General features: G+C 30.5%; 55 protein-coding genes and 1 other RNA gene (1 of these 56 running past the window's edge). 23 read left to right on the forward strand and 33 right to left on the reverse strand.

Translation table 11 applies throughout. The features are described from left to right. Positions 1-875: 875 nt before the first annotated feature. The 4 genes from H0I26_RS10200 to H0I26_RS10215 all read right to left on the reverse strand — a co-directional run bounded on the left by H0I26_RS10200 (position 876) and on the right by H0I26_RS10215 (position 4,812). Positions 876-2,429 (reverse strand): hypothetical protein, encoded by a 1,554-nt coding sequence (locus tag H0I26_RS10200; protein WP_218698053.1) that lies wholly within the window; start codon positions 2,427-2,429, stop codon positions 876-878. A gap of 74 nt (positions 2,430-2,503) precedes the next feature. Continuing rightward, the gene (locus H0I26_RS10205) at positions 2,504-2,884 is read right to left on the reverse strand and encodes an acyl-CoA thioesterase (RefSeq protein WP_218698060.1); all 381 of its coding nucleotides are present in this window, start codon (positions 2,882-2,884) and stop codon (positions 2,504-2,506) included. A 27-nt stretch (positions 2,885-2,911) separates the two neighbouring features. Beyond that, a complete protein-coding gene (locus tag H0I26_RS10210; protein ID WP_218698061.1) occupies positions 2,912-3,664 on the reverse strand; it encodes a hypothetical protein in 753 nt (250 codons plus the stop codon). A gap of 110 nt (positions 3,665-3,774) precedes the next feature. Next, the gene (locus H0I26_RS10215) at positions 3,775-4,812 is read right to left on the reverse strand and encodes a glutaminyl-peptide cyclotransferase (protein WP_218698063.1); all 1,038 of its coding nucleotides are present in this window, start codon (positions 4,810-4,812) and stop codon (positions 3,775-3,777) included. Between the two features lie 88 nt (positions 4,813-4,900). On the opposite strand from H0I26_RS10215, the gene ffs reads away from it, so the two are divergent. The 5 genes from ffs to fsa all read left to right on the forward strand — a co-directional run bounded on the left by ffs (position 4,901) and on the right by fsa (position 7,699). Continuing rightward, positions 4,901-4,999, forward strand: an RNA gene (ffs, locus tag H0I26_RS10220) — signal recognition particle sRNA small type. Between the two features lie 140 nt (positions 5,000-5,139). Then, positions 5,140-5,940, forward strand: a complete 801-nt coding sequence (locus tag H0I26_RS10225) for an SDR family oxidoreductase (RefSeq protein WP_218698071.1) — start codon at positions 5,140-5,142, stop codon at positions 5,938-5,940. Positions 5,941-5,985: 45 nt separating this feature from the next. Next, positions 5,986-6,402, forward strand: coding sequence for a hypothetical protein (locus H0I26_RS10230; protein ID WP_218698072.1), 417 nt, complete (start codon positions 5,986-5,988; stop codon positions 6,400-6,402). A 25-nt stretch (positions 6,403-6,427) separates the two neighbouring features. After that, positions 6,428-6,859: a hypothetical protein gene (locus tag H0I26_RS10235; protein WP_218698074.1), complete on the forward strand. Its 432-nt coding sequence runs from the start codon at positions 6,428-6,430 to the stop codon at positions 6,857-6,859. Between the two features lie 186 nt (positions 6,860-7,045). Beyond that, the gene (gene fsa / locus H0I26_RS10240) at positions 7,046-7,699 is read left to right on the forward strand and encodes a fructose-6-phosphate aldolase (RefSeq protein WP_090840428.1); all 654 of its coding nucleotides are present in this window, start codon (positions 7,046-7,048) and stop codon (positions 7,697-7,699) included. Positions 7,700-7,789: 90 nt separating this feature from the next. Here the strand turns inward: fsa and H0I26_RS10245 are convergent, their stop codons facing one another. The 11 genes from H0I26_RS10245 to H0I26_RS10295 form a co-directional block, all read right to left on the reverse strand. Continuing rightward, complete coding sequence (locus H0I26_RS10245; protein ID WP_218698076.1) at positions 7,790-8,206, reverse strand: hypothetical protein; 417 nt, start codon at positions 8,204-8,206, stop codon at positions 7,790-7,792. Continuing rightward, entirely contained in the window at positions 8,199-8,639 is a 441-nt protein-coding gene (locus tag H0I26_RS10250) for a DUF2452 domain-containing protein (protein ID WP_218698078.1), read from the reverse strand. The genes H0I26_RS10245 and H0I26_RS10250 overlap by 8 nt, the downstream gene beginning before the upstream one ends. Positions 8,640-8,674: 35 nt before the next feature. Beyond that, a complete protein-coding gene (locus H0I26_RS10255; protein ID WP_218698080.1) occupies positions 8,675-9,184 on the reverse strand; it encodes a peptide-methionine (S)-S-oxide reductase in 510 nt (169 codons plus the stop codon). Between the two features lie 521 nt (positions 9,185-9,705). Further along, a complete protein-coding gene (locus tag H0I26_RS10260) occupies positions 9,706-11,268 on the reverse strand; it encodes a protein adenylyltransferase SelO (RefSeq protein WP_218698082.1) in 1,563 nt (520 codons plus the stop codon). Between the two features lie 331 nt (positions 11,269-11,599). Continuing rightward, complete coding sequence (locus tag H0I26_RS10265; RefSeq protein WP_218698084.1) at positions 11,600-12,847, reverse strand: FAD/NAD(P)-binding oxidoreductase; 1,248 nt, start codon at positions 12,845-12,847, stop codon at positions 11,600-11,602. 28 nt (positions 12,848-12,875) lie between these two features. Continuing rightward, positions 12,876-14,291, reverse strand: coding sequence for an MBL fold metallo-hydrolase (locus H0I26_RS10270; protein ID WP_218698086.1), 1,416 nt, complete (start codon positions 14,289-14,291; stop codon positions 12,876-12,878). Between the two features lie 156 nt (positions 14,292-14,447). Then, the gene (locus H0I26_RS10275; RefSeq protein ID WP_218698088.1) at positions 14,448-14,741 is read right to left on the reverse strand and encodes a hypothetical protein; all 294 of its coding nucleotides are present in this window, start codon (positions 14,739-14,741) and stop codon (positions 14,448-14,450) included. 18 nt (positions 14,742-14,759) lie between these two features. Next, on the reverse strand, positions 14,760-15,632 hold the full coding sequence (locus H0I26_RS10280) for a universal stress protein (protein WP_218698089.1): 873 nt from the start codon (positions 15,630-15,632) through the stop codon (positions 14,760-14,762). Between the two features lie 26 nt (positions 15,633-15,658). Continuing rightward, positions 15,659-16,141 carry a DinB family protein gene (locus H0I26_RS10285; RefSeq protein ID WP_218698091.1) on the reverse strand — a complete coding sequence of 161 codons (483 nt, stop codon included), beginning with the start codon at positions 16,139-16,141 and terminating at the stop codon, positions 15,659-15,661. After that, complete coding sequence (locus H0I26_RS10290) at positions 16,141-16,629, reverse strand: hypothetical protein (RefSeq protein ID WP_218698093.1); 489 nt, start codon at positions 16,627-16,629, stop codon at positions 16,141-16,143. The genes H0I26_RS10285 and H0I26_RS10290 overlap by 1 nt, the downstream gene beginning before the upstream one ends. Positions 16,630-16,676: 47 nt before the next feature. Then, positions 16,677-17,057, reverse strand: coding sequence for a hypothetical protein (locus tag H0I26_RS10295; protein ID WP_218698094.1), 381 nt, complete (start codon positions 17,055-17,057; stop codon positions 16,677-16,679). Positions 17,058-17,184: 127 nt separating this feature from the next. Between H0I26_RS10295 and H0I26_RS10300 the strand changes: the two genes are divergently transcribed. Beyond that, entirely contained in the window at positions 17,185-17,550 is a 366-nt protein-coding gene (locus H0I26_RS10300) for a carboxymuconolactone decarboxylase family protein (protein ID WP_218698101.1), read from the forward strand. Further along, entirely contained in the window at positions 17,537-19,477 is a 1,941-nt protein-coding gene (gene ftsH / locus H0I26_RS10305; protein ID WP_218698117.1) for an ATP-dependent zinc metalloprotease FtsH, read from the forward strand. The genes H0I26_RS10300 and ftsH overlap by 14 nt, the downstream gene beginning before the upstream one ends. 25 nt (positions 19,478-19,502) lie before the next feature. Here the strand turns inward: ftsH and H0I26_RS10310 are convergent, their stop codons facing one another. After that, positions 19,503-20,672 carry a hypothetical protein gene (locus H0I26_RS10310; protein WP_218698119.1) on the reverse strand — a complete coding sequence of 390 codons (1,170 nt, stop codon included), beginning with the start codon at positions 20,670-20,672 and terminating at the stop codon, positions 19,503-19,505. A gap of 19 nt (positions 20,673-20,691) precedes the next feature. Next, on the reverse strand, positions 20,692-21,138 hold the full coding sequence (locus H0I26_RS10315; protein WP_218698120.1) for a DUF2267 domain-containing protein: 447 nt from the start codon (positions 21,136-21,138) through the stop codon (positions 20,692-20,694). Between the two features lie 439 nt (positions 21,139-21,577). Here H0I26_RS10315 and H0I26_RS10320 point away from each other — a divergent pair, with 439 nt between their 5' ends. After that, positions 21,578-24,538 carry a chemotaxis protein CheB gene (locus tag H0I26_RS10320; RefSeq protein WP_218698122.1) on the forward strand — a complete coding sequence of 987 codons (2,961 nt, stop codon included), beginning with the start codon at positions 21,578-21,580 and terminating at the stop codon, positions 24,536-24,538. A 5-nt stretch (positions 24,539-24,543) separates the two neighbouring features. Continuing rightward, on the forward strand, positions 24,544-26,271 hold the full coding sequence (locus H0I26_RS10325; protein WP_218698124.1) for a PAS domain-containing sensor histidine kinase: 1,728 nt from the start codon (positions 24,544-24,546) through the stop codon (positions 26,269-26,271). A gap of 383 nt (positions 26,272-26,654) precedes the next feature. On the opposite strand, the gene H0I26_RS10330 is transcribed toward H0I26_RS10325, so the two are convergent. From H0I26_RS10330 to H0I26_RS10340, 3 genes are read right to left on the reverse strand one after another with little or no spacing between them, the layout of a single operon-like run. Next, positions 26,655-26,858, reverse strand: coding sequence for a hypothetical protein (locus tag H0I26_RS10330; RefSeq protein ID WP_218698126.1), 204 nt, complete (start codon positions 26,856-26,858; stop codon positions 26,655-26,657). A 16-nt stretch (positions 26,859-26,874) separates the two neighbouring features. Then, the gene (locus H0I26_RS10335; RefSeq protein WP_218698127.1) at positions 26,875-27,039 is read right to left on the reverse strand and encodes a hypothetical protein; all 165 of its coding nucleotides are present in this window, start codon (positions 27,037-27,039) and stop codon (positions 26,875-26,877) included. A gap of 12 nt (positions 27,040-27,051) precedes the next feature. Further along, on the reverse strand, positions 27,052-27,756 hold the full coding sequence (locus H0I26_RS10340; protein WP_218698129.1) for an RNA polymerase sigma factor: 705 nt from the start codon (positions 27,754-27,756) through the stop codon (positions 27,052-27,054). Between the two features lie 319 nt (positions 27,757-28,075). Here H0I26_RS10340 and H0I26_RS10345 point away from each other — a divergent pair, with 319 nt between their 5' ends. Both H0I26_RS10345 and ligD read left to right on the forward strand, forming a co-directional pair. Further along, a complete protein-coding gene (locus H0I26_RS10345) occupies positions 28,076-28,744 on the forward strand; it encodes a BON domain-containing protein (RefSeq protein WP_218698136.1) in 669 nt (222 codons plus the stop codon). 82 nt (positions 28,745-28,826) lie between these two features. Further along, positions 28,827-29,726 carry a non-homologous end-joining DNA ligase gene (gene ligD, locus H0I26_RS10350; protein WP_218698138.1) on the forward strand — a complete coding sequence of 300 codons (900 nt, stop codon included), beginning with the start codon at positions 28,827-28,829 and terminating at the stop codon, positions 29,724-29,726. Between the two features lie 109 nt (positions 29,727-29,835). On the opposite strand, the gene H0I26_RS10355 is transcribed toward ligD, so the two are convergent. Then, positions 29,836-30,045 carry a dodecin family protein gene (locus H0I26_RS10355; protein WP_218698139.1) on the reverse strand — a complete coding sequence of 70 codons (210 nt, stop codon included), beginning with the start codon at positions 30,043-30,045 and terminating at the stop codon, positions 29,836-29,838. Between the two features lie 170 nt (positions 30,046-30,215). Here H0I26_RS10355 and ppsA point away from each other — a divergent pair, with 170 nt between their 5' ends. Both ppsA and H0I26_RS10365 read left to right on the forward strand, forming a co-directional pair. Then, complete coding sequence (gene ppsA, locus H0I26_RS10360; protein WP_218698141.1) at positions 30,216-32,597, forward strand: phosphoenolpyruvate synthase; 2,382 nt, start codon at positions 30,216-30,218, stop codon at positions 32,595-32,597. Positions 32,598-33,392: 795 nt separating this feature from the next. Beyond that, a complete protein-coding gene (locus H0I26_RS10365; protein WP_218698143.1) occupies positions 33,393-34,415 on the forward strand; it encodes a S1C family serine protease in 1,023 nt (340 codons plus the stop codon). A gap of 35 nt (positions 34,416-34,450) precedes the next feature. Here H0I26_RS10365 and H0I26_RS10370 read toward each other — a convergent pair whose 3' ends face one another. Further along, on the reverse strand, positions 34,451-35,524 hold the full coding sequence (locus H0I26_RS10370; RefSeq protein ID WP_218698144.1) for a response regulator: 1,074 nt from the start codon (positions 35,522-35,524) through the stop codon (positions 34,451-34,453). 407 nt (positions 35,525-35,931) lie between these two features. Here H0I26_RS10370 and H0I26_RS10375 point away from each other — a divergent pair, with 407 nt between their 5' ends. Next, the gene (locus tag H0I26_RS10375) at positions 35,932-36,564 is read left to right on the forward strand and encodes a dienelactone hydrolase family protein (RefSeq protein WP_218698146.1); all 633 of its coding nucleotides are present in this window, start codon (positions 35,932-35,934) and stop codon (positions 36,562-36,564) included. Positions 36,565-36,569: 5 nt separating this feature from the next. After that, positions 36,570-37,202, forward strand: a complete 633-nt coding sequence (locus H0I26_RS10380) for a phosphoribosyltransferase (protein WP_256935109.1) — start codon at positions 36,570-36,572, stop codon at positions 37,200-37,202. A gap of 4 nt (positions 37,203-37,206) precedes the next feature. On the opposite strand, the gene H0I26_RS10385 is transcribed toward H0I26_RS10380, so the two are convergent. Beyond that, entirely contained in the window at positions 37,207-39,150 is a 1,944-nt protein-coding gene (locus H0I26_RS10385; protein WP_218698148.1) for an erythromycin esterase family protein, read from the reverse strand. Positions 39,151-39,277: 127 nt separating this feature from the next. Between H0I26_RS10385 and H0I26_RS10390 the strand changes: the two genes are divergently transcribed. Beyond that, the gene (locus tag H0I26_RS10390; protein WP_218698150.1) at positions 39,278-40,339 is read left to right on the forward strand and encodes a pesticidal protein Cry7Aa; all 1,062 of its coding nucleotides are present in this window, start codon (positions 39,278-39,280) and stop codon (positions 40,337-40,339) included. After that, positions 40,317-42,635 (forward strand): glycosyltransferase, encoded by a 2,319-nt coding sequence (locus H0I26_RS10395; protein ID WP_218698152.1) that lies wholly within the window; start codon positions 40,317-40,319, stop codon positions 42,633-42,635. Before H0I26_RS10390 ends, H0I26_RS10395 begins: the two co-directional genes overlap by 23 nt. Before the next feature lie 2 nt (positions 42,636-42,637). Here the strand turns inward: H0I26_RS10395 and H0I26_RS10400 are convergent, their stop codons facing one another. Beyond that, complete coding sequence (locus tag H0I26_RS10400; RefSeq protein ID WP_218698153.1) at positions 42,638-45,292, reverse strand: cation-translocating P-type ATPase; 2,655 nt, start codon at positions 45,290-45,292, stop codon at positions 42,638-42,640. Between the two features lie 163 nt (positions 45,293-45,455). After that, the gene (locus H0I26_RS10405; RefSeq protein ID WP_218698169.1) at positions 45,456-45,926 is read right to left on the reverse strand and encodes an Hsp20/alpha crystallin family protein; all 471 of its coding nucleotides are present in this window, start codon (positions 45,924-45,926) and stop codon (positions 45,456-45,458) included. Between the two features lie 270 nt (positions 45,927-46,196). On the opposite strand from H0I26_RS10405, the gene H0I26_RS10410 reads away from it, so the two are divergent. Both H0I26_RS10410 and H0I26_RS10415 read left to right on the forward strand, forming a co-directional pair. Then, the gene (locus H0I26_RS10410) at positions 46,197-46,832 is read left to right on the forward strand and encodes a hypothetical protein (RefSeq protein ID WP_218698171.1); all 636 of its coding nucleotides are present in this window, start codon (positions 46,197-46,199) and stop codon (positions 46,830-46,832) included. 5 nt (positions 46,833-46,837) lie between these two features. Continuing rightward, positions 46,838-47,830 (forward strand): 2-hydroxyacid dehydrogenase, encoded by a 993-nt coding sequence (locus H0I26_RS10415; protein ID WP_218698172.1) that lies wholly within the window; start codon positions 46,838-46,840, stop codon positions 47,828-47,830. Positions 47,831-47,854: 24 nt separating this feature from the next. On the opposite strand, the gene H0I26_RS10420 is transcribed toward H0I26_RS10415, so the two are convergent. From H0I26_RS10420 to H0I26_RS10455, 8 genes are all read right to left on the reverse strand, one after another. Further along, positions 47,855-48,634 carry a patatin-like phospholipase family protein gene (locus H0I26_RS10420; RefSeq protein ID WP_218698174.1) on the reverse strand — a complete coding sequence of 260 codons (780 nt, stop codon included), beginning with the start codon at positions 48,632-48,634 and terminating at the stop codon, positions 47,855-47,857. Between the two features lie 7 nt (positions 48,635-48,641). Further along, entirely contained in the window at positions 48,642-49,028 is a 387-nt protein-coding gene (locus tag H0I26_RS10425; protein WP_218698176.1) for a hypothetical protein, read from the reverse strand. Positions 49,029-49,161: 133 nt separating this feature from the next. After that, complete coding sequence (locus H0I26_RS10430; protein WP_218698186.1) at positions 49,162-50,007, reverse strand: universal stress protein; 846 nt, start codon at positions 50,005-50,007, stop codon at positions 49,162-49,164. A 20-nt stretch (positions 50,008-50,027) separates the two neighbouring features. Beyond that, positions 50,028-50,876 (reverse strand): universal stress protein, encoded by an 849-nt coding sequence (locus tag H0I26_RS10435; protein WP_218698188.1) that lies wholly within the window; start codon positions 50,874-50,876, stop codon positions 50,028-50,030. A 113-nt stretch (positions 50,877-50,989) separates the two neighbouring features. Next, a complete protein-coding gene (locus H0I26_RS10440; protein WP_218698190.1) occupies positions 50,990-51,376 on the reverse strand; it encodes a hypothetical protein in 387 nt (128 codons plus the stop codon). Between the two features lie 14 nt (positions 51,377-51,390). After that, on the reverse strand, positions 51,391-52,239 hold the full coding sequence (locus H0I26_RS10445) for a universal stress protein (RefSeq protein WP_218698192.1): 849 nt from the start codon (positions 52,237-52,239) through the stop codon (positions 51,391-51,393). Positions 52,240-52,327: 88 nt separating this feature from the next. Further along, positions 52,328-53,377 carry a response regulator gene (locus H0I26_RS10450; protein WP_218698201.1) on the reverse strand — a complete coding sequence of 350 codons (1,050 nt, stop codon included), beginning with the start codon at positions 53,375-53,377 and terminating at the stop codon, positions 52,328-52,330. Further along, positions 53,377-54,513: a PAS domain-containing sensor histidine kinase gene (locus H0I26_RS10455; protein WP_101018222.1), complete on the reverse strand. Its 1,137-nt coding sequence runs from the start codon at positions 54,511-54,513 to the stop codon at positions 53,377-53,379. The genes H0I26_RS10450 and H0I26_RS10455 overlap by 1 nt, the downstream gene beginning before the upstream one ends. A gap of 126 nt (positions 54,514-54,639) precedes the next feature. Here H0I26_RS10455 and H0I26_RS10460 point away from each other — a divergent pair, with 126 nt between their 5' ends. From H0I26_RS10460 to H0I26_RS10475, 4 genes are all read left to right on the forward strand, one after another. Continuing rightward, complete coding sequence (locus H0I26_RS10460) at positions 54,640-55,017, forward strand: hypothetical protein (protein ID WP_218698203.1); 378 nt, start codon at positions 54,640-54,642, stop codon at positions 55,015-55,017. A 138-nt stretch (positions 55,018-55,155) separates the two neighbouring features. After that, positions 55,156-55,767, forward strand: a complete 612-nt coding sequence (locus H0I26_RS10465) for a WG repeat-containing protein (RefSeq protein ID WP_218698205.1) — start codon at positions 55,156-55,158, stop codon at positions 55,765-55,767. Positions 55,768-55,772: 5 nt separating this feature from the next. Then, positions 55,773-56,852 (forward strand): efflux RND transporter periplasmic adaptor subunit, encoded by a 1,080-nt coding sequence (locus H0I26_RS10470; RefSeq protein WP_218698207.1) that lies wholly within the window; start codon positions 55,773-55,775, stop codon positions 56,850-56,852. After that, positions 56,852-57,671, forward strand: partial view of an ABC transporter permease gene (locus H0I26_RS10475; protein ID WP_218698208.1) — the 5' portion only. 443 nt of this gene lie beyond the right edge of the window; the window shows 820 of its 1,263 coding nt (coding positions 1-820); its start codon is at positions 56,852-56,854; its stop codon lies off the right edge, out of view. Before H0I26_RS10470 ends, H0I26_RS10475 begins: the two co-directional genes overlap by 1 nt.

The following is a 57,671-nucleotide window of genomic DNA, read 5'->3' on the forward strand; positions in this document are numbered from 1 at the left end:
AGAATGAGTTTTGATTTCCCTAAAAGGAAATCAAAAGAAAGAGGAGTTCTATTATTCTATATCCGTATCAACCCCTGTAGTTTAAGTAGTAGTTAAAAATGGCATGAAGAATAAAAAAGTTCTCGATACACGTCTCCTTCGTCGTCGTACTCGAACTGACGTGGTGGCCTCATTCAATAGAAAAGTTAAGGATTTATTTAGATCAATACTTCAAAGGTAATTAGCAACTAAAATGAATTATTATGTAATGCTCTCCGCTTTATTTCAAAGAGGAGAATGAATTTTTATTTCCCTAAAAGGAAATCAAAAGAAAGAGGAGTTCTATTATTCTATATCCTCATCAAATCCTGTAGTTTAAGAAGTAGTTAAAAATGGCATGAAGAATAAAAAAGTTCTCGATACACGTCTCCTTCGTCGTCGCACTCGAACTGACGTGGTGTGCTCACTCAATACAAATACTAATGGAATAGTTGTACTAATACTTCAAAGAATTAGCAAACAAAACATATCATTATGTAGCACTCTCCTCTTTAATTTCAAAGAGGAGAATGAATTTTGATTTCCATAAAAGGAAATCAAAAGAAAGAGGAGTTCTGTTATTCTATATCCGCGTCAAATCCTATAGTTTAAGAAGCAGTTAAAAATGACATGAAGATAAAAACAAAAGTTCTCGATACAAGTCTCCTTCGTCGCCAAACTCAAACTGGCGATATATGCTCACTCAATACAAATACTAATGGAATAGTTGTACCAATACTTCAAAGAATTAGCAACTAAAACATATCATCATGTAACACTCTCCGCTTTATTTCAAAGAGGAGAATGAATTTTGATTTCCAGAAAAAGAAATCAAAAGAAAGCGGCATTTTTATATACTAAAAAGTAACATGCTGATAAGCCCCTAAGTCTGGACTGGCAGTTCTACTAACTCCCAAAATATCATTTGGTACTTGTGTTGCAAATGTGGTATTTCCTTGACCATTTGCTGCAGAAGCATCACCAATAATAAAATCGTTTTCAAAAGTATCTCTAAAATCTGGGTCTTCATTAAATATCATATTTTCATAATGCGTAGCATCATCAAAATCGTAGTTGAGGCTAGAAAAGAAGTTGTTATCATCTTGAAAACGCAATAGACAATTAGTAAACTTAAAATTAAAGACAACAGATGCATCTTCAATTTCATCAATTAAAAGCTCAGGATTATCATTACCATAAATAATACAGTTACTAAAATTAGTTTCGGTTAAATCCGAAACAAAAGCGGTGTTTTCTGCATCGACAACAAAGTTATTAATTAATAACGCAGGGAATTGTCTAAAACTACTATTCCAGTAATTAGCGATAGTGGAATGGGTGACGTTGTATTTTCCACCAAGAGTCGCACCAAAACTAGCTTGGCCAGCGTTATTTAAAACGATGTTTTCAGCTCTAATAGAAGTGTTACGTCCTAAAATTCCGAAGGTACTAATGTTATAAATTTGAGAATTAGTAATCGTTAATTTATCTGTTGCAGCAGTTGCATTACCATCAGATAACACACCAACTGTAGCGTTTTTTATAGTAGCATGATTAATAATATTATTCTGACTCCCTTCAAATAGCCAAATCGTTCCCCATTGTCCAGGGACATCACTATATAACGGTTCTAGGCGATCTCCTTCAAAAATTACCTCGTTTTCTAATAATTCTGGATCTGTACTTGGGGCACCATTGACATTTAGTGTTGCGCCTTCAGAGACTAATAAGCCTGAGTTAGCATGAAAATGGATGCGTGCACCAGGATCTATTGTCAATGTTTCTCCTGTTGGTACAGCTGCGTAGCCGTAAACGACATACGGTTTTTCGTTAGTAAAAGTTAGCTCATCTGGCAGTAACTCGCGACCTAATATTTCACTTTCTGTAGGGACACCATCAATGGTTAAGGTTAGTGTCTCAATAATACCTGTAGTGTTATCTCTATTCGGGTAAATAAAATTAGCGTCCTTAACTAAAGTTACTAAATCGACCTCCTGAAGATTACCTCCAGAGTCAAACAAGATTTTATCTGTGTATAAAAATTCTGTATCAGACAGCGGAGTCGTGTTAGTATTATAAGTCGTTTCTATAAAAATAAATAGACTATCTTTTGCTAATAGTTGTACATCTGTAAAGCTTTTTCCGGCTTGACCGTCTACATTTAATCGGTAGCCTGAACTTTCTCCATTTTGTAATTGCACATTAGGAATAGAAATATCTTCATTACTATTGTTATACACTTTTAAATTATAAGTGCTTGACCCAATATTTGCAAAAATGGTATCTAAATAAACGGTGTCTTTAGAGAATCCTAAATTACCGGTACTTGCTTCAAATTCGAAATCTTTACGACAAGATAATGATGATAAAATTAATCCAATACAGCAGATAAAATATAGCGTACGCTTCATAAATTGTAATTGTAACTTTGGTTGACTAAAATATAACTTTTTTAAAGGGTAATTAGTATGTGTCTTTAAAATTATTAGAAAAGGGCAATGATTTCTGGTGATATTCTTGACGGTCTTTTGGTGTCAATATTCATAAAGCACCATTTAGTTTCGGAATAGGCACACCGTTTGTTATTAACTAAGACTTCTACAACACGCAAGGATGTTACACCTTCGCATAATTTGACGTAGGTTTTTAATGTGACCGTATCACCTAAAAATATTTGTCGTTTATAGTCTATTTGATGGGAAATTAACACCCAAAAATACTGATCAAGCATCTCTTGTGTGGCATTAGCAAACCAATGTGCTTTAGCAATTTGATTAACCCATTGGATATAACGCACATTATTAACGTGATTTAGCTCATCTAAATCATCAAGAGTAACAATTAAATCTTCACTATATGTTTTCATGACTTACTAAAACGACTAAAATACCACTTATTGTTTGTTTTTATAGTCAGTAATAATTTTATTAAATACTTTTCCTTTTTGGACAAAAAGCTCAATTAAATCTACTTCTTTATTTTTTTCTAAAAGCTTGCTATCTAGTTCATTTTTGATAATAAACTCGAAAAACATAGGGATATATTCTTTTTCAATTTGTAAATCATGTATTATAAACCTTTCGTTAAATAAGCTAGAATTTTCAAAAAGCGATTCTAAATCTTCGTAAGTCATTTCAATAAAAGGCGGTTCGACATATTTGTCTTTATTTTCAAATAATTTAGCAATTAGACCAATAACCTGTATGATGTCTATTCCGCCAGTAGTAGGTTGCTTAGAATAGAGGTGAGGATTGTTTTTGATGTCTTCTAAAATTTGGTTTTTAAGTGTTACTTCAACGGTTGTAATATCTGCTGAGGTTTCTTTATAAGCTGCGATTAACTGGACTTCGTCTAAACTATTAAGGATTTGCTTAAGCTCGATGACCACACTTTCGTGGAAATGATAGGCTTTTAAAACTAACTTTTGCTCATTATAAAATAACGAACTAATTTGAAGTGTATCACCTGTTTTTCCTTCAATTTGAAAGGTTCCGTTAGTATCTGTAACAGTTATTTGTTTAGAGAATAAGTTTTTTATTTTAATGTTTTCTAAAGTGGAAATCGAGTCATACACTTTTCCTGTTACGGTTTGTGCGGATAAGACGGATGTAGTCAAAAAGGCTAGTAAGGTTGTAAAAGTTTTCAATAGCTGGTTGGTTGATTAGTCTCAAATTTAGATTTATCAGATCGATGATAAATCTAAATTAAGAGACTTTAACAGCCACTTTATAATATTTTAACTTTTACAATAGGAGGTTAGTTCTCTATGATTTTGACCTCAAATAATTTATCCCAACGTTTTCCTGTTAAGAAAAACGTTTGTGTTTCTGGATTGTATGCAATACCATTTAAACAGTTTTCGTTAATCGAAAAATTAGGAATTTGTTTTGTTAATAGTGTACAGTCAATAACCGCTTCTACAGCACCATTTTTAGGATTGATAATTGCAATTCCATTTTTCTCCCAAATGTTAGCGTATAATTTGTTATTCGCGAATTCTATCTCATTTAATCTTCCAATTTTTCCTTTTGTAGTGCACACTTGTATGTGGTCTTCTTCTATTAGTGTGTCAGGATTTAAGCTCCAAATTAAACTAGTACCATCACTTTTATATAGTTTAGAGCCATCGTTAGCAAATCCCCAACCTTCTTTACTTTGCCCATAATTAAAGCTACTTTTCTTTTCTAGAGTAGTGGCATCATAAGTAAACCCTTTTTTTCCTTGCCATGTTAAATGGTATACGGTATTGTTTAATACAGTAATACCTTCTCCAAAAAAAGCATCAGGAATTGCGGTTTCAGTAATGCTATTTCCTGTTTTGTAATCTATTATTCTGATTTTAGATTCGCCATATTGTCCAGTACTTTCATATAGGACCCCATTACTAAATTCTAAGCCTTGAGTAAAAGACGTTTTATCATGCGGAAAGGTATTAATGATTTCTACAGTTAAAAATTTTGGAGCAACATGACTTAATAAAGCAATCGTTTGATTAACAATTGCAGTTTCTTCGTTAAAATTAATGGTCGCTTTTAAAGTATGCTCACCTAATTTAAAATCAGAAAGCACTTGATTAGGCGTAATCGGTTTTCCGTTTAGCTCGTAATTAACAGATGTAATTTCGATGTTTTTAGGATTTTTTAGAGACAATTCTAGCGTTTTGTCAATGCTAATTGTGCCATTTTTAGCGTTAGTAGAGACCGAAAAGCTCTTTTTTTGCAATTCTACGTTGTCACCGCACGATAATAGTGCTGTTGCTAAAAATATGATTGTAAGGTATTTAAATGCTTTCATTTTGTAAACTTATTTGTTAGCAAGTTATTTATTAAAATTCATTATAAAAAATGATTGCGAGAAAATAAAATGTGTGTATCTTTGCACCTGGCAAGTCCTACACAACTAGCTCCTGTTGAATCCTCCAGGTCGGGAACGAAGCAAAGGTAAATGGTCGTAGCAGTGTGATGTAGGTAGCTTGCCTTTTTTTGATTACTCTAAATCCTTTTTTAAAAAGAGATTTAAAAACATAAAATAAAGATTTGTTAGTTAATTCTAGCAAATCTTTTTTGGTTACAGTCGTTTTGTAATTCAACTTTTTTACTTTTAACTTTTAAAATTATTTACATGTCTAAAGTCGTATTAATTACAGGAGGTTCTTCTGGAATAGGAAAATCTATAGGTGAGTTTTTAACCGAAAAAGGGTGTGTTGTTTATGGTACCAGTCGTAATCCGTCTAATTATAGCAACAGTAAATTTAAGCTTGTTGCTTTAGATGTTAATGATACGGTGACTATTGCAGCAGCTGTAAAAACAGTCATTGCAGCAGAAGGCAAGTTGGATGTCTTAGTTAATAATGCAGGTGTTGGTATTAATGGTGCTATTGAAGAAATACCGCAAGCGCAAATCCAACATAATTTTAATACTAATTTTTTTGGGCCTATAAATGTTATCAAGGCAGTGTTACCTCAAATGAGAGCACAACAGTCTGGATTGGTTATAAACATTACATCCATTGCTGGGTATATGGGATTGCCTTATCGTGGTATTTATAGCGCTAGTAAAGGTGCTTTAGAGCTTGTTACGGAAGCATTACGTATGGAAACTAAGGATTTTGGAGTTAAATTCACCAATATTGCCCCCGGTGATTTTGCAACTAATATTGCTGCAGGACGTTACCATGCGCCTGTTTTAAAGGACTCGCCATATACTAAGTACCCAAACGTACTTAAAGATATTGATGAGCATGTAGATAATAGTAGTTCTCCAATTGCTGTGGCTAAAAAAGTACATGAGGTTATAAATACCAAAAATCCTAGAATACATTATAAAGTTGGTGCGCCGATGCAGAAATTTTCTATTGTTTTAAAGTTTTTATTACCTGATAAAATGTACGAGAAGCTTTTACTTAATCATTATAAACTATAGTTTTTGGTATGTTTATTGTGACTTGGTTTTAATAGTCATTAGAATATGAAAAACACGTTATCCTTATTATTTTTCTTGAGTATTATAATCTTTACCGGTTGTGAATCTATTTTGGAATGTGTAATCAATCGAAGTCCTGAATTACCAGATAAATCTTTTACGGTAGGTTATCGACAGCAGATGTATTATGATGAATTTGAAGCTCAAATTAAAAATGATCCGCATGATGATAGTTATGGATACAATTTTGAATTAGAAGGAACGCTTCCAGAGGGGGTGAGTATGACCATAGATTATAGAATCGTTCGATTTGAGGGAATGCCGCAAAATCAAGGTATATATGATTTTACGATATTTTTGTATGTAGATCCTCCATTAAGTTATGATGAAGAAACGGAAGACTACGAGGATTCTATGTGTATTACTAGTACTTCAAAAAACTACACGATTATAATTGAATAGCCAAAATATTATTTTAGTTTATAAATTGAAAAAGATATTAGCAGCTTTATGCTTAGCGGTAAGTTTTACACTTCAGCATTTTATTACCTTTAAATATGTTTGTCAAACTGACGAGCGTTGGCCTACGTTTTATGGCTTTCCGTTTGTACAAAGTACCAACCATTCTTGGGTTTTTTCTATGTCTGGTGATTTATTTATTAAAGGTTTTATAGGTAACATACTGTTTTTTGGGCTTTTTTTTTATGGAGTGATTTATTTGTTAGGTATTGCTAAGCATAAGATCTGTAAGATTATTTCTAAAAGTGTTATTATAATTCTCTGCATCTTTTCTTTAGTATTTATCTATTTTGAGATTACCGTTTTTGATTGGCGATTAGAATGGGATCATGATAATTTTAAAATGAATTATTATCAACAAGATTTAGATTGTGAGAAAACCTTCAGGTTTTTTGACTAAAATGTTAATATCATTTGATATCATTATTTTACTTGCGAAAGTTAAATTGTAACTTTGCATGGCGTTAAGGATGGAAGTGGCATCCTTTTTTTGCTGCCACAAATGGCAAAAAAAGATATAACGGACAGCCTGACCCTTGTGGTAACGCCCAAAATAGTAATATACACAACTTAAATATATTTTAGAATGAAATTTTTTATTGATACTGCCAATTTAGACCAAATTAGAGACGCTCAGGATATGGGTATTTTAGATGGTGTTACAACTAACCCGTCTTTAATGGCTAAAGAAGGGATTACTGGTCATGATAATATCATGAAGCATTATGTTGATATTTGTAACATTGTAGACGGTGATGTTAGTGCGGAAGTAATTGCTACTGACTTTGAAGGTATGGTTAAAGAAGGTGAGGCGCTTGCTGAATTACATGATCAAATCGTGGTTAAATTACCAATGATTAAAGATGGTATTAAGGCTTGTAAATACTTTAGCGATAAAGGCATTAAAACGAATGTAACGTTAGTGTTTTCTCCTGGTCAAGCATTATTAGCGGCTAAGGCTGGTGCAACTTACGTATCTCCTTTTATTGGTCGTTTGGACGATATCTCTACGGATGGTTTAAACCTGATTGCTGAGATTAGACATATCTATGATAACTACGCTTTTGAAACTGAAATTCTTGCTGCGTCTGTACGTCATACAATGCATGTAATTGACTGTGCTAAATTAGGTGCTGATGTTATGACTGGTCCTTTAAGCTCTATTGAAGGGTTATTAAGACATCCTTTAACGGATAGTGGTTTAGCTAAGTTTTTAGAAGATTACAAAAAAGGAAACTAATTTTGTACTGATTAAATAGTTAGCAATTTGCTGGACTATAATAATATTCTAAAAAATCCCAAGTGTTATGCTTGGGATTTTTTTATGCTTTTAGTTTACTAATGTTAATAGGTTTAAGATAAATAGTAACGTCCAAATTGCTGTTCTAATCCAATTTTTAGACACTAAATGGGCTAATGTTTTTTCTGTACTTTTTCCGTTGTTAATTGTGTTGTGTAACGGAACAAATATTGCAAATGTCGCTATCCACGCACTGATAGTTAAAACGGTTCTAATATAAATAGAGGCATCTGCTTGCGTAAATACTAAATATAAATAGAGTATAAGCTGTCCAAACATTAACGGGATAACAATACCAGCTATTCTTACCGTGTATTTGGCGTGCCATTTTATTAATGACTCTTGATTGTGATATTTAAAACTTGGATAAATAATAAGTTGCACCATCCAAATTAATACCACTAAGCCAAAATCGAAGAGTAGACTTACAATATGAAGATTAGTCATTAGTAATTAGATCTTGGCCAATAATTTCTTCGTCTATTCTTTTCCAGATATGCTCAGAATTTAAGTAAAAACTACCTATAAAGTCAAAATTGCATTGTTCTGGAGCAATAATGGATAGAAAGGGTTGTCCTTTTTTATCTCTGTATAAATGATAGGTATCTCCAATTATAGGCTGAAAACTAAACTTAGCATTATAGACTAGATTGTTATATTCTAGTTCTGCCATCATTTTTTCATATTCGGCTTTTAGCTCTAAATACTTGGCTTTAATTTGCTGATTGGCTTTGTGTACGTTTTTGTTTTTCCAAGTGACGTTTTCCGTTACTTTTATGGCTGGAGCACCAACATTTGTTGCATACGGTTTTAATGATGCATCGTATTTTTGTGTCTCTTGGTTATAGACAATATTATCAGGTTTTTTAGTGTCTGACATCCTTTTTCTTTTTTAACAAAGATACTAAATAGCTATTACCTAATAGATTTACGCTGTAGGTTATCCGTTAAATGTTTGCTAAACTTTGTTTGTAATAACTTAAGTTTTGGGTTAATGTAAGTTTGACAAAAGGGTTTGTTTGGATTGTTTTTGTAGTAGTTTTTAAATTGTGCTTCTGAGGGTTTAAAGTCCTTAAAAGGAAGTGTTTTTGTAATAATAGGTGCTTCAAATTCTGATTGTAAATTAGCTAGGAGTAAAGCAGCATCTTCTTTTTGTGCTTCTGAGAAATAATAGATTGCTGATCTGTATTTTGTACGCATGGAATGATTAGAAGTGCTTTTGTGCGTATATAAATGAATTTGAATTAAGATATCAAGCGTAATTATTTCTAGATCGAAATGAACGATTACTGCTTCCGAGAAAGTTGTGTTGTCTTTGGTGGAAGCTATAAAGCCTTGTTCTACTTTTTGAATACCTTTTAAGGCTTGAAATACTGCTTCTGTGCACCAATGACAACCACCTCCAAATGCTATTTTATTGCTCATTGTTTTAAAATAGGGTTTTAAAACTGCTTCGCGTTTTAGGTCAAACTCTCCGATTTTTACTGAAGTAAAAACTCATCGCTCTTTAGCTAAAGAGAGGAGTTGTTTGCGATGGTTTTTTTTTGTTTCGGTTTAACTTTTGTTATTGCTTTTGTGATGTCTTTCCTTTATTCTTTTTGCTCTCCTCTTATTTTTAAGAGGAGAATGAATTTCTGCTTTGGAAAAAAAGCAGAAAGGAAGAGGTGTTAGCTTGTTGGCGTTTTATTTGAGGTTGTTTTTAACTCTCTTTAAAACTGCTTCGCGTTTTAGGTCAAACTCTCCGATTTAAGCTAAAGCTAAAATTCATCGCTCTTTGGCTAAAGAGAGGAGCTGTTTGCGATGTTGTTTTTCGTTATGATTTTGCTTTTGTTTTAATACCTTATGTTTTTTTTTAGCTCTCCTCTTATTTTTAAGAGGAGAATGAATTTCTGCTTTGGAAAAAAAGCAGAAAGAAAGAGGAGTTAAACATCAAAAAAACATAACAATTAAGAACTACAAGATAGCATAGAGCAACCTACTTTATGTCTTGCCCATTCTGGTCGTTTTACAAACCATTTTTCGTATTTTGGTTGTTCTGCATAAGGTTGCTTTAATAAGTTGAATAAGTCATCAATAAGTTTGTAGTCACCTTTGTTAGCGTCATCTATTGCTAATTGTGCCATATAATTACGTAACACGTATTTTGGGTTTACGGTATTCATGTTTTCTTTTTTCGCTTTCGCTGAAATTGGGTCGCGTTCCAAACGGTCTGCATAACTATCAAACCATAAGTTCCATCTGTCTTTTATCGCTTCGGTTACTGCTTTTATGTCGTAAAAAGAATCACGAATAATTTGTAATCCATTAGTAGGATTTGCACCATCAAAATCGGATAGATTACGGAAAAAGATAGTCATATCTGTTTCTGTTAACTGTAAACAATCTTCTAGTTCCTGAATAAGGTTGGCATCTAGTTGTTCTTCGGATGACAATCCAATTTTACTACGCATCATGTGTAGGTATTGGATATCTTTCTGTTCGGCATAATTTGCCAACACCGCTTCTAAACCTTCGGCTTCTTCAATTAATGGATATAAGGCATTTGCTAATTGGTATAAATTCCAAAGGACAATATCTGGTTGCGAACCATATTGGTAGCGTTTGTTTTGATTATCTGTAGTATTTGGCGTCCATCCAGGCTCATAACCTTCTAGCCATCCGTAAGGGCCATAATCTATGGTTAATCCTAATATTGATAGGTTATCGGTATTCATAACACCATGTACAAAACCAACACGTTGCCAATGGATAACCATATCTAAACTTCGCATAGCTACGTCATTAAAAAACTGAACGTAAGTTTGTTTGCTTGGTGTACCTAAATGCGTAAAATGAGTGTTTATAGTATAGTCTACAAGTGTTTTTAAGGTTTCTGTATCATGTCTTGAGGCTAAAATCTCGAAACTTCCAAAACGTAAAAAACTTGGTGAAATTCGTGATACAATCGCGCCTTTTTCGTAATCAGGATTCCCGTTATACATGACGTCACGCAGGACTTGGTCTCCAGATAACGCTAAGCTTAAAGCACGTGTGGTTGGTACACCTAAATGATACATGGCTTCGCTACATAAATACTCTCTAACAGAGCTTCTTAAAACAGCTAAACCATCTGCTGTTCTAGAATAGGGTGTTTCTCCAGCGCCTTTTAATTGTAGTTTCCAGTTTTTGTTATTGTGTTCGACTTCAAATAAATTAATAGCACGACCATCACCTAATTGCCCGGCCCAATGTCCAAATTGGTGTCCACCGTAACACATAGCGTATGGTGTTGTGCCCTCTAAGACGGTATTACCCGTAAACACGTTTAAAAATGGTTTTGTTTTAGCATCGTTTTCTGATAAACCTAGGGTGTTCAACATCTCTGGAGAGACATGAACTAATTCTGGTTTTGCAGTCTGTTTAGGAGTCACAAAACTATAACAAGCTTTAGTGACTTGACGTCTACTATTGTCTGTTATTGGATCTGCTGGAAGTTGTGCTGTAAATGTATTTTTTATGTTCAGTTTCATAAGGTGCTTCTTTTTGGTTTTACAAAGATACAGAATAGTTTATTCCGTAATTTTTGGCATATATAAACCTAAAAAGTATTTTATTCAGAATGGAATAAATAATGAAAACCTCAACATAAATTATGATTTTAATGGGGTGTTATAATATTTTATATTTGGAAGTAGTCAATAAAAGAAATCCTAAATATGCTAATATTAATTCTAGCAGAAATAAGCAAAACCTCTAAAATGTATTAATATCCCTGCGCTTAAAGTAAATGTTAAACCTATTAAAAACTGTATTGGTATTTTTTTTGCATAATTAACAGCATGACAATAGTTAAGGTTTGTGTTACACATTTTTGCCTTTCAACATCTTATTCCAATATAAGTAAGGAAGCATGTATTTTTTTAAAAGCCAAAGTCTCCAATGTTCTTTAGAGCTATCAAAAATTAACATTTGTTTTAGTTTCGGGTCAGGAGTGAATTTTTTTGTATAGTCAAATTCTGCTAATACCATTTTACCATAACCTGTAACAAAAGGGCAAGAGGAGTAACCATCGTATTTTTTAGAGCTAAGTTTTTGTAGTTCTACTAAATTAATAATGTTAGCGACAACTACAGGAGCTTGTTTTCTGATAGCAGCACCTGTTTTTGAAGTTGGCACATTAGTAACATCTCCTAATCCAAAGATATTTGCATATTTTTTGTGTTGAAGCGTATAAGGATATACATCCATCCATTTGGTATCATCTACCAAAGGAGAATTTTTAATAAAATCGGGGGCAGTATTTGGTGGTACTAAATGAAGCATATCATATTTAATACCTACTAAATTATCCTTTTTAATAATGTCTAAAGTCATTGGATTATGTTCTTTAGCTTCTGGACTAACAATAAACCAAGCCATTTGTTTTTGGCCTTCAATTTTTTTTAGTTCCCAACTAAACTTTATATTTATTTCTTTTCTATCAATTACCTTCATTAAGGTTTTTGCTATTTCTGGAATAGAAAAAATGCTATCTCCAGAAGTAGCAAAAACTACTTTTGTCTTACTTTTAATATGTGCTTTTTTAAAATAATCATCTGCCAAATACATTATTTTTTGAGGTGCACCACCACATTTATATGGTTTTGGTGGTTGTGTAAATAAAGCGACTCCACCTTTAAAATTTTTAATAACATCCCAAGTATGATTTGGGTTTGTGTAATTACTACAAACAACACCTTTATCTATAGCTTCCGGTAGCCCTTCTACTAAGGTTGTATCTAATTTTAATCCAGGTGTTACTATTAAATAATCATAAGTAAAGTTACCATTTATAGCAGCTTTTACTGTATTATTTTCTGGATCTAGAAACACAACAGCATCTTTTATCCATTTGGCTTTTTTTGGCATAACCGAAGCCATAGGCCTTTTTGTTTTGTTATAATCGTAAGTACCAGCTCCTACTAAAGTCCAAGCAGGTTGATACCAATGGTTTTCTGAAGGTTCAATAATGGCAACCTCTAACATTGGATTTTTTCTAAGTAAGCTACTAGCAGTCATTAAACCTGCTGTTCCACCTCCTATAACTAGTATTTGATAATGCGTTTTCATTTGGTGTTTTTTTTATTTTGGGTAACCTTTACAACATAGTTGTTGGTGCTATGTATTCTGAAATTGGAAACTTATGGGTTGCTTTCATTGCATTAAAACCACCTTTTACATCAATTAAATTTTTATAACCCTTTGCTTTTAAGTTAGATATGAATACCATAGACCTATAACCACTTCTGCAATGCACATAGTAGGTTTTGTTTTTATCTATTTTAGATTTGCTATTGTTTAAATAATCTAAAGGAGTATTGATAGCGTTTTCAATATGTTCGCTATTAAACTCGCTAGCTCTACGTACATCTAGAATATTTAATTTCTCTGTTTTATTAGCGAGTTGCTCTGCAGTTACAGATTCAATAGTATCTATTTTTCTACCAGTTTTATTCCAAGCATCCATACCGCCTTTTAAGTACCCTAAAGTGTTATCAAAACCAATTCTAGCTAAACGTGTGGCAACTTCTTGTTCCCTTCCGTGGTCGCAAACAATTAATAAAGGTGTTGTAATATCTATTATGGTGGTACCAACCCAATTTGCAAAATTGCCATCAATTCCAATATTATAAGCGCCTTTAATAAATCCTTTAGCAAAAGTTTGTGCGTCTCTTGTATCAATAATAGTGGCTTTATTATTCTTTAATGCAGTTTCAAAATTCTTTACAGTTAAAGCAATAGTTCCTTTAGCAACAACCGTATCAATACTTTTATACCCTTTAATGTTCATTAATACGTTTTGCGGAAAATAGCCAGGAGGAGGTGTTAAACCTGTTAAAATAGCATCAATAAATTCTTCTTTTGTCATATCAGAATTAAGAGCATAATTTGTTTTTTTTTGATGACCTAAGGTGTCTGTTGTTTCATCACTCATCATTTTACCACAGGCACTTCCAGCACCATGACCAGGATAAACAATAATATCGTCGTTTAAAGGCATTAATTTATTTCTAAGAGAATCAAATAAATGAGCAGCTAGTTTTTCTTGTGTTAATTCTGAAATTACCTTTTGTGCAAGATCAGGTCTACCAACATCACCAATAAATAAAGTGTCTCCAGAAAACAACGAGGTTTCCTTGCCATTTTTATCAATTAATAAATAACAGCTACTTTCCATAGTGTGACCAGGTGTATGTATCAGTCTTATTTTGGAATGTCCTAGTTTAAATTCTTGGCCATCTTTACCAGATATAAAATCGAAACCAGTTTTCATAGTTGTTGGTCCATAGACAATGGTTGCTCCAGTTTTTTTTGCAAGATCAATATGACCAGACACAAAATCTGCATGAAAATGTGTTTCAAATACATATTTTATTTTAGCGTTTCGTTTTTTAGCCATATCAATATACGGCGTAACTTCTCTTAAAGGATCTATAATTGCTGCCTCACCATTACTTTCTATATAATAAGCACCTTGTGCTAAACAACCGGTATAAATTTGTTCTACTTTCATCATTATATATTTTAATTAATAATTAGGTTTTTACTCTTAATTTATAGAGTTGCGTTAATTATAAAATTAAATAGAATTTGGTCTAAATAAAATGACATTGATCAGTAAAAAAAGAAAAAATCAAAATAATAATTAGGTGTTTGAAATTAGTACTGATTATTTAAATAAATGAAAATCTGGACAATAAACAGGAAGAATAAAAAACACAAATAAAAAGAATAAAACAGCCCATAAAGCACCCATTAGTATTGGGTAAAGGATAATATCACCTTTAACATCCGGTTTTAAAGAATGTGCAATTAAACCATGAATTCCAATACTTAAAAGCATAAAAATCAGGCTTGATATAATGACCACATATGTTTTTGTATGTGTGTTTTTAATTGTAAATAGATGATAGCCTAATGCTAAAGAAATCACTATCAATATTCTATATATACGTCTTGCCATAATAATGTATTTTTAAGATTAAAGTTCTAAGAAATGAAGTAATTCAAAATTATTTTCATTAAAACTCATTAAAGGAATCTGACCATAGACTTCCATTTTTTTAACTAAATCTTTATGGAATATTTTATTAAAGAAACCAAATTCATCTCTTTCTAACATAACAACCATATCTGCATTTACATCGCCTAAATAGACTTTAAGTGTTTCAAAAATGGTATCAGAGAAAAGTACTTCAAATGCAATGTTTTTATACTCTATTTTCTTTTCAAGCATTTCTTTAAACCATTCCATTTGCGAGTCTCCTGCATATTCTTTTTTTGTAACAATATGTACCACCTGTATTTTTGCCTTAAATGCTTTTGCTAGAATAGAGACATTTTGAAGAACCTCTATGTCTGGGTTGACTTCAAAATCTGTTGCGTATACTATAGTTTTAATCTCTTTATAACTGGTGTTTTCTGGTATAGCGAGTACAAAACATGGGGCTTTGTCTATAAGCTTTCTCGTGGTGTTTCCCATTATAATTTCTTTTAAAAGACTTGTGCCTTTCATACCAACGACTATAATAAAGGCGTCTATTTCTTTTGCTTTAGAAATAATACCTTTTACTACAGATTTGTTTTCTACAACCTCAAAACTAATATTCATTTCTTGTAAATTACCCTCTAGATTTTGTTTGCAAAAGTCTTTTAATTTTGAATAATGCGTTTTAAAAGCATCTATTTCTAGTTGAGGAAACGGTTCGTCCACTATATCTCCCAAAACTGTAGGGTAGTCAAAAACATGAGTGACTACAAGAGTAGCATTAAGTTTTTTGCTTAAAGTTGAAGCATATTTTAATGCAGTAATTGCATTTGTAGAATAATCGGTTGCGATAAGTATATTTTTCATAGTAGATGTTGTTTTAATCAAGCTTTTTAAACCCTAGTAGATTCTCCTTTTAAAATTTTTAAATAGGCAGCTATTTGACCTCTATGATATGTTTCATGTTCTAAAACGTTATGTATTAAAAACCACCAAATAGTCAGTTCTTCGTTGTTTTCATTTTTAATAATCTTATTAATAGATTTTTGAGTAAATGCCTTAATAATTTCGCTACGTTTTTTATTATTAACTTTTAATTTTTCTAGCATTTTTTTGTAGGTTTTTTGATCTATATTTATGTGTGGTTCATTAGTACCTAAAATCCATTTAAATTTATTTTCGGATGTGTTTAAGTTAAAAAATAATTCATCAACATCTAAAATATGCTGTACTAAATGTCCAAAACTTAAGGTAGAAGTATTTAATCTCCAGTTTATAAATTCGTTCGGAATTTTGCCAAGTCTTTTTAACGTTAATTGTCTAATCGTTAAAGACCAAGCCGCTAGTCCATTATAATTGTTTTCATGTAACGTCATTAGTTATTTTTTTTAGATTCTAATAATCCAGGATGAAACTGTTTTAAAAAAGCATTTCTTGAGGAATCCATTCTTTTAATCATTTGCTCTAATTGATCATTATGATTTTTCCAGTTTTTAAAGAAATAATCACTTTTAAAAAAATTATTCATAAAAAGTGTGTCATTTTCAGGGAAATAAGAGAAGTCCTTTTGCCATAAAGAAGGTGTGTTTTTTTCAAAATAGCCTTTAAAAGAATCCATTATACTATCTAAATTTACATGTAAAGAATCTCCTTTTATATTGGAGTAAGACCATGAATAGACGGAATCGTATTGTTTAAGATTTCCAAACTCGTCATACACTTTATTTACATCCCATTTTTCGATTGGTTTTACAATTGTTTTATCTTTTACAACATTAATATCTTCATCTTTTTGGGTTGGTTTTTCTTCAAATTTACATGAGTAAATAATAAAAAATAGAGCTAAGATTATTAGTTTTTTCATTTTGATAAATTTTAAATGTAACAGCCACTAAAAGTTTAAACAACACTTTAGTTACGTCTTGTTCTTACATTAGTTCTGTTAGTATTTGTTCTGTTTTCTGTATGATAGCGAGAGATATTATCACCTCTATAATTTTTTATCCTAACAAACTTACTTCGGTTTAAATTTATATGGTTGTAGCGTGTGGGTAAAGTATTTACTGTTATCCAAACATTATTATTTAAATAGATATAATGTCTAAGTGATAGGTCATAATAAATCATATAATCAGGAAAACACACATATCTGACAGCTTCTACTCGGTTAGGATAAAACCAAGCTGGAGGCGGTACATCTGGTCTAGAAGAAATAACAATTGGGCCACAACTTTCTGCAATAAACATAAATGCAAAAAGTAAAGATATTAGTATGATTTTTTTGATTTTCATAATATTATTATTTATAAAACAAAGTAAATGAGTTGTTTATTGATTTCAAATGACTTAGGTCATTTAGAAAATAAATTAAATAAGTTAGTTTTGAATGAGATAAAAACAACATTTAAAAAAATGTATTATGATAAAAGATCATTCTAAAAAGTATAACGACTTAACCAATTTAATGAACCGTTTAGGAACTAGAATACCAGAAACGATGATTGCTTTTGATAGTCTTCATAAAGCTAGTATTAATGAAGGTATCTTAAGTTCTAAAACAAAAGAACTTATAGCTTTAGGTATAGCTATTACCGTAAGGTGTGATGGCTGTATTGCTTTTCATGTACACGATGCACTTGCATCTGGCGCAACCTCTGAAGAAATTTTAGAGACCATTGGAGTAGCGGTACTTATGGGAGGAGGACCAGCAGTAGTTTATGGTTGTGAAGCTATGGAAGCTTTGGATCAATATATAGTTTTAGAGAGAAATAATGACAACGGATAATAGTAATAACTCATCTAGTTATAAAGACAAAAAACCATTAAGTAAACCTTCTGGAGGTTTTAAAATCAGTTGGTTTTATGTAGTTGTAATATTTTTATTATTAGTTTTTTACGTTTTTTTTAATCCTAGTAATTATGTAGAAGAAATTAGCTGGAAAGATTTTAATAATTTAATGCTAAGTCAACAAGATGTTGAGAAAATTGTTATAGTAAATAAGTCAATAGCAGAAATTTATATAAAACGAGATAGATTAGAAGAAGCTAAATATCAAGAGTTAAAAAAAAGGGTATTCAGTTTAAATAATGGACCACATTATTCAATGCAAATTGGCTCTGTAGATAGTTTTGAAAATAAATTAGAAAATGCAGAAGAACATTTTTCTTCAGATGTAAAAACTACTGTTATTTATACTACCAGAACAAATATGTCAGATTTGTTTTCTTGGTTATTACCGATAATATTAATTGTTGTTTTTTGGCTATTTCTTTTTAGGCGATTTGCTTCTAAAAATGATACAAATCCTTTGTTTAATTTTGGAAAATCTACAGCTAAATTAACCACTAAAGATAAGCGAAGTGAAGTTACATTTAAAGATGTTGCAGGTTTAAAAGAAGCTAAAGTGGAGGTTATGGAAGTAGTTGATTTTCTTCAAAACCCAGAGAAATACACAAAACTAGGAGCTAAAATACCAAAAGGGGTAATGCTTGTAGGACCACCAGGAACAGGAAAAACCTTAATGGCTAAAGCAATAGCAGGTGAAGCAGATGTTCCTTTTTACTCGATGTCAGGGGCAGAATTTGTAGAAATGTTTGTCGGTGTAGGAGCATCTCGAGTTAGAGATCTTTTTAAGCGTGCTAAAGAAAAAGCACCAAGTATTATTTTTATTGATGAAATTGATGCTGTAGGGCGCTCAAGAGGAAAAATTAATGCGTTTCAGGCTAATGATGAAAGAGAAAGTACATTAAATCAATTATTAACAGAATTGGATGGTTTTGGGTCAAATACAGGTGTTATTGTGCTAGCAGCTACCAATAGACCAGATATTTTGGACAAAGCGCTTTTAAGACCAGGAAGATTTGATAGACATATTTATTTAGAATTACCAAATAAGCAAGAGCGTATTGAGATTTTTAATGTACATATTAGTAATCTGAAATTAGCAAAAAATGCTGACTTAGATGTATTGTCTGCTTTAACTCCTGGTTTCTCTGGTGCAGATATAGCTAATATTTGTAATGAGGCAGCTTTAATTGCTGCACGTAAAAATAAAAATGAAATTGAACACGAAGATTTTATGGGTGCTAGAGATCGTGTTGTAGGCGGATTAGAAAGAAAAAGTAAAATAATATCTCCTAACGAAAAAAATATTATTGCATATCATGAAGCTGGTCACGCTGTTGCTAGTTGGTATTTAAAACATGTAGATTCTTTAGTTAAAGTCTCTATAATTCCTAGAGGAAAATCATTAGGGTCTGCTTGGTATTTACCAGAAGAACGGCAAATAGTTACCAAATCTCAATTTATTGATCAAATATGTGCGTCTTTAGGAGGAAGAGCAGCTGAAGAGGTTATATTTAATGAGATGTCTTCTGGTGCTTTAGACGATTTAGAGAAAATAACAAAACAAGCCTACTCCATGGTTGCTTACTATGGCTTAGACAAAACGATTGGACCACTAAGTTTTTATGATTCTACAGGACAAAACGAAAGTGTTTTTAAAAAACCTTATAGCGAGAATATGGCTAAGTTAATTGACAAAGAGGTGCAAAATTTAATTTTAAAAGCTTACCAACGCACACTAGATCTTTTAGTAATGCATAAATCAGAATTAGAAAAACTTGCACAGCTTTTATTAAAAAAAGAAGTCGTTGAAAAAGACGATTTAGAGTTAATTTTAGGTGTACGAGAAACCAAAGCTTTACTTTAGTTTTAAGGGTTTGTTTAGACAATCCTTAATATCTAAAAATAGCGTTAATTGGCTGTTCTTTAATTGGCATGTGTTCTGGATCTAGTTCAAACACATTACCACCTTGCAAAAAAGTTTGCATACAGGCAAGATTAAGTAAGGATGTATTTGTTATTTCTTTAGACTCATCCAAACGTACACTATTATTTATATTATAATAAATACCAAAAAGATCTGTTCCTTTTTTCACAAAAAGAGTATCAATTTTTCCATGTATTGCAGCAGAAATAATTTCTGATGGGCTATAAGATACTTTTTGTGTATTGTATAGTTCTGTAAACAGGTCTATTTTATCTTTTTTAGTTGCATTAAAATAATCTTGCATTAAACTCCATGACTCTTGATGCATAAGTGTTTTGTTTTTAAATTCTGGATCTCCATTTAAATGATTTTTGTATAAGTTAGGATATAAACTGGCTTCTTTATATAAGGGATATAATTGATCAGTACAGGCCAATAATAAAGGTGCTTTTCTATTATCAATTAGTTTTTTAACACCAAGATCTATTGCTCTAAAAAAAGTAATTAACTCTTTTTTATAATCATCTTTACCTTCACCATAACCATGAAAGGAACCTCTGGTATGTGCACTATGACCTGTTCTAAACTGTAACATTTTGTCTTTGTAATCTGTACCGATAGCTTTTTTTAATTGGTTTGGAGCAAAATTTTCAATGTTCAAATCTTTGTAGCTAAATTTAGAGCACTTGTATAATTTTACATAATCGGCACTTAATTCTAGTAGAAAATAAACACCATCTTCATAATAAAGAGGTAATAATGGTTTTAAATAAAAATGATTTGATACATATGTTTTTACTTCGAACGCTATGGGTAAAGTATAATAACTAATACCATTTTGGTCTAAAAAAACAGCTAAACCATCAGAAGGGTTTCTCCATAAATCTACATTGGCAATAAGGTCTTCAATGGGTTTTAGATAATTATTTATTTCGACTTTATTTAGTTGATAATTGGTTAATGTTTGATGTATTTCTTTTACACATTTTTTTAAATGCGCTTGTGCAAGATGCTCATTTTGCTCTTTACCCTTTTTATTCATAGGTAGATAAATAGTAACGGTGTGTGCGCTCTGTTTTGAGGCTAAAATCTTAAGTTTTTTTTGAGGAAACGGATGATTTGTGGAAGTGTACATTGTTTAAAAATTTAGAGTATTAAAACATTATTCTATGATAAACCATATTTTTTAAGTCTTTTGGTAATTCTGATTTTATGTCTTCCATTTCGCCTAAAGAAATATATTTGCGCAATAGTATAAACGTAGTATTTATGTAGTTTTCTGATAATTCGTAAGATTTAAAATCATGCATTGCTGTAACGCCATTAAACTCTCGTACTAAGTCAACAAACTCTTTTATAGTATTTATTTTTTTATTTTTATGAAGACGCCATGAGTTAACATAAACAGCTTTTAAGAACATAGGGAATTGAGCTATGAGTTGTAGTGATTCTTCCGTGGATATTATTTCTCTTAAGCCGTGAAGTACGGACGATAAAATACGTCCTGCTTTTTCGGTATCTTCGCCTAAGCTTAATGCTTTAGTGTATTCTTTTAAAAAAGTATTAGCTTCAGTAGCAAACTGATTAAAATTTAATGACATGTTAATTTGTTTTTGAAGTTCTTATTATTTCTTTTAAGCTTATATTATGCTTGTCTTAAGTATTCAAGTTATATTTAATTGTTGTGTATTGCAATGACTTACATCATGTTACGTTATGTATGTGTTCTTTGTTTTAAATCTTTATAGTTGATACCATTTAGTTTTGATAAGAAAACATATGGCTTATTGGTTACTAAAGCGCTATCAATTATAAAACGATGAGGTTTTTATTTTTTATAGTAGATAAAAGGAATATTTATTGACTTTACCTCTGTATAAAACAAAACCTACTTCTTTATTGGTAATTAGTGAATATACTTTTGAAGGAAGAATTATTTGTGAAGAATGTGAAGCATTATTTATATATTAATTATCTTTATTCTTTATACAAACAAGCATTCAAAAAAATCAATCATCCAAAAAACGTATAACCATATCTATGGTAAATAAAAAAACGACTACAACAAAAAATATAGAGAAACCATTTTCTACAAAGAAAAAAGAAGAATCAAATAGTATATTAAATGCTTTTCTTATTGTAGGTTTGGGGGCGTCCGCTGGTGGCTTAGAGGCATTAAAGTCGTTTTTCGCGGCAGCACCAAAACAAATGGGAATGGCATTTGTTATTGTGCAACATTTAGACCCTACACATAAAAGTCTTATGGTGCATCTTTTAAAGAGCCATACAGATATGACTGTAACTGAAGTAGAGGATCATACGCAAGTGGTACCAGACCACATTTATGTTATACCGCCAAATAAAGATATGGCTATTTTTAAAGGGGTATTACACCTTATGGAACCGTCCGCCGCTAGAGGATTTAGAAAACCAATAGACTTCTTTTTTAAATCGCTTGCAGAGGATCAACAAGGAAGAGCTGTAGGTGTTGTTTTGTCAGGGACAGGAACAGAAGGCACTCTTGGTTTAAAGGATATAAAAGGTCAAGGCGGTCTTACTATTGTGCAAGACCCTGTAACTGCTAAATACGATGGTATGCCAAGAAGTGCCATTTCTGCAGGTGTGCAAGATTTTGTACTTGAGGTTAATAAAATACCAGAAGCATTAGTGAAATACTCAAAAAACAGGGCTTTTAAAATCGAAGCTAAACCAATAATGGCGACAACAGCTAAAGAGTTGCTCGAAAAAATATTTGTTTTAATTAGAAATGAAACAGGTTGTAATTTTGGAGATTACAAAACCAGTACAGTCATACGTCGAATAGAAAAACGCATGGCTTTAAACCAAATAGATAAATTAGACTGTTATTTAAAATATCTTCAAAAAAATAAAGAAGAAATTAAAAAACTATTTGATGAATTGTTAATTGGTGTTACTAGTTTTTTTAGAGATACAGAGGCTTATAGCACTGTTGAGAATACTATTATTCCACAGATAATTAATAGTAAAGCAGATGGAGAAACTATTCGCATTTGGGTTGCAGGATGCTCTACAGGAGAAGAAGCCTATAGTTTAGCTATACTTTTTGACGAGGCTATTAAAAAGCAATCTAAAGTGTTAAAACTACAAATATTTGCATCAGATTTGGATGAGCGTGCAATAAATTTTGCAAGACAAGGTACATACCCTGAAACTATTTTTACTGATGTAACACCAGAACGTTTGCGACGTTATTTTCAAAGCGAATCTAATGTATATAGAATAAATAAAGAAATTAGAGATAAGGTTGTTTTTTCTGAGCATAACCTAATTAAAGACCCTCCTTTTTCAAAACAAGATATGGTCAGTTGCAGAAACTTACTTATTTATTTAAATATTGAAGCACAAAAAAAAGTATTTGCTATATTCCATTATGCTTTAAATCCAGAAGGAATTTTATTTTTGGGAAGCTCAGAATCTCTAGGTGAGTATGCTAATTTGTATGAAGTTATTGATAGGAAGCATAAACTATTCAAACATAAAAAAGTTAATAAAAGTAAAATTCCTGATATAGGGTATTTATTTCGAGAACCGATTAATTTTAAAGCTACTGCTATAATTTCAACACCAAAAAGAGAGCAACAGGGTAACCTTTCTAAAATAACAGAACAATTGCTTTTAGATAATTATGCACCTGCTAGCGCTATTATTGATTTAAAAGGAGAGGCCGTTTATTTTTCTGGTAATACAGGTAAGTATTTGCAGCCCTCTCCTGGAGAAGCTAGGCTTAATATAATTGATATGGCAAGGGAAGGGCTTAAAAATGACTTACGTACAATAATCTCTAAAGTAAGAAAAAGTGACACTGTAGAAATTAGAAGAAATATCAACGTAAAAACTAATGGTAGCTATCAAATAATAGATTTGTGTTTAAGGCCTTTAAAAGATTTTATACCAGAAGAGGACTATTATATGATAACTTTTGAGGACCGAGAGGCGTCTTCTGCTTCTAATGTAGCTGCACAAATAAGTCATCCAGATGAGACTTCAGAATTACAAGCTTTAGAACAAGAGTTAATTGCAACGAAAGAATATTTAAGATCTACGATAGAACAGCTAGAGATTTCTAACGAAGAATTAAAATCTAGTAATGAAGAGCTCCAATCAAGTAACGAAGAGCTGCAAAGTACCAATGAAGAGTTAGAGACATCTAAAGAAGAATTACAGAGTGTAAATGAAGAAATTGTTACGGTTAATACAGAACTACAAGGTAAAATAGATGAGCTTGCACAAGCCTATGATGACATGAATAATTTGCTTGCAAGTACCGAAATTGGGACTATTTTTCTGGATGCGGATTTAAAAATAAAACGTTTTACACCACCAATGTCTAAGATTATTAATCTTATTTCAACAGATATGGGCAGACCAATTCAAGATTTATCTTCTAACCTGATTTATGAAGGTATAGTAGCAGATGCTACAAAGGTACTAGCAAAACTTACCCCCTTTCAAGCAGCAGTCAAAAGTAACGATGGTACATGGTACCAAATGCAAATCATGCCTTATCGCACATCTGCCAATGTTATTGAGGGGGTAGTAATTACTTTTGTAGACATTACTGAAGAAAAATCACTAGCTTTAGAGCTTAGTGAAGTTAAAGAGAGTTATGAGCAACTTCTTGAATTAACAAAAACCACAGTATGCTCTCAAGATAAAAACTTAGTGTATACAAGTATGTTGCATAAGGGGACTGATTTTTCTTCCTCTTTAATGATTGGAAAAACAGATCAGGATTTTTTTTTAAAGGAGGACGCCTTAAAACTAACAAGTATTAAAAATAAAGTATTAAAAACAGGAAAACCATATCGTGGTATTATTTCCTTAACTTTAAAGGGTATAACTAGATTATATGATCTTACAGTAAGACCAATTATCATAGATAATGTAATTACGGGAATTGCTTGTACAAATACAGATATAAGTGAATTATCTCAAACCGAAAATGATACTAATAAATAAATGTAATGGCGCTAGAAAAGTCTATTTATGAGCAATTAAGAAAAAGGGCAGAAGCCAGAGTTACAAAAACTTTAGGGTTGCTTAAGGGCATTAGTATGGAAAAAGCTAAGACATTGCTTCATGAATTAGAGGTGCATCAAATAGAGCTGGAAATGCAAAATGAAGAGCTTAGAGAAGCTCAGCAGCGTTTAGAGATTATACGGGATCAATATACAGATTTGTTTGATTTTGCACCAATAGGTTATTTAATCTTAAATAATAAAGGAATTATAGTCAATATAAATCTTACCGCTTGTGATCTTTTAGGTATAGAAAGAGCGCTAATTAAAGGCGAATCTCTATCGGCTTATATGTCTAGTGGAGATTCTAATATTTTATTTATAAAATTACAAGAGGCCTTTAAAACAGGTAAACTTGATGGGTTTGAGCTTGAAATGAAGCATAAAAACAAGAGGTCTTTTACAGCATTATTACAAGGGGCTATTACCTCTAATAGAAATTTAAAGGAAGATTTATGTAGAATTTCTTTTCAAGATGTAACGACTATTAAAGAAGCAGAAATTGTATTACAGCAACACGACGCATTGCAAAAAGAAAAAGAGAAAATACAACAGTATTTAGATTTAGCTCCTGTCGTTTTTTTGTTGTTAGATGCCCATAATAAGGTTGAAATGATTAATCAAAAAGGATGTAATTTGATAGATTGTACTTCTCAAGAAATTATAGGAAGATCTTGGTTTCAAGATTTTATTTGCGATCTAAATAACAATTTAAGTAATACAAATATTTTAAATAATTTAGAAGAGGAAAAGGTCATACCAACAAATTTTGAAAGTAAATTGCGAAGTAAAACGGGAGAAATGCTTATCATGTCATGGACTAACGTTGCTTTATTGGATAAAAATGGACTGTTTTTAGGAACTTTGGTCGCTGGAGAAAACATTACAGAACGAAAAAAAGCAGAGTTACGTAAAGAGCGATATACACAAGATCTAGAAGCTATTGTAGAGCAAAGAACTCAAAAACTAACAGAGGCTTTACATAAGGAAAAAATGGTAAATGAAATGAAAACAGCATTTGTCTCTATGGCATCTCATGAGTTTCGTACGCCATTAACAAGTGTATTATCTTCTACAATTTTAATTGAAAAATATAATGATCTTAAAGAATATCCAAAACAAAAACGACATATAGAGCGCATAAAAGGAGCAGTGGGACAGCTTACTAGTATTCTAGAAGATTTTCTGTCTATGGATAGATTAGAACGAGGGATAGTTACTATAACTAAAGAAGCTTTTGATTTAAAAATTTTTACTGAAGATATTTTAAAAGAGTTGGAGTTCTCATTAAAGAAAAACCAGCGCTTAAATTATCAACATATTGGTGATTCTATGATGGTGTCAGATAAGAAAATTTTGAGAAATATTTTTTTAAATCTAATTACTAATGCTATAAAATATTCTGAAGTAGATGTTTTAATAAATATTAAAGTAAAAAATAATAGAGTACAAATTAATTTTAAAGATAGGGGAATAGGTATCCCGGAAGAGGATCAAAATAATCTATTTGGTAAATTTTTTAGAGCAAAAAATGTAGCAAATATTCAAGGGACAGGATTAGGTTTAAGTATTGTAAAACATTATGTAGATGTATTACACGGTGCCATTGCTTTTGAAAGTAAATTAAATCATGGTTCAACATTTTATCTTACTTTACCACAAAAAATGAAGTAATTAGCCTAGAACGTTTTCTAGTACCATGATCTACCATTTTTCCACTAAAGACACTTTCATATCTGCATTTAATAGGACCAAAGCATAACCCATTTTAGAGCGTTTACAATCTTTAAATAATTCAGTTTCTTTGACTAAAGACTATCTTAAAATGCTATCTAACATCAATTTCATATGAAGAAGCCACTTTTATAGCATTTAATACTGCGTCATACTTGATTAGATGTTAATACCTTATTTAATAGGTCTCCTGCTAAAAGCACATTTTAGAACTGTAATAAAAATCTAAAAAGTTATCAATTACAACAGGTGTTCTAAATGTGTTTTGTAAATTGAAATTTTCATAATGACGACTTATTTCTATTTAAAAATTTTTAGTAAAATCAAACACGATTTTTTAACTTATAAAAGTCTGTTTTAAATGTGTCTATTCTGTTTGAAATCTTTCTATGTTCCTCTCTATATAGATTATCTGATAATCCTTTTTCTGCTTTTTTTATTCTAGATAATAATTTTTCGTGTGCAATAATATCATCTTCAATATCTTCAAATAGATTTGTATGTATTTTGTCTAGGCATTTAAGCATTTTTAGAAAGTCTTGTTTATTTGTTTCTGATATTTTTTTTATTTAATAAATTCTCAAAAAAATTAACTTCATCTTTCCAAAACCGTATGGTATTTAACCATTCTTTATTCTCGTAATGTAAGACATCCAATCCTGCATTAAGCAGTAATTTATGCTTTGGGTTTATAGTTTCTAAAGGCATAATAGTTTTATTTTAATTTGTTTTTGTTTCTTTTGAAAATTTATTAAATAGACTTCTAGATATAGATTTTCTAGCTTTATTAAGTAATTGCTCTACTTCTTTAACATTGCTTTTTAAAATCACAGCAATTTCTTCTAGTGTAAACGATTGTTTAGTAAAAAGCTCAAAAACTGTTTGAAGACGATCTGGTAAGTTGTGCAAAAGCAAATTTATGTGCCTGTTAATTTTTTCCTTTTCTAACGCTTTATCTAAGTTTTTAATTAATTCTTGTTCATTATCCTCAACAAATACATGATTTAAAATATATTTGCTATTATGGTATGAAACATCATCCAAATCTTCTGTCATAATTAAATCTCCATCAGCTTCAACACTAAACTTCTCTACCATTGCAAGCCATTCTAAATTTGAGAAATCATCAATATTTGTAATAAATAATTCGTCAAACTCTTCTTCTAAAATAGCTTCCTCTAATAATTGGTTGGTTTTTTTAAAAAGCCAAATATAAAAATGATCTACATTTTTAAATGCAGTTATATTATTATAGACTTCTATAAAAAGGGTGTCTGTAAAATCTTCTACTTTATATTTTCCACGAGAAAAATGTCCTTTATGCATTACAGAATCTAATCTACGTTTTATATGCTTTTTTACTTTTGGAAGAGTTTCTAGTAATATTTGATTAAAAGACTTTTGATCTGTTGCTTTTTTTAGCATTATAAGGTCAGGGGATTTGCTAGTAATTGTAGTTAACCTTTTCTTATTTGATTGAGATGTAGAGACCATATTTTTAATTGATTTACTTTTTTATTTCTTTCTGTATAAAAAAGGTGGATTATTAATATTACAGTAAAGATGCACTTAGATTAACATAGATGAAATGACTTTGGTCATTAATAAAAAAATAGTTTACAATATTATTGTTGTCTATAAATGTTAAAGTTAACGATGCTGATGTAGGTCATTTACAGTGACTTATGATATCTGTACATTTGAAACTAATTAATACAATTGTTCAATTAAAATCACAAATAGTATGAAAACAGATGCAGAAATCAAGGAAGATGTTTTAGACGAATTAGCATGGCAGCCAAATATCGATGAGACACAAATAGGTGTTATTGTAGAAAAAGGAGTAGTAACGCTTAGCGGAGTAGTAGATAATAACTCTAAAAAATTGGCGGCAGAAAAAGCCGTAAAAAATGTAGAAGGTGTAAAAGCTGTTGCAGAGGATATAGAGGTTGTTTATGGGGTTAATTATAAAAAAACGGACAAAGAAATTGCTAAAGTTGTAGTGGAGACTTTCGATTGGAACTCTTCAGTGTCAGAAGATGATATTTCCATAAAGGTAGAAAATGGTTGGGTGTATTTATCAGGTGAAGTGCAATGGTCTTATCAAAAAAATGCAGCTAAAAATGCGATTAAAAATTTATTAGGTGTTAAAGGAGTAAGTAATTCTATTAAATTAAAAAACAATATAAAGCCTAAAGACGTAAAAGAACGCATATCTAAAGCTTTTCAGAGAATGGCAACTCTTGATGCAGATGGCATTATAATAGATACTCAAGGTCATAAAGTAACTTTACATGGTAAAGTGCATTCTATTAAAGAAAAAGAAGATGCTGAAATAGCGGCATATAATGCTCCAGGAGTTTATGATGTAAAAAATGAACTTAAAGTGCAATATTATTCTAAATATGCATAATATTTTTCTTAATCATGTTTAAAAAATTGCCCTGATTTAAATTTTTAAGTCAGGGTTTTTTAGCCTTAATAATTATAATATCATGAATACTAAAACATCCAATATTGCAGTAACACACCAAGATAAATTGTTGTTTCCAAAATCAGGAATAATCAAACAAGATGTAATGGAGTATTATAAAAATATAGCGCCACATATTTTGCCATTCTTGCAAAATAGGCCACTTACAATGCAGCGTTTTCCCAGAGGAATTAGTGAGACTGGTTTTTTTCAAAAGAATGCATCAGATTATTTTCCAGAATGGATTGAAACTGTAATAATTAAAAAAGAAGGAGGCTGGGTTAGACATGTTGTTTGTAATACAAAAGAAACCTTACTTTATCTTGTAAATCAATACGTGTTAACTTTTCATATTGCTTTAAGTCGGATTGATAAAATTGAATATCCAGATAAAATTATTTTTGACTTGGATCCTCCAAAAGGAGACTTTGAATTAGCCATAAAAGTAGCTAAAATTTTACGAGTGTTTTTAGAAGAAGAATTGGGACTAATAACTTTTGTAATGACTTCTGGGTCAAAAGGACTGCATATTGCAATTCCAATAGTGACAAATAAAAAATTTGATCAGGTCCACGAATTTGCAAAAAGGATAGCAGAATATATTAGTAATAAATATCCAAAAATATGCACTATAACTACAAGAAAAGCAAAGCGAGAAGGACGACTTTATATTGATTATATAAGAAACTCCTACTCACAAACAAGTGTCTCTCCATATGCTATAAGAGCTTTAGAAAATGCACCAATAGCAACTCCTTTAGATTGGGAAGAGTTAAATGATAAAACATTAAATGCACAAAAATTTACTATCAATTCAATTTTTAAAAGATTAGAAACAAAAAGCAACCTTTGGATAGATTTTGATCTAAAAGCAAAGGATATTAGTAATGCGCAGAGAAAATTAAAACTAGTATTGCGTTAATACTTTGTTTTTTATAAAAAAAAGAAGAGCTTTCAAAAAAGATAAGCAGTGACATTATATTATCTTTTTTAGAGAAAACTCCTCTAATTTAATTATTAAATAATCAAAATTAATGACTATCCATGATACCAAAACAGACTTTTGTGTTTACTCTGTACTCTGATATTTCATTATTTTTTACAGTAACCTGCATGTCTTTAACATAAACAGATTTAATGTTTTTAACAGACTTTGATGCTTCATTTATTACGTTTTTAACAGCATCTTCAAAACTTATAGTAGAGTTGCCTAAAACTTCAATTACTTTTAATACAGACATAATTTTTCCTTTTTTTGGTTTATATCTAGTAAATATAGTTTTAATGCTAAACCAAAGAAATGACCTAGGTCAATTGTGAAAAAAAATAAACTTATTTAAGGGTGACTCAAGTCATTTGTATTGTAAGGTAACAAACCTACTTTAGTTTCATAAATTATAAAATTAATAAGATGGCTGTGCGTATAAGAAAGTTTAATACAATTAGTATAAAGGATGTTGTTACTGTTGGTGGGAAAAATGCATCTTTAGGAGAAATGTATACTAAGTTAACTTTAAAAGGAATACAAGTACCAAATGGTTTTGCAACTACTGCATTTGCTTTTTGGGAATTTTTACAAGACAATAAAATTGAGAAACCTTTACAAGATTTATTGCTAAAACTAGATAGAACACAATTTTCTAACTTAGAAGCAATTGGTAAACAAGCACGTAATTTAATTTTAGAAGGGACATTATCGCCTGTTTTTGCTGAAGAAATAATAAATACTTATTTACGACTTTGTGACAATAGTGTAAAGGCAGTTGCAGTAAGAAGCAGTGCAACTGCCGAAGATTTACCAGAGGCCAGTTTTGCTGGTCAACACGATACTTTTTTAAACATAAATGGAGAGAAAGTATTACTAGAAGCTGTACAAGAGTGCTTTGCATCGTTATACACCAATCGTGCTATTAAGTATCGAGAAGATAAAGGGTTTAAGCATGATACTATAGCATTATCTGTTGGTATACAACTTATGGTGCGTTCTGACAAAGGATGTTCTGGAGTTGGTTTTACTATAGAGCCAGAATCTGGTTTTGAGAATTTGATATTGCTTTCTGGTGTTTGGGGTTTGGGAGAAAATATTGTGCAAGGCGTAGTAAATCCTGATGAGTATTATATTTTTAAACCCAACTTGTCAAAGGCTAAAAACCCAATTATAAAAAAAATATTAGGAGATAAAAAGTTAACAATGGTTTATGCGCAAGGTCAAGAAAAAATTGCGACCTTAAATAGTAAGACCGCAAAAAGGAAACAGCTACAGTTTGTTTTATCAGATCCTGAAATTATACAACTAGCAAATTGGGCTAAAATAATAGAGGAACATTACAAAAAACCTATGGATATTGAATGGGCCAAAGACGGTATTACAAACCAATTGTATATTACACAAGCACGTCCCGAAACAGTACATCAAATTCAGAATAAAAACACGTTTAAAGAATATAAATTATTAGAAAATGGTACAGTTTTATTAAAAGGGAATGCGATAGGCTCTAAAATAAGAGTTGGTAAAGCTATTTTGTTAAAATCCCCAAAAAATGTAGAGCACCTTGATAAAGAGACTATTATCATTACAGATACGATAACACCAGATTGGGACCCTGTATTAAAACAAGTAGGAGGAATTATAACCAATAAAGGAGGCCGGACAAGTCATGCCGCAATCGTTGCAAGAGAATTGGGTGTGCCTGCAATTGTAGGGTGCGGTAATGCAACAGAAAGTATTACAGATGGCGAAATAATAACATTAAGTTGTGCTCAAGGACAAACCGGTTATATCTATAAAGGAGCACTTCAATTTAAAGAAAAAGAAATAGATTTCTCTAACATTAAAATGCCAAAAACAGAAGTGAAATTGATACTTGCTGATCCAGAAAGCGCTTTTCAGTTATCCTTTTATCCTAATAATGGGGTAGGTTTATTGCGCATGGAGTTTATAATAACGCATTTAGTTAAAATTCATCCTATGGCATTAGTCAGCTTTGATAGTATATTAGAGACTTCTGAAAAGAAAAAAATTGTTGAAATGACGCAGGGTTATCGTAATAAGGAAGATTATTTCACAGAAAAATTATCAGAGGGTATCGCAACGATAGCAGCAGCTTTTTATCCAAAAGAGGTTATAGTAAGATTAAGTGATTTTAAAACAAATGAATACGCAAACCTTATTGGAGGAAAGGATTTTGAGCCTTCTGAAGAAAACCCAATGTTAGGTTTCAGAGGAGCATCTAGATATTACAGTGAAGCTTATAAATATGGTTTTGCACTAGAGTGTAAAGCCATAAAAATTGTACGAGAACAAATGGGGCTTACTAATCTAAAAGTAATGGTGCCTTTTTGTAGAACTATAGAGGAGGGGAAAAAAGTATTAAATAGTATGGCTAATAACGGTTTAAAGCAAGGTGAAAATAATTTAGAAGTTTATACTATGATTGAAATACCTAGTAATGTGATTTTAGCAGATAAATTTGCTGCCATTTTTGATGGGTTTTCTATTGGTTCTAATGATTTAACGCAACTTACCTTAGGTATTGATAGAGATTCAGAATTAATGGGTACCCTTTTTGATGAAAATGATGAAGCAGCTAAAAAAATGATTTCATTGGCAATACAATCTGCTAAAAAAACAGGAACTAAAATTGGACTTTGTGGTCAAGCACCGAGTGATTTTGAAGCATATGCTACTTTTTTAGTTAAAGAAGGTATTAATAGTATTTCTTTTAACCCTGATGCACTATTGCAAGGCATAGAAAACATTAATAGAGCTGAAAAACTTTTGGTTAGAAATTAAATTTTGGTTGAAAGTAGATTATTTATCAATATTAATATGGTACAACTGACTTGGGTCAGTGCGGACATTAATACTTTAGTATATCTTAGCATTGTCAATAGGATTAAGTAGACATTAGTCAACTTAAAAATAATGATATGCTATTAATCAATTTTCAGGGATGAGGGTCATGCTTTTACTACAATTAATTTGTTTTGATTTATGATTTCCTAACAGGAACTATACAATTACTATTATTTTTAGATTAAAAGTATTGATTTCTCATTAGAAGACTGGAAGCTTCGGCTTCCAGTTTTTATTTTAAATAAAAAAAATAGCATAACTGACTTAGGTCATTTTATACAAGAGTTATTTATTTTATCTTTATAATATATTAAATATAACTCACGTTCTTAAAAAAACTTAGTATAGATTTTAATGTAGTGATATGTTAAAATTTTGAAGGTATCAAATATCTTTGCACACCTTGTTTTATTGTGTTGGCTTAGTAATAAGTATGTGCTTTAATACTATAAGTGGTTATAAAGAAGCCGTTATACCTTCTAGAAAACTAGAACACTCAGGTGTTCTGGTTTTCTTTTTAAAAATATAGGTTGACAAAAGCTGTAAAGCAAATGCAACCAATAGGAATGATTGAAATTGTTGATACTAAAAATTGATTTATGCTATTGTTCTAGAAATAGAATTCTAGTTAAGTTAGTTAAAGGGACAAATAAAATTGGTCATTTCAAAGGAAACGGGATGCTTCGGCTTCCCGTTTCTATTTATAAAACTTTTTTATAAAATATGACTAAAATGAAAAGATATACTATTATTTTTTGCTTGTTAATATCAAGTGTCGTTGCTTCTCAAAGTTTGCCAGATCTATATACCCAAGTTAAATCATCAGTTGTGGTAGTGCATATTGTAAGTGTAGCTCCCAAAGCAGTAGATAGTAATATGTCATTATTAATTAAATCTTCTCAAGGGTCAGGTGTTTTAATTTCTGAAGATGGGTTAATTTGGACAGCATCTCATATAGTACAAACAGCAGAATTAGTTAGTGTAGAATTTTTAGATGGAGATATTTATGAAGCCGAAGTTATATCTTCAAACCCATTAGCTGATGTCGCAATAATTAAAATTAAACAAGATTTTGATTTGAAAGAAAAAAAACCTGCAATTATAGGTAATTCTGATACTTTAAAAATTGGAGAAGATATTTTTGTGGTAGGTGCTCCATATGGACTTAAGCAATCCATATCTAAAGGTATTGTAAGCGGAAGACACACTCCTGATAGTTTAAGTAGTGATTTTGTAAATATTGAATATCTTCAAACAGATGCAGCAATAAATCATGGTAATTCTGGAGGCCCATTATTTAATATGAAAGGTGAAATTGTGGGGCTTATTAGTAGTATGTATAGTCCGTCAGAAGGTTTTAATGGGATTGGTTTTGCGGTGTCTTCAAACACAGCTAAAGTTTTAATGAAAACCTCTAATATTTGGACAGGAATGAGCGCTGTAATAATAACAGGAAACATTGCTAGAGCACTTAATATTCCGCAAAAATCGGGGTTGTTAGTTTTAACAGTATCCTCTAAAGGAGCTGCCAATAAAATGGGGCTTAGAGGAGGTGCTATTGAGGCAACCATTGATGGCGTAAACCTTATAATTGGAGGTGATATTATTTTAAATTTTGCTGGTATTACTATTGATACTTTAAATTTTAGAAGTCTAATTAATAAAAAAATTGAATATTTTACAATCGGAGACATGATACCTATTACTATCTTAAGACAAGGTGAAATTATTGATATTAAGTTAAAAAAGGAGTGATTTTTGTAGTATACCAGCAAAATTGGAGGCTATAGTTAACCAGTGAAATTAGAGAGTTGTATCAATCTATCTTTATTTTCAATTATAATACTTCGTCCGTTTCCAATAGATATTAAACCTTCTTCTTTAAATTCTGATAACATTCTAATAGCTGTTTCTGTAGCGGTTCCTATTATTCCTGCAAAATCTTCTCTTGCAATATGTATACCTGGAGTTTCCTTATCAATTAAAATACCCTTGTCAGATAATGCTAATAATGCTTTTGCAGCCCTTTGACGTACTGGCGTAAATGCCATATTCATTAGTTTATCTTGCGCTTCTATAAGATTATTGGAAATCATGCTAATAAATTTATTGGAAACAGTTTTGTTACTATATAGCAGCTTTATAAAATCCTCTTTTGGGATTTCGTATATTTCAGTGTCTTCCAAAACAGTTGCTGCTTCCACATAAGTACCGTTAGTATTTAGTAACGATAGTTGTCCAATAAAATCTCCCTTACCATAAAGTCCAGTGACAAAATTTTTACCAGACTCGGTTGTTCGAAATGTTTTTATTGTACCATTTTGTACAAAGTATAAGTTATGTGCCGCATTACCTTGCATAAAAATGGATTCCTTTTTTTTATACAGCATTAGGTTATAATTTTTTGTAAGACTTTCTAGGTTGAGGTATTCTGATGCATCATCAATAAATTCGTTAAATCCCTCAATGTTTTTAGAAAATTCCTTTTTTAAAAAGGCATTTTTGTTTAACCGACATTGTATGGCTTCTAATAATTCTGGTTCATTAAAAGGTTTGGTTAGATAATCATCCGCTCCTAAATTCATACCTTTTCGGATATCAGATTTTTCTGTTTTCGCTGTTAAAAAAACGAAAGGAATAGAGCCTGTATCGTGTTGTTTACTTAAAACATCTAGTACATCATAACCATTAAGTTCAGGCATCATAATATCGCAAAGTATGAGGTCTGGTTTTTCTTTTTTTGCTTTATCAATTCCTATTCTACCGTTTTCGGCAGTCGTTACCATATAATTTGCTAATTCAAGTATCTCTGCAGTATTTTCTCTAACATGTATATTGTCTTCAATTATTAATATTTTTTTCATAGTATTAAGTTTAGGGGATTAGTTACTTTGTTAAAGTTACGCTTAGGTGTTGATATACAATATGATATCTGTCATTATTTTAGATTTTGATTATAACATAAAAGCGGTGTGATACTATTTATCTTGTTACTTTGAGTTGTTATGACACAGGTCATTTCAAAAAAATGTAATTATTTATAATTTAGAAATTATGAATTTAAAAATATAAAAATGACTCATTTCTTAAATTTTCCGATCTTTTTAATTGTTACTCTTATTCTGTTTTTATCCATTCAACTTCCAAAAGACAGGAATATAGTACTTCAAATATTATGTAATCGTATGTTAATAATGGCTAAACTATAGATTGATTTAGATGTTAAAATTAACACTTATGTAATAAAAGAAGATAATTAAATACAGATATTATGGATTATAAAGCTATAAATATTCCAATAAAGGGAATTGTTTTAAAAGGGCGTTTACGCAGTGCCGAAAGTAAAAAGGGGTTTATAATCTTTTCTCATGGTAGTGGTAGTAGTAGACTAAGTAGTAGAAATAATTATGTTGCAGATTTATTACAGCAAGATGGTTTTTCGTCATTATTATTTGATCTATTAACCGAGGAAGAAGATTTAATTTACGACAATAGGTTTAATATAGAATTACTTACGGAACGACTAATATTAGTAACACATTGGGTAATAAAACAAGAAGCAATGTATAGTATGCCTATAGGTTTTTTTGGAGCAAGTACAGGTGCCGCATCTGCGTTATTTGCAGCAGTAGCATTAGGGGAGAAAATAGGAGCAATAGTTTCTAGAGGCGGACGACCAGATTTGGCACAACCTATTTTAGATGCTATTAAAGTACCAACACTATTAATTGTAGGAGGAAACGACGGTGATGTGATAGCGTTAAATCAAATAGCATACGCTAATCTTCGTTGGATAAAAAAACTAGAACTAATTGAAGGGGCTACGCATTTATTTTCTGAACCTGGTAAGTTGGATACAGTAGCAAAATTAACAAGCAATTGGTTTAATACATATTTAAAATAATTACTATGATTTTTAAAGATAGAGTGGAAGCTGGCAATCAATTAGCTTATAGGTTAGAAGAATTTAAAGGCAAAAATGCTGTAATATTAGCTATTCCAAGAGGAGGCGTTCCTTTAGGGTACGTTATTGCAAATAAACTTAAATTACCTTTAGAAGTCGTGCTTTCTAAAAAAATAGGTCATCCTTTCCATAAAGAATTTGCTATTGGTGCAGTAACATTAAAAAGCCAAGTTTTAAGCGAAGCCGCTTTAGAAATTTCTCCATATTATATAGAAGAAGAAACAAAAAAAATTAGAGCATTACTTACTAAACGCTATAGTGACTATTATGGGAATAAAAAACCAATGTCTTTAAAAGACAAAATAGTAATAATTGTAGATGATGGTATTGCAACAGGTAATACTATTTTATCAACGATAAAAATGCTGCATGATGAAAACCCAAAACAAATTATTGTAGCCATACCTGTAGCTTCAAAAAGTGCTTTACAAAAACTACAAAACACAAATTTGATTGATAGTGTTTATTGTTTGTCTACACCATCAAACTTTAGAGCTGTTGGACAGTTTTATCAAAATTTTGATCAAGTTGGTGATATGGAGGTTAAGGTGTTATTAAATAAAGCAACAAAAAGTTAGCACTTTATTTATCTAATTTTCCAAAAGGATGTATGTCTATAAGTTTGGTTATTGCTGTTTTAGTTTCTAATGGTGTAATTGCTTTTGTTTTATTAAACCAGATATACTCATCAAATTGATAAGGTAATATACTTTTGTAATAGTGGCTTCTTAGCTCTGTTTCTGGCTTGTATACAACACCAATTGCTCTTTGTAATCTAGGTACACTTAAAAAGTCTCTTAATTTTTTTTCAGTATGTTCTTCTCTTAAAGGAAGTGTAAAATTGGAGACGTTTGTTTTATTACAAAGGTTTTCATAACTGTTATCTACAGCATCTTTTATTGGCATTTTATTCATTTTTTCTCCCCAATTTTTAGAGGCAGCAACGGTTCCTGTATTAGTTCCAAACCCAATGTGGTACGATTTAGAACCAAAATGTTCTTTACATAAATGGCCAATATTAATTTCGCCTCTTGCATACATTTCTGTCGCTAATGCATTTCCTATATGAGAGTTGTGTGCCCAAACAACTGTTTTAGAGTCTTTTCCAAAAAAGGATAATAAAGATTTTAATGTATAAAACATATGAAAATCTCTCAAATTCCAAGATTCTGCACTACCATAATACATTGCTTTATAGTAACGTTCTGTATCTACAACAACTGTTGCATTTTGGTAGGCATAAAAATATTCTTTAGTATGGTTTAGTTTGTTTTTGTTTTTTAATAAGTCAAATAACATGTCAATAACATCTTTTTCGCAACTTTCTAAAGTATTAGTTGTAACTAATTTACCATAAACAGTAGGGTTGGACATATATGGAGTAATGCAAGCATATCTGTTTTTTGCAATTTTGGCCAATTCAGGATCAATTTTTTGTAAATAATTAATCACTAAATCTATAGAGTTTTCCAACCCATATAAATCTAATCCATAAAACCCTATAGTGTTATTACGTTTAGCATTATATTTTTTTAACCATTCTACAAAATCAAGTACCTCTTTGTTTTTCCACATCCATTCCGGAAACCTAGCAAAAGGTAGCCAGTTTTGAGCTGTGTATTCATTTTTTACATAATTATTAATTTGTTCTGCATCAGACCAATCTGCTTCAGCACACACAAAATTAAAGCCTTTTTTTTCAATAAGTGCTTTTGTAATTTCTTGTCTAGTTAAATAAAATTCTGATGTGCCATGAGATGCCTCGCCTAATAAAACAACTTTAGCATTTCCTATGCGTTCTAATAAACCATCCATAGGAAATTTTTTAATGGTTTTGAAAGGAATAGAATTAATACCTATTTCATCAATTATCTCAGTTTCAGTGTAAGTCTCTTTACTTATTTTGGGTAATATTTTAGGATTTGGGATATAGTAATTGTCTCTTAATGCTTTAGAAGCATAATCGTTTTCTGAAACTCTTTTAGTAACTTCTAATAAAACATGAGCCCAATCTGGTCCAACAGGAGCAATCAATTTTGCTCCAATTGCTAGTTGTTTTTTTATTGTGTTTGGTATTTCTTTAAATGCCGATGCTATTAAAATGGCATTAAAAGGGCCTTCTTCTTTCCATCCAATTTCTGGATTGTCTGTTTTTATATGCACATTGTTAATGTCTACAGCTTTTAATACTTCTGTAGCCCAATTGGCATAGGTCTCATTGGTTTCAATATTATAAACATTTTTGTATATTTTAGACAAAACCACCAAAATATATATAGAATCTACACCTGTAATTAAAATTTTGTCTTCTTTTTTTATTTTTAATTGTTCTAGCATTCTTGCAACGACAATAACCCTAGGTTCTGTTTTTTCTAATGATTTTTCAATTCTGACATCTTCATAAAAGTAAGGATGTAGTGTTTCTGATAAAAAAAAAGCTTCAGGGATATCTTGAAACGCTTCCAAAAGTAACTTGTTACTTATTCCTTTATCTTCTAATTGTTCTGTGATGCTAATGTTTTTCATTTGTAAATGGTGTAAAACTTTTTTCTATTTATTAGAACAATGTAAATTTATTATAAAGTATTCATTTTCAAAATGATATAGGTCATTGTGGTTGCTGTTTTCAAATTTTATTTTTAACAAAAAAATAATGGATTTAGTGATCAAACATGGTATTCTTTTAGAAAAAACAAGTAATACTTTTGAGAGTTTAGGTGTTTTTAATCCTGCAATTATTCAAGAAGGAAATAAGGTGCATGTTTTTTATCGTGCGGTTAGAGATGGTAATTTTTCTACAATTGGGTATTGTAAATTAGAAGGCCCTTTAAAAGTTGTAGAAAGAAGTAAAACGCCTATTTTATATCCAGAAACACTTGAAGAATTTCAGGGTGTTGAGGATCCTCGTATTTCAAAAATTGAGGATACTTATTATTTATCTTACTCGGCTTATGATGGCACTAATGTTTTTGGTGCTTTTGCTACTTCTAAAAATTTAAAAACATTTAATAGAAAAGGCATAATTACACCTAGACTTACTTTTGAAGAATATTCTAAATTAATAAAAAAGAATTTTCAAAAAATAAATAGAATGCATTTAGTTTTCTATAACTTTTTTAATAGATATAAATTATCTAATTTAATTAAAAATAAAATTCATGTATGGGATAAAAACATTGTGTTTTTCTCTAAAAAAATCAATAAAAAATTTGCTGTTTTACATAGGTTATATCCTTCTATTCAGATTTTATATTTTGATTCTCCAGAAGAGCTTACAAAAGAATTTTGGGAAGATTATATCACAAATCTTCAAAAACATATTGTGCTTAGTCCAAAGTATAAATTTGAGAATAGCCATATAGGAGCGGGTTGTCCACCAATAGAAACTAAAGATGGTTGGTTATTAATTTATCATTCTGCACAATTAACTCATAAAGAATATACATATCATGCCTGTGCAGCTCTATTAGATCTTGAAAACCCAAATAAAGTTATTGCTAGATTAAAAAACCCCTTGTTTTCTCCAACAGAATCTTATGAGAAGGAAGGCTATGTTGCTAATGTTGTTTTTCCTACAGGAACCGCAATTTTTAACAAAGAACTTTATATCTACTATGGTGCAGCAGATAGTTGTGTTGCAGTAGCATCAATAAACATTAATACACTTTTAACTGAACTAAAAAAAAGCAAAAATGAAAAAAATAACAAAAGATAAAATAGTATTTGTATCAACAGTTCCACCAACAGAATGTGGTATAGCGACTTTTACAAAAGATTTAGTAGCCGCAATTACAAAAGGTTTTGGAGATAGTTTAGAGCCCATATTTTGTGACCTAACAGTTAATAGTAAATCTAGTAATAGTTACTATAGCTTAAACCCTAATGATAAAAAAGATTACATTAATATTGCAAAAAAAATAAATAATGAACCATCAATTAAAATTGTGCATGTACAGCATGAATTTGGCTTGTTTGGCGGGAAATTAGGGAGCTATCTTTTATTTTTTCTAGAAGTTTTAAACAAACCTGTCATTTTTACATTTCATAGTGTTATACCTAACCCAGACAATCAATTGAAATCTTTTGTGCAAGTCTTAGCGTCTTATTCTAACTCTATTATTGTTATGACCAAGCAATCTGAAGAAATTTTAAGTAACGATTATCAGATTGATGTTAATATTATATCATACATACCTCACGGAATTCATATTGTAAACTATGCCGAACCAGCAGAAATAAAGCCAAAATTTAATTTAGAAAACCGTACACTTTTATCAACTTTTGGATTGTTAGGACCTGGAAAAAGTATTGAAACAGCGTTACATGCCTTGCCTAAAATTATTAAGCATACACCAAATGTATTATACTTAATTATTGGAAAAACACATCCAAATCTGGTTAAAAATAATGGCGATAATTATAGAGATTATTTAGAACAATTGGTAGTTGATAATAAACTAAATAATCACGTACTTTTTATTAATAATTATTTAGAAATTAATCATTTATTAGATTATTTAAAAGCGACAGATGTTTATTTATTTACTTCAAAAGATCCAAATCAAGCTGTAAGTGGCACATTTGCTTATGCAATGAGTTGTGCATGTCCAATAGTTGCTACATCTATACCACATACTAAAGAAGTATTAACTCCAGATACTGGATTTTTAATTGATATTGAAAACTCAAATCAACTAGCAAAAGCAGTAATTACGCTAATAACTAATAATAAGTTACGTAAATCTATGGCTATAAATGCTTTTCAAAAAACTAGAGAGTTTTCATGGGAAAATATTGCAGTAAAACATGTCAATACTTATAATAAAAATATAGCCCAATTTAGTGATGTTAAATATAAATATCCATCAATAAATCTATCTCATATAAAGGCATTAACTACTAATTTAGGTATTATACAATTTAGTAAAATATGTAAACCAGATATTACTACAGGATACACATTAGACGATAATGCACGTGCTTTAATAGGTATGAGCATGCATTACAAAATGTATAATACTAAAGACGATTTATATTATATAAATATATACTTAAATTTTATAGAACGTTGCCAGCAAATATCTGGTAGTTTTATTAATTATGTAGACCAAAATAATAACAGTCATATTCAAAATTCTTATGTTAATCTTGATGATTCGAATGCACGTGCAGTTTGGGCATTAGGTTATGTTATTTCATTAAAAAAAGAATTACCAGAAGCCATAATTAGTAAAGCGACTATCTGTTTACTCAAATGCTCTCAATGGATTCCAGGTTTATTATCTCCAAGATCGATAGGCTTTGTAATTAAAGGCTTGTATTTTTATTATAACGCAACTAAGGAAAAATATGTGATTTCTATTATAGAAAAACTTTCAAAAAAGTTAATAACTAATTACGATGTCTTTACAAAAAAAGATTGGAATTGGTTTGAAAATTATATGACATATGCCAATAGTATACTACCAGAAGCTATGTTATATACTTATCTTTTAACAAAAAAAGAGAGGTATAAGAAAATAGCAATAGAGTCTTTTGATTTTTTACTTTCCAAAATATTTAGTAATGGCCATTTTAAAACAATTTCTAATAATGGATGGTATCATAAAGAAAAGATAGCTAATCAATTTGGAGAACAACCAATAGATGTGTCTTATACAGTACAAGCATTAGATGTCTTTTATAAAGCTTTTAAAAAAGAGCATTATAAAGTAAAAATGGAGCTTGCTTTTAATTGGTTTTTAGGTAAAAACCAACTAGGACAAATAATGTACAACCCAATTATTGGAGGATGTTATGATGGTTTAGAACAGAATAATGTAAACCTTAATCAAGGCGCAGAATCGACTATATGTTATTTTATAGCGCGCTTGGTGATGCAACAAAACTTAATTTTAAAACAACAAAAGGGTATTACAATAATAGATAAACAAAAGGTTATTACTTTATTGGATTACAGGAACAATAAAAAGTATAGTCGTATGGTATATAATAAGCTAACATTTGAATAAATTTAGAGTGTACCACCTAATCGTTTAACTATTTGTGCTAATATTAAAGAGCTAAACGAAAATATTAAGACTGTAATTAATTGATCTGAAGTTAATACAACTAAGGATAGTGCTTTGGCAACAGCAGGTGTTATATATGCTAAATAGGTAAATAACATGCAAAAAATAATGGCAATCCAAACCCATTTGTTAGAAGTAACTTCATTTTTAAGCAAAGACAAATGACGTGAAGGCATATTAAAAATATTAAGTAATTGAGCCGAAATAAGCGTATAAAACCCCATATTATTAATGGTATTAGAAGCTAGGTGTAATACATGATGGCTATAAAAAGTAACACCTAAAACTGCTAAGCTAATCGTTAGTCCATAAATTAAAATGGCTTGCCAATGTGGTTTGGCTATAATTGGTTCTTGTGGGTTTTTAGGAGGCAAAAGCATTATATTTTTATCACCCTTACCTAAACCTAATGCTAATGCAGGGAATATATCTGTAATTAGATTTAAAAATAGAATCTGTAAAGGAAATAACGGAGAGGGTAAATTTATTATAGCCGCAAATCCCACAGATAGTATTTCGGCTAAATTACTGGACAAAAGATAAACAACAAATTGTCTTATATTTTGGAAAATAATTCGGCCTTGTTTTATAGCTGTTTCTGTGGCTTTAAAAGTATCATCAAGTAATATTATGTCAGCAGCTTCTCTGGCTGCATCTGTACCTCTAATACCCATTGCAATACCAATGTCGGCTTTTTTTAAAGCAGGAATATCGTTAATACCATCACCTAGCATTGCTACAATATTATTGTTTTTTTGTAAAAAGCTCACAATCTCAATCTTTTGTTTTGGCGTAACTCTAGCAAATACATAGGCATCTAAAAGTTGTCGTTTACCAGTACTATTAAGCGTTATTAAAGTTTTAATATCACGGCCTAAGATTATTTTATTTGGTTGATCTGTATTAGTTAATAAGCCAATATCTTTAGCGATTTTTTTTGCAGTTTCAGGATGATCTCCTGTTACCATTATCACTTTTATACCTGCCCGTTTATAAATTTCTATCGTTGGTTTTACATCTATTCTAGCGGGGTCAATAAAACCTATAATACCAATAAAAGTAAAAGCATCTAATTTTTGGTTTCGTTCAGGTAATGTTAAGGTTTCTTTATAAGCAAAAGCTAAAGTACGTAGACCTTTTGATGCCAACAAGTTTGCTTTATTATACCATTCTTCTTTAGTATTAAAAGGAATAATTTTGTCATTTTTAATAATCTTATCGCATTTTAAAACAACATTTTCAAAAGCACCTTTCATATAAATAGTGTAACTATTATCAATAGAATGTGCTGTTACCATCATTCTATTTTCTGTATTAAAAGGAATTTTAAAAACTAATGGGTGACTATTTTTAATGGATATTAAGTCTAATTTAGTGTGCGATGCAAAATCTAATAAAGCTAAATCGATAGTATCTCCAAATCTGTTTTCGACAATAATTTGACTATCATTACATAATATTGCTGTTAAAAAAAGTGCACTAATGGCGTCTTTTTTTTTTAATATTGAAGTAAAAGGAGACTTTTTCAAGTGTATATCATCAATTGTTTGAGCATCTAAAACAATAGATTGTACTTTCATATTATCTTCAGTTAATGTTCCTGTTTTATCAGTACAAATAATATTGGTAATACCTAAAGTTTCTACATCTTCAAGTTTCTTTATAATTACATTTTTTTTAGAAATTTTAAGCATACCATGCGCAAGAGCTATAGTAGCAACTATAGGTAAACCTTCAGGTATTGTAGCCACAGCTAATGCGATACCAGTTTGAATCATTAATAGCATATTATGACCTCTAATTAAACCTAAAAAAATTATAAATACAGCAAAAAACAGCGTGAGCCATATTAGATGTTTACTTAAGTGTTTTAATTTTTTTTCAAGAGGTGTGTTTTCATCTTTAGCCAAAATAGCCATTTGTTGTATTTTGCCAATTTGGCTATTCATACCTGTTGCAACAACTATTGCTTTTCCTCTGCCAGAAATAACTGTAGTACCTTTAAAAAGCATATTGTTTTGCAGTGTAATTGGTAGATCAACACTAGTTAGTTTGTTGGTTTGTTTTTCAACAGGAGCACTTTCTCCTGTTAAAATAGCTTCTTTAACCATTAAATTATCTGCTAAAAACAGACGAGCATCTGCGGGTACAACATCTCCTCTTTTTAATAGTATAATATCTCCAGGAACTAGCACTGTTGTTTTTACTTCTAAAATTTCATCATCCCTAATTGTAGGAATCATTTTATATTTTAAATTAATTTTTCTAAGAGCTTCCAGAGATTGGATTGCTTGTAATTCCATTACAAAACCAATAGCAGTTGTAATAATAATTACAATTAAAATAGCAATACCTTCTAACCAGTTTTGAAATAAAAAGGCTAATAAAGTAGCAATTGCCAAGATGTAAATAATTGGGTCAATAAATTGAGCACTAAAAATAATCCATTTACTTTTAGGTTTCTTTTTTATAAGCTCGTTTTTTTTGTAATAAAGGAGACGCTTTGCTGCATCTTTTGAAGATATGCCTGTATTGATATTTGTGTTTAAATTTTTTGCTACATTTTGAAATGAAAGAATGAAAGTATTATTTGTCATTTTAAAAGCATTTGTAACTGTAGTGTTAGTATTATGTAAAAAAAAAGTAAAATCTGAAATCACCAATAAAAAATCACAAAAAAGGGATTGTTTTAATTTTAAGAATAGGTGATTTCAGATTTTAAGGACCTCAAAAAACTAAATTAAGAAGAATATTATAGCATTATGCAATTTCTATTCTTTTGGCTTTTATTTTTTTGTTTTCTGCTTTTTTAGCAAGGTCAAAACTCAAAATACCATCGTGGTAGCTAGCCTTAATATCTTCTTCTTTTATACTTTCTGGTAATTGAAGTGATCTTGAAAATGCATTATAGCTAAACTCTTGTCTTGTATAATTATCGTTTTTTTCTTTCTTCTTGTCAGATTTTTCTGCCGAAATATTAAGAAAACCATTATCGATAGTTACATCAAAATCTTTTTTTGCAAAACCTGGTGCAGCAAGTTCTATTTCAAATTTATTGTCTTCCTCTTTAATATTTAAAGCAGGTTCGTTTGAAGATCCATTCCAAAAACTATCCAATAATTTATCGTTATTCCATAAGCGATTGTTAAAAAAATCATCAGTATCAAAAAAATCTGATGTTGTAAGACCTCCAAAAGGTCTTCTTCTGTTTCTAAATTTTACTAGTGACATAATATTTGTATTTTATTGTTAAACAATTTATCTGTTACAAATGTATTGACATACAGTGTTTTATGAAATGACCTAGATCAGTATGATATAAAAATAATTGTTAAAAAATAGCTTGATTTTTAATCTTCAATTTTAATACTAGCTTGGTTTGCTTAAGAGGAAACAGACTTTAATAATTATTACTGTAATTTATGTAATCGTCTGATATATATCATTGTAAAGTAAACTGTTTTGGGATAGTTTTATAGAATAATTTCAAAATCAAATATTATGAAAGCATTGTATTCTATACTCGTTTTATTTTTAATAGTTAGTTGTTCGTCTTCTAGAGTGGTTGATAGTTGGAAAAGCCAAGACTATGCAAATTACAAGCCTAAAAAAGTTTTAATTGTTGGAATGACAGATAATCTTACTGCTAGAAAACAATTTGAAGAACAATTACAAACCGAGTTTAATAAAAGTGGTATTGAGGCGATGGGCAGTTATGATGTATTTGAACCCTCATTTAGTAATATAAAACAAACAGAAGCTAGCATTAATCAAGAACTAGAAAGACTGTCTAAAGATGGATATGACTCTATTTTAATTTCGGCAGTAAAAGGAGTGAACGAAAAAGAAGTGTATTCTAGTCCTACATACAGAACAGGTTATTATTGGAGACGTTTTGGACGATATTATTATTTATATCAAGATGTTTATTTTGACGATGGGTATTATAATAGATATAAAGTATACCATATCGAAGCTTCTTTATATAATATAAAAGAAAACAATGATAAATCTTTAGTTTGGGTAGCGTCTTATGATATTGTAGATCCAAAACAAATTAATACAACCGTTACTAATTATGTAAAAGCTATTATGCAATCTTTAAATCAAGAAGGTATTATTAATATAAAAAAATAGAGATTATGAAAGTACTTATTTTTAGCGCTAGAAACTTTGAAAAAGAATATTTGAAAAACTCTAATAATGATAAGCATAAAATAACTTTTACATTGGATGCTTTATCTTCAAAAACAGCTATTCAGGCAGTTGGTTTTGATGCCGTTTCTATTTTTTCTGGTGATATTGCCTGTAATAATACATTAGAAAAACTTAAAGATTTTGGTGTTAAATATGTGGCTTTAAGGTCTGCAGGGTATGATAATGTTAATATAAGAGCAGCTGCAATATTGGGTATAAAAGTAGCAAATGTACCTAACTATTCTCCTTATGCTATTGCAGAGTACGCAGCAGGTTTATTACTGGTATTAAACAGAAAATTAATTGAGGCTAATAATAGGGTTAAACACTTTAATTTTAGTTTAGACAACCTTGTTGGTTTTGATTTAAACGATAAAACTATTGGTGTTATTGGTACAGGGAAAATAGGATCACTTATGGTGAAAATTATGCATGGTTTTGGTTGCCATGTTATTGGATATGATATTACTGAAAATAGTAGTTTAGTTGATAGTTATAATCTAAAATATATGCCTTTAGAAACATTATGTAAGACGGCAGATATTATTTCTATACATGTACCATTAAACACGGAAACTCACCATTTAATTGATGAAAGTTTAATTGAAATTATGAAACCTGGGGTTTTAATAATTAATACAGCAAGAGGAGCAGTGGTAGAAACATCTCACGTTATTAAAGGTTTAAAAAATAAAACGATAGGTGGTTTTGCAATGGATGTCTACGAAAAAGAACATGATATTTTTTTTAAAGATCTATCTAATACAATACCTACGGATGATATGTTAATAACGCTAAATGTTATGCCTAATGTTTTAATTACTGGGCATCAAGCTTTTTTAACAAAAGAAGCATTAACAAATATAGCAGAAACAACAATTTATAATTTAGATTGTTGGTCTGAAGGTTTAAAAACAGAGAATGAATTATATAAATAAGTATAAAATGTATAATTCAATTTATTAAATCATTTTTTCAACGTCCTTATTAAGTTGCTTATTTTTTAAAGTTAGTTTCATACTGTCATAACCTATTTTATAGATGGTGTCTATATTTTTTTTATCAAAAAGTGCAAATTGACTTAATGCTTTTGGGGCAATCAAAATATCACAGCTCGAAAATTTTTCGAGATCAGATTTTACAGCCCCTAATGTAATAACTCTTTCAATGACGTTATAAAAATGTTTTAATTTGGTTTTTGATGTGGTTTCAAACAGGTTTAAATATACACCTATTATTTGATCACATTCTTTTTTTAAAAGGTCTACTGGAAAGTTGTTTAATACACCGCCATCCACATATAAAGAGCCTTTCATTTCTATTGGCGAAAACAAACCAGGAAATGCAGCAGAAGCTAGTATAGGTTTAATTAATTCACCTTCTGTAAAGACGTCAAGCTTACCATTTAATATGTTTGTAGTAGTTACAAAAAGACTTTTTTTAAGTGCATTAAAATTATCTTCTGGAAATTGTTTTTTAAAGTAATCATAGTATTTGGCAGCATCTATAAAACCAGGTTTATTTATGGCGTACTTTTTATAACTAAAAAGAGGTATGGTTTTGAAAAAATGCAACATTTCTTTACAGTTAAAACCATAGGCATATAGTGCTCCAGTAATAGCACCAGCACTTGTACCAGCGATATGTGTTGGGTAAATACCATATTCTTCTAATGCTTTAATGGCACCAATATGTGCTGCGCCTCGCATACCACCACCAGAAAGAGCTAAACCAATTTTCATTTTATGTTTAAAGGCTTTTAGAAACAAATAAAAAGAAATGCTTTTTTAAGTCATTATATAATTTACGCTCCGTATCTAAATCTTCTCTAAATTTTAAATGAGTATTCATATAGTTAATATCTAATGCATCTTCATTTGCTTTTAAATGTTGTGCTATATTATGTTCGTGTGATTCAATAGCTTCTAACATTTCTGCTATTTTTCTATTGTGTATTATTAAGCTATTTTGATATTGATCAACTTTGCTTAAAACATCTTTATTAGTCCAAAGTGCAACAACCTCTTCTAACCTTTTTTGAAACGTTTTTATTTCATCTTTCCAAAAAAGAAGCTCATTTTTCCAGTTAACATGTTCAAAATGTAAGGACGTATTATCAATTATTTGAGTTTTCATAATTATTGAGATTGAAAAATTAATACAATAAAGTTACTACTACATTATTGTATTTAAAATGATATTAATCAGTTGATTTGTATGATTATGGCCTAACTGCATATATTTATTATAATACTTAGAATGCCTTTATTTAATCTTTTTTTGAAGGGATAACTAAAAAGGGAATATTTAAATGAAACCCAATCTGGTTAACTTTAGATTTAAAAAACACATTTTGAAAAAATGAATGTTTGTTGTTAATCATAACCAACATATTTATGCGATGTTCTATCTGAAATTGTGAAATCGCATCAGAGATGTCTTTATTGTTTTTATAATGTAAAAGGTAAGAGATGGATTTCAAAAGAGTTTCTAATTTGGCTATGTTATTTTCTTGTTTTTTAGAAAGGTCTTGACTGTCAGAAACATGTAGCACATTTACTCTAGCGTGATGATTTGTAGCTATAGTAATAAGTGGGGCTAATTGCTTTTTAGTAAAATCAACTTCCAAATCTGAAGGAAATAAGATTTCGTGAGGAGCTTCATATTCAAAATTGTCGGGAATTGCTAAAACAGGGAATTTAGCGCGTTTAATAGTATGTATCGTATTACTTCCAAAAAGTACACCTTTTAATCCAGTGGCACCTTTGGTTCCCATAATTACTAAATCTACAGTCTTTTTGTCATATAGATTTTCCATTTCTGCGGTTAAAATATTAAATACAGCACTACTAGTAAATACATGGTTTGGATTGTTAAATTCTTCTTTAATACGATTAGTCAGTTGTTTAAGTCTTCTTTCTGAGTTTTTTTTTACTATATTTTGTAAATCAGTTTCCGGGTTATACATCATCGTTTGCTCCATGCTATAAAAGATAGGAGTAAAGGTGTTTAGTAAAGTAAAAGTGCACTTTTCATTTTTAAATAATTGTAAAGCATATTTTATAGCATTCCAAGAATTATCTGAAAAATCGGTGGGTAATAATATAGTGTTCATTTTTTTTTAATTTAAAGTTTTTAATAACGTCCCATATTTTGCATAACTAAAAAGGGTATTTCAATATGTAAAGTGATCGTATCTATAGTCGATTTAAATAAAATATGCTCTAAAAACGAATGTCTAGTATTCACCATTACCAATAAGTCTATGTCATTTTTTGTTATATAGCTTTGGATAGCATCCGTAATATTTTTATGATCTTCATTGACATAATTTACATTATTCTCGGGTAACGTTTCCATTATAAATGCCTTATTGTCCTCTTGTCTAATAGATAGTTTAGGGTATTTTGAGAGATACAATAAGTCTATTTTTGAGCGATAAGGTGTAGCTATTCTATTTAATAATTTTAGTTCTCTGCGTTTATAACGAATCATAAAATTTGTAGTAAACACAATATGTTTAGGTCTTTTGTATTGGTAGTTTTCTGGTATAACTAAAATAGGACATTGGACATATTTTAATACCTGAAGTGTATTGCTACCAAAACGTATCGTTTTGTCGTTTGTTTTACCACGAGTTCCCATGATAATAAGATCTATATTTTTAGCATTAACAATTATATCTGTTTCTTCTATAAGCGAGTTATATGCCGAGATAATATGATATTTATATCTAGGATTAGGTGCTAAAGTATTTGCAGCTTTTAAAAATGATTCTAATAAGGTTTGAGAATTTGTTCTAACGCTTTCTAATATATCTTCAAAATTATTACGATTTAGTAATTCATCATTACTGTATACTTCATCTTGATAAGCATTAAGGAAGTAAAATTCAACTCTTTCATGCTTATAAAGCTCTAAAGCATATTTTAAAGCATTCATTGCATTATCTGAAAAATCCGTAGGAATTAAAACCTGTACCATAGCGAGTTATATTTGTTAACTCTAAAATTAAAAGGTTTAATTTTTAAAAACTATGATAATTATCAGATGTATTGTTTTAGTCACAAATAGGTGTAAAATATTAATTTTTAAAATTAATATGGAATAATAGCATAAACAACGTTTAGCAAGAACAGTCCAATAAATAGTAGTAGTATATAAAATGTTTGTACTAATTTTATATTAATAAATTCTAACCAAGAAACGGTTTGTTTTGGTAATATAAATAAAGCTAGACCAATGATTAGAGCAAACCAACCTATGCCTGTTACTATAATTTTCCAGTTTGGTGCCCAAATATTATGAAATAAAATATTTAATAAGCCAATAATTATTGCTAAGAAAGCCGATATAATAAGAAATTTTTCGTCTTTTAAGTCATTAAAAATTTGCTTGATTCGTTTAGGATTAAAGCTTAATATTAAAAAGAAAATGATTAAATACCATCCCCAAAACTTTGCTAATAAAAGTGAATTGTCCATAATATGTTTATTATTTATTCGTGTAATACCAAAAACGGAACATCTGTTTGGTAGCTTATTTCTTCTACTTTATTGTGAAATAATATTTGCTGAAAGTAATTTAGATTTTTAGCAATCATAACTATCATATCTATATTTTCAGATCCGACAAAGCGTTCTATTCCTGCTTCTATCTTGGTGTTAGTTAGAAAACTAAAGCTATGGTTGTAATTGCTAAAATAGTCTTCTAAAAAATCTTTATTTTTCTCTTGGTCCTTATTAAGGTTGAGCTCTTTTTTATTGATGTGTACAATTTTTAAGGACGCCTTAAATTGCTCTAAATTTTCTAGAATGGGCTCTAGAGTAGTAACGCCATAAAACTGTAATAAGTCCGTCGGAAAAGCAATCTGTTTAAGTGCTTTAAATTTTGCGTTTTCAGGTATAACCAAAGTATTGCATTTTACTTTTGTTATAATATCTGCGGTATTACTACCTATAATTAGTTTTTTTAAACCAGAAGCACCTTTAGTACCCATGACAATAAGGTCTATCTTTTTTTCTTTGACTTGGTTTCTTACAGCGTCTATAAAAAAATCGGTGTCGTTTATAGTGTAAAACGCATGCTTAGCATTATTCGAAAAACGTGTGGCTATTTTTTTTAGTAACTCATTTAATTTCTTTTTAGCTGGTTTTGTATAAAGATCTTCTGCTAGTATTGGGGTCGTACTGTAATTATAATCTATTTCGCTAATTGTCACTTGTGTTAATGGGTTAACATGAAGTAAATAGAAGGTGCACGCTGTATTTGAAAAATAATTGAGAGCGTACTCAATAGCATTCCAAGAGTTTTCAGAAAAATCTGTAGGTAGTAGGATAGATTTCATTTAAAATTTGTCTTATTAAAACAAATCTATACTTAAGCAGTAGTTTAAAAAATGATAAAAATCATATTAGCTTTATTTTAAGGTACTTTTAGCAGACGTCTTTAAGTCCTTCAATATCAATTATTTTAATATTTCGGCCTTCTATAGCTATCAAACCTTGCTTTTTAAAACTGGAAATAGTTCTAATTAAAGTTTCGGTGGCAATACCGGCAACACTTGCTAAGTCACTTCTAGATATTTTTATAGCTTCGTTAGGTTTACAATTTAATTTATCGGCAAACTTTAATATCGTGGTTGCTGTTTTTTTGTAAACTGAGCTATACGCCATTTCTAACAGTTGGTTTTTTACTCCGGAAATATCGTCTGTAAGCAGTTGTATTAGCTCTAACGTTAATTTATGGTTGGTATTTAAAATAGTAGTTAATTCATTTTTGGATAAGCCCACTAAAGACGCCTCACTTATAGTCGTTGCTGTTTCTTGGTAGGGGATATTTTGGGTAAAAGACGTGTAGCCAAACAAATCATCTTCCTTATGAAGTGCTGTGGTTAACTCTTTTCCTTTTTCGTCTAATTTATGGCATTTTACAATTCCTTTTGTTACTAAATAGATATAGTTCGAGTTTTTTCCTTCGGTATATACCGTTTCATCTTTACCAAAATTGAAGACCTCTCCATTATCATCAAAAAAGTTTTTCAAATCATTTAAACTTCTTATCTCATCAGTCGTATTATCTTCTTTGTGTTGTGTATTACGTCTGTCTTTTAAAATAGCAGCTTTAGCTAATCGACTTTCTATAGCGCTAATTATTTCGTCCTCACTAAAGGGTTTTGTAATATAATCGTCTGCGCCTAAATCCATTCCTTTTCTAACATCTTGTCGTTCTGTTTTTGCAGATAGAAAGATAAAAGGGATGTGCATGGTGTGTTCTTGCTTTGTCAAACCTTCCAATACGCCGTAACCATCTAATTCGGGCATCATTATGTCGCAAACAATTATATCTGGACGTGTTGCTATGGCTGTTTGTAACCCTAACTTTCCGTTAGATGCAGTGGTTACGGTATAGTCGGATAACTCTAAAAGTTCTTTAGTGTTTTCTCTTAAAACAACGTCGTCTTCAATTAAAAGTATGGTTTTCATTAGTTTGGTGTATTTGGTATAGTAATGGTAAAAGTAGAGCCTATATTTTCTTTGCTTTCAAATTGTATTGCGCCTCCTAGATTTTCTAAATGTGTTTTTACAATATTTAAACCAATACCAGTACCTTGATTTAGTAAAGCATTTTCGGCTCTAAAATAACGATTAAATATATTTTTTTGATCATTTTCTGGTATACCAATTCCGTTGTCAATAATTTTAAAAGTGGTCTTGTTTTGATCCTGATTAACTTGTAGTTCAATCGTGGTGTTTTCAGGTGAATATTTTATAGCATTATGTACCAGATTAGACAAGGCTAATTCTATAGTTTTTTCATCTTGAGTTAATGAAATATCGTCAATGTTTTCAGGATATTTTATTTTCTGACCTTCTTTTAAAAGCATATTAGCATTGTAAACGACTTCATTAACGACTTTACTTAATCTAAACTCGGTAAACTTATAATTAACCTTTCCGGACTCTAGTTTTTCAACAGATAGGAAGTCATTTAAAATATTGTTTAAGTATTGTACTTTACTATTAATAGTGTTTATATGCTTGTCTCTCTTGTCTTGTTGCTCCGCTAACTTGTACTTGCTTAATAGCATAGACGAGGTTAAAATCCCGGTTAGCGGTGTTTTAAATTCGTGAGACACTAGAGATAAAAACTTAGTTTTTAAATCGTTTAATTCCTTTTCAGTTTCTAAAGCTTCTCTAAGTTGTTTGGTACGTTCCTCAACTGTTTTTTCTAATTTATCAGTATAGTTTTTACGCTCGGTAATATCAATAACTAAAGCCATAACGTACTTTTTATCCGTAATATTAAACGGGTTTAAACCGACTTCTACAGGAAACGTACTGCCATCTTTTCTTGCAGCAAAAAGCGCACGACCTTTTCCCATACTACGTTTTTCACTGTTTTTATAGTACGAATTAAACTGATGACCATGACCTTTATGATAATTACTAGGGATTAAAGTTTCTAAAGGTTTGTTATTTAGTTCATCTTTATTATAACCAAACATCTCTTCTGTCGAGGCGTTTACTGCGATAATGGTTTGGTTTTCATCGACTATAAGAATACCTTCCGAAATAGCTTCAGACAAAATTTCAAAAATCTCTTGGTTGTTATTAAACATAAAGGGAATGTGTAGTATAAAATAAAGTTTCAAAATACGAAAAAAAAGACATTATTGCTGTGTTTACTGATTAATATCATGTGCTAAGTGCTGAAATCAGATTATTTTGGATGTTAAATTAAAGGGATGAAAAATAATATGAATAATGGTGGGTTGTTCTATCAAAACCTTGGTAAATTGTTTTATGCAGTTGCTGCTATAGATGGTACTGTAGAACACATAGAAGTTGAAGCTTTAAAACAAATGGTAGCAGTCGAATGGCGTGCTGAGAAAGAAGCTTCAGTGATTATTGAAATGTTCGATTGGTTGCATAAAGATCAAGAATATGATGCCAATACCTGTTTTAAGAGTTTTTTGAATTATATGGCATCTCATAAGGCGCTTTTTACAACGTCACGAAAAGCATTAATTCTTAAAACGGCTAGAACCGTAGCGCATAGTTTTTCTAAACATAACAAATCAGAACTCATACTACTAGCGCAATTAAATTTAGCACTAAAATAAGCGCTTGGAAGTCGTAGGAGTCTTAGAATTATTCCATTCTATAATAAAGAATATTTACCGTCATAACTGATTAATATCATTTTGTAAGAACAAAAATCAAGATACTTTTATGTACATAAATTATAAATTAGTTTTATTATGAAAAAAGTTGCCATTTTACTTATCGTCATCGTTTTATTTCCAATTATAAGTTATTCTCAAAATACTGAAGGTTTAGCGTTTATATCGCCGTTTCATGACGGGGTGTCTGCCATTAAAAAAGGAGACCAGTGGGCTTTTATAAATGTAGACGGCACTATTGTTATCGATTTTAGAGCTGATTTAGTCACGACTAAGTCGGAAGATGGTATTTATCCTATTTTTAATAGTGATAGATGTCTAATTAAAGAAGTTATTGAAGGCATTCCTTATTATGGTTATATTGATAAAACAGGTGCCGTTAGTGTTAAGCCTCAGTTTTTAAATGCTACTAATTTTAATAATAATTCGGCTATAGCCTTAAAATTAATTAAAGTCGATTTGGGAGAAAATGGATTAGTTGGTAAGGAAATGTATGTCTATAAATATTTTGAAACGACCATAGATGTTTCAGGCGAAATAAAAACGGTGTTGACGGAAGAAGAAACAATCGGTCTAATCCCTAAAAACTTTAGAACCCCATTAGCGATTACTTCTAAATTTATTTCAGAGCATTTAATAGCCACTAAGTCTAAAGCTACTAACCTTTGGCATCTAAAAAAAATAGACTAATGCGTATGAAATATTTGATAGGCCTTAGTTGTTTTGTACTTTTTTACTCATGTTCTAATACGCAAGAAAAAATTAGACCTACAATACAGGATTTAACCCAGTCTGTATATACTTCTGTGACCATACAGCCTGATAGTTTATATCAAGCTTATGCTGTTGTTGCTGGTATTTTAGATCAAAATTTAATAGAAGAAGGCGATTTGGTTACAAAAGGGCAAGCCATATCTCAAATTATAAATAATACGCCTGTTTTAAATACACAAAATGCAAAGTTGTCTTTGGATTTAGCGAAAAATAATTATAACGGAAGTGCGGCTATTTTGTCTGGAATTGCAGATGAAATTGAAGCGGCTAATTTGAAGTGCAAAAATGACTCGATTAACTTTTTTAGACAACAAAATCTTTGGATACAGAACATAGGCTCTAAAGCAGATTTTGATAACAAACAACTAAATTATCAGTTAGCTAAAAATAATTTGACGTTACTTAAAAATAAGTATAATCAAACTAAAAATCAGTTAAACACCAATGTTAAGCAAGCACAAAACACCTATCAAACGTCTTTAATTAGCACTAAAGATTTTACAGTAAAAAGTGCTGTAAACGGGAAGGTTTATGCGCTTTACAAAGCGTCAGGCGAGTTAGTAAATACGATGGATCCTGTGGCAGCCATTGGAAGTGCCTCTACTTTTATTATTGAAATGTTGGTGGATGAGGTGGACATTGTCAAAATTATAAAAAAGCAACAGGTTTTAATTACTTTGGATGCGTATAACGGTAAAGTATTAGAAGGAAAAGTCTCTAAGATTTATCCTAAAAAAGACGAGCGGAATCAAACGTTTAAAGTCGAAGCTGTTTTTGTAAATCCTCCGGACATATTGTATCCCGGATTATCTGGCGAAGCAAATATTATAATTTCTAAAAAACAAAATGTGTTAACCATTCCTAAAAGCTATATCATTGGTAGTAATCAAGTCCAAACGGATAATGGGATAGTAACTATAACTACCGGATTAGGGGATATGGAGTTTATTGAAGTTTTAGACGGAATTACCAAAGACATGTATATCTATAAACCTGAATAATGGTAAACTGGCCCGTCATATTAGATATTGCAAAAAAGCAATTGTTAACTAAGTTTAAGTCTACTGCTATTGCTGCATTGGGTGTCACTTTTGGTATTGGTGCCTATATTACTTTGGTTAGTTTTATGACAGGTTTAAATAATATGTTAGACGATTTAATTTTAAATCAAACGCCACATATTCATGTGTATAATGAGATTGAACCTTCAAAACAGCAACCTGTAGCTCTTTACGAAGCTTTTAAAAACAGCTTAAATGTGGTGCATTCTATCAAGCCAAAGTTAAGTCAGAAAAAAATCCATAATGCGCTACCTATTATAAACTTTTTAAATAAAAATGAGGCCGTAAAAGGAGCGATTCCGCAAATAAAAACACAAATATTTTATATCGCTGGTTCTATTGAAATAGCTGGTAATTTAACAGGAATACAGCCTATTGAGGAAGCTAAATTATTCAATTTTAGAGATTATATTATTGAAGGGTCGCCAGAGAAGCTTAAAAACACGGAAAACGGTATTTTATTAGGATCGGGTATTGCTAAAAAAATGGCATTATCGGTTGGGGATCGCATTCAGATCAGTACAATAAGAGGTGATGTGTTTCCTTTAAAAATCGTTGGCCTTTATCAAAGTGGCATTTCGGATATTGATGCGATTCAAAGTTTTGTTAATTTAAAAACAGTACAACGTATTTTAGGGGAAGCACAAAATTACATCACCGATATTAATGTGAAGCTTTATGATATTGAAAAGGCACTGCCATTATCTAAAAAAATAGCACAACAATTTAATGTAACTGCAATAGATATTAAAACGGCCA

It is taken from the genome of Olleya sp. HaHaR_3_96, from assembly GCF_019278545.1.
Taxonomy (GTDB): Bacteria; Bacteroidota; Bacteroidia; order Flavobacteriales; family Flavobacteriaceae; genus Olleya.

Bases quoted from the DNA above. Each gene is read 5' to 3' on its own strand.
- H0I26_RS10200 (WP_218698053.1), bottom strand. From the start codon at position 2,429: ATGAAGCGTACGCTATATTTTATCTGCTGTATTGGATTAATTTTATCA.
- H0I26_RS10205 (WP_218698060.1), bottom strand. From the start codon at position 2,884: ATGAAAACATATAGTGAAGATTTAATTGTTACTCTTGATGATTTAGAT.
- H0I26_RS10215 (WP_218698063.1), bottom strand. From the start codon at position 4,812: ATGAAAGCATTTAAATACCTTACAATCATATTTTTAGCAACAGCACTA.
- H0I26_RS10225 (WP_218698071.1), top strand. From the start codon at position 5,140: ATGTCTAAAGTCGTATTAATTACAGGAGGTTCTTCTGGAATAGGAAAA.
- H0I26_RS10230 (WP_218698072.1), top strand. From the start codon at position 5,986: ATGAAAAACACGTTATCCTTATTATTTTTCTTGAGTATTATAATCTTT.
- fsa (WP_090840428.1), top strand. From the start codon at position 7,046: ATGAAATTTTTTATTGATACTGCCAATTTAGACCAAATTAGAGACGCT.
- H0I26_RS10245 (WP_218698076.1), bottom strand. From the start codon at position 8,206: ATGACTAATCTTCATATTGTAAGTCTACTCTTCGATTTTGGCTTAGTG.
- H0I26_RS10250 (WP_218698078.1), bottom strand. From the start codon at position 8,639: ATGTCAGACACTAAAAAACCTGATAATATTGTCTATAACCAAGAGACA.
- H0I26_RS10255 (WP_218698080.1), bottom strand. From the start codon at position 9,184: ATGAGCAATAAAATAGCATTTGGAGGTGGTTGTCATTGGTGCACAGAA.
- H0I26_RS10260 (WP_218698082.1), bottom strand. From the start codon at position 11,268: ATGAAACTGAACATAAAAAATACATTTACAGCACAACTTCCAGCAGAT.
- H0I26_RS10265 (WP_218698084.1), bottom strand. From the start codon at position 12,847: ATGAAAACGCATTATCAAATACTAGTTATAGGAGGTGGAACAGCAGGT.
- H0I26_RS10270 (WP_218698086.1), bottom strand. From the start codon at position 14,291: ATGAAAGTAGAACAAATTTATACCGGTTGTTTAGCACAAGGTGCTTAT.
- H0I26_RS10275 (WP_218698088.1), bottom strand. From the start codon at position 14,741: ATGGCAAGACGTATATATAGAATATTGATAGTGATTTCTTTAGCATTA.
- H0I26_RS10280 (WP_218698089.1), bottom strand. From the start codon at position 15,632: ATGAAAAATATACTTATCGCAACCGATTATTCTACAAATGCAATTACT.
- H0I26_RS10285 (WP_218698091.1), bottom strand. From the start codon at position 16,141: ATGACGTTACATGAAAACAATTATAATGGACTAGCGGCTTGGTCTTTA.
- H0I26_RS10290 (WP_218698093.1), bottom strand. From the start codon at position 16,629: ATGAAAAAACTAATAATCTTAGCTCTATTTTTTATTATTTACTCATGT.
- H0I26_RS10295 (WP_218698094.1), bottom strand. From the start codon at position 17,057: ATGAAAATCAAAAAAATCATACTAATATCTTTACTTTTTGCATTTATG.
- H0I26_RS10300 (WP_218698101.1), top strand. From the start codon at position 17,185: ATGATAAAAGATCATTCTAAAAAGTATAACGACTTAACCAATTTAATG.
- ftsH (WP_218698117.1), top strand. From the start codon at position 17,537: ATGACAACGGATAATAGTAATAACTCATCTAGTTATAAAGACAAAAAA.
- H0I26_RS10310 (WP_218698119.1), bottom strand. From the start codon at position 20,672: ATGTACACTTCCACAAATCATCCGTTTCCTCAAAAAAAACTTAAGATT.
- H0I26_RS10315 (WP_218698120.1), bottom strand. From the start codon at position 21,138: ATGTCATTAAATTTTAATCAGTTTGCTACTGAAGCTAATACTTTTTTA.
- H0I26_RS10320 (WP_218698122.1), top strand. From the start codon at position 21,578: ATGGTAAATAAAAAAACGACTACAACAAAAAATATAGAGAAACCATTT.
- H0I26_RS10325 (WP_218698124.1), top strand. From the start codon at position 24,544: ATGGCGCTAGAAAAGTCTATTTATGAGCAATTAAGAAAAAGGGCAGAA.
- H0I26_RS10330 (WP_218698126.1), bottom strand. From the start codon at position 26,858: ATGCTTAAATGCCTAGACAAAATACATACAAATCTATTTGAAGATATT.
- H0I26_RS10335 (WP_218698127.1), bottom strand. From the start codon at position 27,039: ATGCCTTTAGAAACTATAAACCCAAAGCATAAATTACTGCTTAATGCA.
- H0I26_RS10340 (WP_218698129.1), bottom strand. From the start codon at position 27,756: ATGCTAAAAAAAGCAACAGATCAAAAGTCTTTTAATCAAATATTACTA.
- H0I26_RS10345 (WP_218698136.1), top strand. From the start codon at position 28,076: ATGAAAACAGATGCAGAAATCAAGGAAGATGTTTTAGACGAATTAGCA.
- ligD (WP_218698138.1), top strand. From the start codon at position 28,827: ATGAATACTAAAACATCCAATATTGCAGTAACACACCAAGATAAATTG.
- H0I26_RS10355 (WP_218698139.1), bottom strand. From the start codon at position 30,045: ATGTCTGTATTAAAAGTAATTGAAGTTTTAGGCAACTCTACTATAAGT.
- ppsA (WP_218698141.1), top strand. From the start codon at position 30,216: ATGGCTGTGCGTATAAGAAAGTTTAATACAATTAGTATAAAGGATGTT.
- H0I26_RS10365 (WP_218698143.1), top strand. From the start codon at position 33,393: ATGAAAAGATATACTATTATTTTTTGCTTGTTAATATCAAGTGTCGTT.
- H0I26_RS10370 (WP_218698144.1), bottom strand. From the start codon at position 35,524: ATGAAAAAAATATTAATAATTGAAGACAATATACATGTTAGAGAAAAT.
- H0I26_RS10375 (WP_218698146.1), top strand. From the start codon at position 35,932: ATGGATTATAAAGCTATAAATATTCCAATAAAGGGAATTGTTTTAAAA.
- H0I26_RS10380 (WP_256935109.1), top strand. From the start codon at position 36,570: ATGATTTTTAAAGATAGAGTGGAAGCTGGCAATCAATTAGCTTATAGG.
- H0I26_RS10385 (WP_218698148.1), bottom strand. From the start codon at position 39,150: ATGAAAAACATTAGCATCACAGAACAATTAGAAGATAAAGGAATAAGT.
- H0I26_RS10390 (WP_218698150.1), top strand. From the start codon at position 39,278: ATGGATTTAGTGATCAAACATGGTATTCTTTTAGAAAAAACAAGTAAT.
- H0I26_RS10395 (WP_218698152.1), top strand. From the start codon at position 40,317: ATGAAAAAAATAACAAAAGATAAAATAGTATTTGTATCAACAGTTCCA.
- H0I26_RS10400 (WP_218698153.1), bottom strand. From the start codon at position 45,292: ATGACAAATAATACTTTCATTCTTTCATTTCAAAATGTAGCAAAAAAT.
- H0I26_RS10405 (WP_218698169.1), bottom strand. From the start codon at position 45,926: ATGTCACTAGTAAAATTTAGAAACAGAAGAAGACCTTTTGGAGGTCTT.
- H0I26_RS10410 (WP_218698171.1), top strand. From the start codon at position 46,197: ATGAAAGCATTGTATTCTATACTCGTTTTATTTTTAATAGTTAGTTGT.
- H0I26_RS10415 (WP_218698172.1), top strand. From the start codon at position 46,838: ATGAAAGTACTTATTTTTAGCGCTAGAAACTTTGAAAAAGAATATTTG.
- H0I26_RS10420 (WP_218698174.1), bottom strand. From the start codon at position 48,634: ATGAAAATTGGTTTAGCTCTTTCTGGTGGTGGTATGCGAGGCGCAGCA.
- H0I26_RS10425 (WP_218698176.1), bottom strand. From the start codon at position 49,028: ATGAAAACTCAAATAATTGATAATACGTCCTTACATTTTGAACATGTT.
- H0I26_RS10430 (WP_218698186.1), bottom strand. From the start codon at position 50,007: ATGAACACTATATTATTACCCACCGATTTTTCAGATAATTCTTGGAAT.
- H0I26_RS10435 (WP_218698188.1), bottom strand. From the start codon at position 50,876: ATGGTACAGGTTTTAATTCCTACGGATTTTTCAGATAATGCAATGAAT.
- H0I26_RS10440 (WP_218698190.1), bottom strand. From the start codon at position 51,376: ATGGACAATTCACTTTTATTAGCAAAGTTTTGGGGATGGTATTTAATC.
- H0I26_RS10445 (WP_218698192.1), bottom strand. From the start codon at position 52,239: ATGAAATCTATCCTACTACCTACAGATTTTTCTGAAAACTCTTGGAAT.
- H0I26_RS10450 (WP_218698201.1), bottom strand. From the start codon at position 53,377: ATGAAAACCATACTTTTAATTGAAGACGACGTTGTTTTAAGAGAAAAC.
- H0I26_RS10455 (WP_101018222.1), bottom strand. From the start codon at position 54,513: ATGTTTAATAACAACCAAGAGATTTTTGAAATTTTGTCTGAAGCTATT.
- H0I26_RS10460 (WP_218698203.1), top strand. From the start codon at position 54,640: ATGAAAAATAATATGAATAATGGTGGGTTGTTCTATCAAAACCTTGGT.
- H0I26_RS10465 (WP_218698205.1), top strand. From the start codon at position 55,156: ATGAAAAAAGTTGCCATTTTACTTATCGTCATCGTTTTATTTCCAATT.
- H0I26_RS10470 (WP_218698207.1), top strand. From the start codon at position 55,773: ATGAAATATTTGATAGGCCTTAGTTGTTTTGTACTTTTTTACTCATGT.